Source organism: Microbacterium sp. NPDC007973, from assembly GCF_042958465.1.
Taxonomy (GTDB): Bacteria; Actinomycetota; Actinomycetes; order Actinomycetales; family Microbacteriaceae; genus Microbacterium; species Microbacterium galbum.
In genome coordinates this window covers 280,791-336,839 of the sequence record NZ_JBIBJJ010000002.1, presented here as the reverse complement: position 1 = coordinate 336,839, position 56,049 = coordinate 280,791, and the positions used below count along the sequence as shown (strand labels likewise).

At 69.7% G+C, this 56,049-nt stretch carries 54 protein-coding genes and 3 pseudogenes (2 of these 57 running past the window's edge); 35 read left to right on the top strand and 22 right to left on the bottom strand.

The genetic code is table 11. The features are described 5' to 3' along the window. On the top strand, positions 1–315 hold the 3' end of the coding sequence (locus ACFZA2_RS06700) for a dipeptide ABC transporter ATP-binding protein (protein ID WP_391402323.1). Its footprint begins 1,377 nt before the window's first position; the window shows 315 of its 1,692 coding nt (coding positions 1,378–1,692); its start codon lies beyond the left edge, outside the window; its stop codon occupies positions 313–315. A 190-nt stretch (positions 316–505) separates the two neighbouring features. On the opposite strand, the gene ACFZA2_RS06695 is transcribed toward ACFZA2_RS06700, so the two are convergent. The 6 genes from ACFZA2_RS06695 to ACFZA2_RS06670 form a co-directional block, all read right to left on the bottom strand. Beyond that, the gene (locus ACFZA2_RS06695) at positions 506–1,630 is read right to left on the bottom strand and encodes a hypothetical protein (protein ID WP_391402320.1); all 1,125 of its coding nucleotides are present in this window, start codon (positions 1,628–1,630) and stop codon (positions 506–508) included. 61 nt (positions 1,631–1,691) lie between these two features. Then, positions 1,692–2,492, bottom strand: coding sequence for a hypothetical protein (locus ACFZA2_RS06690; protein ID WP_391402317.1), 801 nt, complete (start codon positions 2,490–2,492; stop codon positions 1,692–1,694). Beyond that, positions 2,489–2,812, bottom strand: coding sequence for a hypothetical protein (locus tag ACFZA2_RS06685; RefSeq protein WP_315994164.1), 324 nt, complete (start codon positions 2,810–2,812; stop codon positions 2,489–2,491). The genes ACFZA2_RS06690 and ACFZA2_RS06685 overlap by 4 nt, the downstream gene beginning before the upstream one ends. Further along, positions 2,805–3,353, bottom strand: coding sequence for a hypothetical protein (locus tag ACFZA2_RS06680; RefSeq protein ID WP_391402313.1), 549 nt, complete (start codon positions 3,351–3,353; stop codon positions 2,805–2,807). Before ACFZA2_RS06680 ends, ACFZA2_RS06685 begins: the two co-directional genes overlap by 8 nt. Beyond that, positions 3,350–3,640, bottom strand: coding sequence for a WXG100 family type VII secretion target (locus ACFZA2_RS06675; protein WP_315994166.1), 291 nt, complete (start codon positions 3,638–3,640; stop codon positions 3,350–3,352). Before ACFZA2_RS06675 ends, ACFZA2_RS06680 begins: the two co-directional genes overlap by 4 nt. 92 nt (positions 3,641–3,732) lie before the next feature. Further along, complete coding sequence (locus ACFZA2_RS06670) at positions 3,733–4,887, bottom strand: hypothetical protein (protein WP_391402310.1); 1,155 nt, start codon at positions 4,885–4,887, stop codon at positions 3,733–3,735. 188 nt (positions 4,888–5,075) lie between these two features. Here ACFZA2_RS06670 and rpsF point away from each other — a divergent pair, with 188 nt between their 5' ends. From rpsF to ACFZA2_RS06620, 10 genes are all read left to right on the top strand, one after another. After that, positions 5,076–5,468, top strand: a complete 393-nt coding sequence (rpsF, locus tag ACFZA2_RS06665) for a 30S ribosomal protein S6 (RefSeq protein WP_058622540.1) — start codon at positions 5,076–5,078, stop codon at positions 5,466–5,468. 5 nt (positions 5,469–5,473) lie between these two features. Next, complete coding sequence (locus ACFZA2_RS06660) at positions 5,474–5,989, top strand: single-stranded DNA-binding protein (protein ID WP_295784192.1); 516 nt, start codon at positions 5,474–5,476, stop codon at positions 5,987–5,989. A 104-nt stretch (positions 5,990–6,093) separates the two neighbouring features. Then, a complete protein-coding gene (rpsR, locus tag ACFZA2_RS06655; RefSeq protein ID WP_013584646.1) occupies positions 6,094–6,348 on the top strand; it encodes a 30S ribosomal protein S18 in 255 nt (84 codons plus the stop codon). A gap of 10 nt (positions 6,349–6,358) precedes the next feature. Beyond that, positions 6,359–6,811, top strand: coding sequence for a 50S ribosomal protein L9 (rplI, locus tag ACFZA2_RS06650; protein WP_295839745.1), 453 nt, complete (start codon positions 6,359–6,361; stop codon positions 6,809–6,811). Between the two features lie 270 nt (positions 6,812–7,081). Further along, entirely contained in the window at positions 7,082–8,458 is a 1,377-nt protein-coding gene (locus ACFZA2_RS06645; protein WP_391402303.1) for an adenosylhomocysteinase, read from the top strand. After that, on the top strand, positions 8,455–9,744 hold the full coding sequence (locus ACFZA2_RS06640) for an amidohydrolase family protein (RefSeq protein ID WP_391402300.1): 1,290 nt from the start codon (positions 8,455–8,457) through the stop codon (positions 9,742–9,744). Before ACFZA2_RS06645 ends, ACFZA2_RS06640 begins: the two co-directional genes overlap by 4 nt. Beyond that, positions 9,741–10,184, top strand: a complete 444-nt coding sequence (locus ACFZA2_RS06635; protein ID WP_391402297.1) for a cupin domain-containing protein — start codon at positions 9,741–9,743, stop codon at positions 10,182–10,184. The genes ACFZA2_RS06640 and ACFZA2_RS06635 overlap by 4 nt, the downstream gene beginning before the upstream one ends. 241 nt (positions 10,185–10,425) lie before the next feature. After that, positions 10,426–11,292 (top strand): ABC transporter substrate-binding protein, encoded by an 867-nt coding sequence (locus tag ACFZA2_RS06630; RefSeq protein ID WP_363577300.1) that lies wholly within the window; start codon positions 10,426–10,428, stop codon positions 11,290–11,292. 6 nt (positions 11,293–11,298) lie between these two features. After that, entirely contained in the window at positions 11,299–12,165 is an 867-nt protein-coding gene (locus ACFZA2_RS06625; RefSeq protein ID WP_391402293.1) for an amino acid ABC transporter permease, read from the top strand. Further along, positions 12,162–12,905 carry an amino acid ABC transporter ATP-binding protein gene (locus tag ACFZA2_RS06620; protein WP_391402290.1) on the top strand — a complete coding sequence of 248 codons (744 nt, stop codon included), beginning with the start codon at positions 12,162–12,164 and terminating at the stop codon, positions 12,903–12,905. The genes ACFZA2_RS06625 and ACFZA2_RS06620 overlap by 4 nt, the downstream gene beginning before the upstream one ends. 242 nt (positions 12,906–13,147) lie before the next feature. On the opposite strand, the gene ACFZA2_RS06615 is transcribed toward ACFZA2_RS06620, so the two are convergent. Together ACFZA2_RS06615 and ACFZA2_RS06610 are read right to left on the bottom strand one after the other, a co-directional pair. After that, positions 13,148–14,749, bottom strand: coding sequence for a chaplin family protein (locus ACFZA2_RS06615; RefSeq protein WP_391402287.1), 1,602 nt, complete (start codon positions 14,747–14,749; stop codon positions 13,148–13,150). Between the two features lie 78 nt (positions 14,750–14,827). Continuing rightward, positions 14,828–15,928, bottom strand: coding sequence for a hypothetical protein (locus tag ACFZA2_RS06610; RefSeq protein WP_391402284.1), 1,101 nt, complete (start codon positions 15,926–15,928; stop codon positions 14,828–14,830). Positions 15,929–16,591: 663 nt separating this feature from the next. On the opposite strand from ACFZA2_RS06610, the gene dnaB reads away from it, so the two are divergent. After that, positions 16,592–17,887 carry a replicative DNA helicase gene (dnaB, locus tag ACFZA2_RS06605; protein WP_391403403.1) on the top strand — a complete coding sequence of 432 codons (1,296 nt, stop codon included), beginning with the start codon at positions 16,592–16,594 and terminating at the stop codon, positions 17,885–17,887. A gap of 146 nt (positions 17,888–18,033) precedes the next feature. Then, the gene (locus ACFZA2_RS06600; RefSeq protein WP_391402281.1) at positions 18,034–19,563 is read left to right on the top strand and encodes a CoA-acylating methylmalonate-semialdehyde dehydrogenase; all 1,530 of its coding nucleotides are present in this window, start codon (positions 18,034–18,036) and stop codon (positions 19,561–19,563) included. Between the two features lie 111 nt (positions 19,564–19,674). Here ACFZA2_RS06600 and ACFZA2_RS06595 read toward each other — a convergent pair whose 3' ends face one another. After that, a complete protein-coding gene (locus ACFZA2_RS06595; RefSeq protein WP_391402278.1) occupies positions 19,675–21,195 on the bottom strand; it encodes a PucR family transcriptional regulator in 1,521 nt (506 codons plus the stop codon). 137 nt (positions 21,196–21,332) lie between these two features. Between ACFZA2_RS06595 and ACFZA2_RS06590 the strand changes: the two genes are divergently transcribed. The 3 genes and pseudogenes from ACFZA2_RS06590 (at position 21,333) to ACFZA2_RS06580 (ending at position 24,045) form a co-directional block, all read left to right on the top strand. After that, positions 21,333–22,664, top strand: a complete 1,332-nt coding sequence (locus ACFZA2_RS06590) for an aspartate aminotransferase family protein (protein ID WP_391402275.1) — start codon at positions 21,333–21,335, stop codon at positions 22,662–22,664. 101 nt (positions 22,665–22,765) lie between these two features. Beyond that, positions 22,766–23,383 (top strand): annotated as a pseudogene (locus tag ACFZA2_RS06585) (amidase family protein); the annotation flags it as partial. Positions 23,384–23,451: 68 nt separating this feature from the next. Then, positions 23,452–24,045 carry an amidase family protein gene (locus ACFZA2_RS06580; protein ID WP_391402273.1) on the top strand — a complete coding sequence of 198 codons (594 nt, stop codon included), beginning with the start codon at positions 23,452–23,454 and terminating at the stop codon, positions 24,043–24,045. Positions 24,046–24,217: 172 nt separating this feature from the next. Here ACFZA2_RS06580 and ACFZA2_RS06575 read toward each other — a convergent pair whose 3' ends face one another. Continuing rightward, positions 24,218–24,796, bottom strand: coding sequence for a hypothetical protein (locus ACFZA2_RS06575; protein ID WP_391402270.1), 579 nt, complete (start codon positions 24,794–24,796; stop codon positions 24,218–24,220). On the opposite strand from ACFZA2_RS06575, the gene ACFZA2_RS06570 reads away from it, so the two are divergent. Both ACFZA2_RS06570 and ACFZA2_RS06565 read left to right on the top strand, forming a co-directional pair. Then, positions 24,795–25,043 (top strand): helix-turn-helix domain-containing protein, encoded by a 249-nt coding sequence (locus tag ACFZA2_RS06570; protein ID WP_391402267.1) that lies wholly within the window; start codon positions 24,795–24,797, stop codon positions 25,041–25,043. The genes ACFZA2_RS06575 and ACFZA2_RS06570 overlap by 2 nt on opposite strands. Positions 25,044–25,164: 121 nt before the next feature. Continuing rightward, positions 25,165–25,603 (top strand): annotated as a pseudogene (locus ACFZA2_RS06565) (transcriptional regulator); the annotation flags it as partial. 156 nt (positions 25,604–25,759) lie between these two features. Here ACFZA2_RS06565 and ACFZA2_RS06560 read toward each other — a convergent pair. From ACFZA2_RS06560 to ACFZA2_RS06550, 3 genes are read right to left on the bottom strand one after another with little or no spacing between them, the layout of a single operon-like run. After that, a complete protein-coding gene (locus tag ACFZA2_RS06560) occupies positions 25,760–26,491 on the bottom strand; it encodes a hypothetical protein (protein ID WP_391403424.1) in 732 nt (243 codons plus the stop codon). Next, the gene (locus ACFZA2_RS06555) at positions 26,482–28,344 is read right to left on the bottom strand and encodes a class I SAM-dependent DNA methyltransferase (protein ID WP_391402264.1); all 1,863 of its coding nucleotides are present in this window, start codon (positions 28,342–28,344) and stop codon (positions 26,482–26,484) included. Before ACFZA2_RS06555 ends, ACFZA2_RS06560 begins: the two co-directional genes overlap by 10 nt. Beyond that, entirely contained in the window at positions 28,341–28,886 is a 546-nt protein-coding gene (locus ACFZA2_RS06550; protein ID WP_391402261.1) for a hypothetical protein, read from the bottom strand. The genes ACFZA2_RS06555 and ACFZA2_RS06550 overlap by 4 nt, the downstream gene beginning before the upstream one ends. A gap of 144 nt (positions 28,887–29,030) precedes the next feature. Between ACFZA2_RS06550 and ACFZA2_RS06545 the strand changes: the two are divergent. From ACFZA2_RS06545 to ACFZA2_RS06525, 5 genes and pseudogenes are all read left to right on the top strand, one after another. After that, positions 29,031–29,661, top strand: a pseudogene (locus ACFZA2_RS06545) (hypothetical protein). 579 nt (positions 29,662–30,240) lie between these two features. After that, positions 30,241–32,400, top strand: coding sequence for an McrB family protein (locus tag ACFZA2_RS06540; protein ID WP_391402259.1), 2,160 nt, complete (start codon positions 30,241–30,243; stop codon positions 32,398–32,400). Then, positions 32,397–33,584, top strand: coding sequence for an McrC family protein (locus ACFZA2_RS06535; protein ID WP_391402257.1), 1,188 nt, complete (start codon positions 32,397–32,399; stop codon positions 33,582–33,584). Before ACFZA2_RS06540 ends, ACFZA2_RS06535 begins: the two co-directional genes overlap by 4 nt. A 99-nt stretch (positions 33,585–33,683) precedes the next feature. Beyond that, positions 33,684–34,241, top strand: coding sequence for a dihydrofolate reductase family protein (locus tag ACFZA2_RS06530; RefSeq protein WP_391402254.1), 558 nt, complete (start codon positions 33,684–33,686; stop codon positions 34,239–34,241). 1,048 nt (positions 34,242–35,289) lie between these two features. Next, entirely contained in the window at positions 35,290–35,664 is a 375-nt protein-coding gene (locus ACFZA2_RS06525; RefSeq protein WP_391402251.1) for a hypothetical protein, read from the top strand. A gap of 78 nt (positions 35,665–35,742) precedes the next feature. On the opposite strand, the gene ACFZA2_RS06520 is transcribed toward ACFZA2_RS06525, so the two are convergent. Continuing rightward, on the bottom strand, positions 35,743–36,819 hold the full coding sequence (locus ACFZA2_RS06520; RefSeq protein WP_391402248.1) for an alkene reductase: 1,077 nt from the start codon (positions 36,817–36,819) through the stop codon (positions 35,743–35,745). Between the two features lie 224 nt (positions 36,820–37,043). Between ACFZA2_RS06520 and ACFZA2_RS06515 the strand changes: the two genes are divergently transcribed. The 5 genes from ACFZA2_RS06515 (at position 37,044) to ACFZA2_RS06495 (ending at position 40,390) form a co-directional block, all read left to right on the top strand. Next, positions 37,044–37,196, top strand: coding sequence for a hypothetical protein (locus tag ACFZA2_RS06515; protein WP_391402244.1), 153 nt, complete (start codon positions 37,044–37,046; stop codon positions 37,194–37,196). A 143-nt stretch (positions 37,197–37,339) separates the two neighbouring features. Further along, positions 37,340–37,984, top strand: a complete 645-nt coding sequence (gene pdxH / locus ACFZA2_RS06510) for a pyridoxamine 5'-phosphate oxidase (protein ID WP_391402241.1) — start codon at positions 37,340–37,342, stop codon at positions 37,982–37,984. A 79-nt stretch (positions 37,985–38,063) separates the two neighbouring features. Further along, on the top strand, positions 38,064–38,381 hold the full coding sequence (locus tag ACFZA2_RS06505; protein WP_391402238.1) for a hypothetical protein: 318 nt from the start codon (positions 38,064–38,066) through the stop codon (positions 38,379–38,381). A gap of 60 nt (positions 38,382–38,441) precedes the next feature. Continuing rightward, entirely contained in the window at positions 38,442–39,599 is a 1,158-nt protein-coding gene (locus tag ACFZA2_RS06500) for a GTPase (RefSeq protein ID WP_391402235.1), read from the top strand. A 131-nt stretch (positions 39,600–39,730) separates the two neighbouring features. After that, on the top strand, positions 39,731–40,390 hold the full coding sequence (locus tag ACFZA2_RS06495; RefSeq protein WP_363577248.1) for a HEAT repeat domain-containing protein: 660 nt from the start codon (positions 39,731–39,733) through the stop codon (positions 40,388–40,390). 6 nt (positions 40,391–40,396) lie between these two features. Here ACFZA2_RS06495 and ACFZA2_RS06490 read toward each other — a convergent pair whose 3' ends face one another. Beyond that, positions 40,397–40,720, bottom strand: a complete 324-nt coding sequence (locus ACFZA2_RS06490; protein ID WP_391402231.1) for a hypothetical protein — start codon at positions 40,718–40,720, stop codon at positions 40,397–40,399. Positions 40,721–41,144: 424 nt separating this feature from the next. On the opposite strand from ACFZA2_RS06490, the gene ACFZA2_RS06485 reads away from it, so the two are divergent. The 3 genes from ACFZA2_RS06485 to ACFZA2_RS06475 all read left to right on the top strand — a co-directional run bounded on the left by ACFZA2_RS06485 (position 41,145) and on the right by ACFZA2_RS06475 (position 44,039). Then, entirely contained in the window at positions 41,145–42,296 is a 1,152-nt protein-coding gene (locus ACFZA2_RS06485; protein WP_391402228.1) for an acyltransferase family protein, read from the top strand. 9 nt (positions 42,297–42,305) lie between these two features. Next, positions 42,306–42,452, top strand: a complete 147-nt coding sequence (locus tag ACFZA2_RS06480) for a hypothetical protein (protein WP_391402225.1) — start codon at positions 42,306–42,308, stop codon at positions 42,450–42,452. A gap of 99 nt (positions 42,453–42,551) precedes the next feature. After that, the gene (locus ACFZA2_RS06475) at positions 42,552–44,039 is read left to right on the top strand and encodes an SDR family NAD(P)-dependent oxidoreductase (protein WP_391402222.1); all 1,488 of its coding nucleotides are present in this window, start codon (positions 42,552–42,554) and stop codon (positions 44,037–44,039) included. Positions 44,040–44,157: 118 nt separating this feature from the next. On the opposite strand, the gene ACFZA2_RS06470 is transcribed toward ACFZA2_RS06475, so the two are convergent. After that, a complete protein-coding gene (locus ACFZA2_RS06470) occupies positions 44,158–44,565 on the bottom strand; it encodes an NUDIX domain-containing protein (RefSeq protein ID WP_391402219.1) in 408 nt (135 codons plus the stop codon). Positions 44,566–44,825: 260 nt separating this feature from the next. Then, positions 44,826–45,347, bottom strand: a complete 522-nt coding sequence (locus tag ACFZA2_RS06465; protein ID WP_315994194.1) for a MarR family transcriptional regulator — start codon at positions 45,345–45,347, stop codon at positions 44,826–44,828. An 81-nt stretch (positions 45,348–45,428) separates the two neighbouring features. On the opposite strand from ACFZA2_RS06465, the gene ACFZA2_RS06460 reads away from it, so the two are divergent. Next, positions 45,429–47,573: an MMPL family transporter gene (locus ACFZA2_RS06460; RefSeq protein WP_391402214.1), complete on the top strand. Its 2,145-nt coding sequence runs from the start codon at positions 45,429–45,431 to the stop codon at positions 47,571–47,573. A 91-nt stretch (positions 47,574–47,664) separates the two neighbouring features. On the opposite strand, the gene ACFZA2_RS06455 is transcribed toward ACFZA2_RS06460, so the two are convergent. The 4 genes from ACFZA2_RS06455 to ACFZA2_RS06440 form a co-directional block, all read right to left on the bottom strand. Further along, positions 47,665–48,999, bottom strand: coding sequence for an FtsX-like permease family protein (locus tag ACFZA2_RS06455; RefSeq protein ID WP_391402211.1), 1,335 nt, complete (start codon positions 48,997–48,999; stop codon positions 47,665–47,667). Next, positions 48,996–49,715 carry an ABC transporter ATP-binding protein gene (locus ACFZA2_RS06450; RefSeq protein ID WP_391402208.1) on the bottom strand — a complete coding sequence of 240 codons (720 nt, stop codon included), beginning with the start codon at positions 49,713–49,715 and terminating at the stop codon, positions 48,996–48,998. Before ACFZA2_RS06450 ends, ACFZA2_RS06455 begins: the two co-directional genes overlap by 4 nt. A gap of 114 nt (positions 49,716–49,829) precedes the next feature. Beyond that, the gene (ppsA, locus tag ACFZA2_RS06445; RefSeq protein ID WP_391402205.1) at positions 49,830–52,247 is read right to left on the bottom strand and encodes a phosphoenolpyruvate synthase; all 2,418 of its coding nucleotides are present in this window, start codon (positions 52,245–52,247) and stop codon (positions 49,830–49,832) included. Beyond that, complete coding sequence (locus tag ACFZA2_RS06440) at positions 52,244–53,176, bottom strand: pyruvate, water dikinase regulatory protein (RefSeq protein ID WP_391402202.1); 933 nt, start codon at positions 53,174–53,176, stop codon at positions 52,244–52,246. Before ACFZA2_RS06440 ends, ppsA begins: the two co-directional genes overlap by 4 nt. Positions 53,177–53,384: 208 nt before the next feature. Between ACFZA2_RS06440 and ACFZA2_RS06435 the strand changes: the two genes are divergently transcribed. After that, on the top strand, positions 53,385–53,702 hold the full coding sequence (locus ACFZA2_RS06435; RefSeq protein WP_391402199.1) for an LPXTG cell wall anchor domain-containing protein: 318 nt from the start codon (positions 53,385–53,387) through the stop codon (positions 53,700–53,702). A 185-nt stretch (positions 53,703–53,887) separates the two neighbouring features. Here ACFZA2_RS06435 and ACFZA2_RS06430 read toward each other — a convergent pair whose 3' ends face one another. Then, positions 53,888–54,541, bottom strand: coding sequence for a hypothetical protein (locus ACFZA2_RS06430; protein ID WP_391402196.1), 654 nt, complete (start codon positions 54,539–54,541; stop codon positions 53,888–53,890). A gap of 124 nt (positions 54,542–54,665) precedes the next feature. Here ACFZA2_RS06430 and ACFZA2_RS06425 point away from each other — a divergent pair, with 124 nt between their 5' ends. Beyond that, positions 54,666–55,892, top strand: coding sequence for a HupE/UreJ family protein (locus ACFZA2_RS06425; protein ID WP_391402193.1), 1,227 nt, complete (start codon positions 54,666–54,668; stop codon positions 55,890–55,892). A 119-nt stretch (positions 55,893–56,011) separates the two neighbouring features. Beyond that, positions 56,012–56,049 carry the beginning of a fibronectin type III domain-containing protein gene (locus ACFZA2_RS06420; RefSeq protein ID WP_391402190.1) on the top strand. 1,954 nt of this gene lie beyond the right edge of the window, so 38 of the gene's 1,992 nt are visible here — the first part of the coding sequence; the start codon lies at positions 56,012–56,014; the stop codon falls past the right edge of the window.

The following is a 56,049-nucleotide window of genomic DNA, read 5'->3' as shown; positions in this document are numbered from 1 at the left end:
CTCATCGCCGACGAGCCGACCTCCGCGCTCGACGTGTCGGTGCAGGCGCGCGTGCTGGAGCTGTTCGCGCAGCTGCAGGCCGAGTTCGGCTTCGCATGCCTGTTCATCAGTCACGACCTCGCCGTCGTCGACGAGGTGGCCGATCGCGTGATCGTCCTGCGCCAGGGCGTCATCCGCGAGCAGGGCACGACAGTGCAGGTGCTCACCCAGCCGCGCGACGACTACACGAAGCGGCTGTTGGCGTCGCTGCCCGTGCCCGACCCGGTCGAGCAGGAGGCGCGCCGCGAGCTCTGGCGCACCACGCGGGGGGCCTGAGGCGCGTCCTTCCGCGTCCGCGCGTCGGGCGCGGGCTCCGGCGGGGCCGGGAGCTCCGCCGCGAGCCTCCGCGGCGCCGAACACCCGTGCATGGGCGCGACGAAGCGAGCCTCAGCGGGGCCGCACACCCGTACGGAGGCGCGACGACGCGAGCCTCACCGGCACCTGGTGGGGCGCGCAGCCGCCCGTCTCACCGGATGAAGACGTCGGCGAACACCGTCAGCAACCACCAGCCGACGCCGATCACGACGAACACCCCGGTGACCCAGGAGAACCCGCGGCGCAGGCGTCGGCCCTGCCGGGCGACTCCGGTAGGGGGCGGCGTGAGAAGGGGCAGCGCCTGCGCCGGGGCCCCGGATGCCGCGGCGCCGACCGCGTGCGACGTGGACGGCTTTTCGGCGACCAGGCGTTCGTCGCGCCAGCGCGCCCACTGCGCGAGCTTCTCGTCGATCGCCGCGACCGTGGTCAGCAGCCACCGCCAGGTCGCGGGGTCGAGAGTCGACAGGTCGCGGCGGGAGTAGAGGAACAGCCAGTCGTCGACGATCTCGACGTCGAGGGCGGCAGCGCTGTCGATGAACCGCGCCATGACGTCGGGCGTGAAGAGATACAGGGCGTCGCGCTCGTACCCCTCGGGGCAGTAGAGGGCGAAATGCCGGTCGAAGTCGCCCTCGAGACTCAACCTCTGGCCGCGGCCGAAGGTGACCGGCAGGTTCGACGCGCCGAACAGCCCGTTGTTGCCCACGGCATCCAGGACGATATGGGGAAGCGGGGTGTCGAGGCGCACCGCGACGTAACCCCACCGGTGCGTCTGCTTGCTCTTTCCCGACCCCGTCTCGTACCGGTAATTGCCCACCTCGACGAATCGAGGGTCGCCGGATCGGAGCAGATCCCGGGATTCGCGGTCGTGACCGAGGGCGAAGATCATGCCCGGCAGCTCGGGATCGTCGAATCCCGGATGCCACGTCATCCCGTTCGCGCGGGCGAAGCGATCGAGTCGGTAGCGCCGTTCGGCCGCACCCCCGAAACCGCGCACGATCGCGCCGACGATGAACGAGGCCGCGATGAGGAAGAAGACGACGACCAGCAGCGGCAGCGGACCGGAGCTACCCCGGTCGAAGAGGGATGACGCGACGGCGGCGAAGACCGGGATGGCGATGAAGAGGAATGCCGCACCGACGATCGCGAACACGATGATCGGCACCACGGTGCCACTCAGCCGGCCCTCGCGACGCAGCTGCGCCGTGAAGGCCTGCGCTGCCTTGCGATCGACCGGCGCGGTCAGCGGCGTCGGATCGAACGTCGTGGCGTCTGTCATGTCGCACCCCCGTGTCAGACCCTAACGGGCGGCATCCGACCCCCGCGGGAGCCCGGGGCGGCTACTGGACGATCGCGAAGCGGGGCGGGTCCCACGCGGGCATCGACGAAAGGAGGTCGTCGAGCTTGTTCGACGTCCCCTGCATCGCCGACAGGAAGAGCTGGAGAGCCGAGATGCCGGCCATGCCGACACCGGCCACCGCCAGGACCGCGGACAGCGCGGCGCCGATGAGCCCGACGACGGCGCCGACCCCGGTGGGGGAGGAGAGCACCCCGCCGATCAGCGACAGGATGGCGGTGACCACACCGCCGATCGCCAGGACGGTGCCCCCGACGAGTCCGGCGAGGTTGAGGTAGAAGCTCTCGATGTCGTCGGCCTGGGTGCGCAGCACGCCGGCGACACCGCCGAGCTTGCCCGGGAGCACCCCCAGCGCCCGCACCTGGTCGTCGATGCCGTACTCGTAGACCTTGCTGGCCTTGCCGTCGTCCCAGCTCATGAGGCCGTCGAGCTGGTCCTTCTTGATCTGCAGGTTCTCGGCGGAGCCCGAGATGTCGCCGATCGTCGACGCCATGTTGCGCAGCCGGTCGGGGCTGCCGAGGTACGCGTTGCACACGCGGAGCACGGCGATCGTGTCGAGGCACTGCTCGAGGGCGTCGAGGGCGACGGAGATGATGATGTCGGCGACCTGGTCGACGAGGCCGTCGGGAACGAGGACGCCGAGGCCGTGCGCCTGCTCGTCCACCCATTTCTGCACCGCACGACGGATGCTCGCCGGAGCGGAGCTGATGGCGCCGCGGACTTTCGCCTCGGCATCGTCGAGTTGTCCGGCGATGACCTGACGGGTGAGGTCGACGTAGCTCACAGCCCCTCCAATTCCTTCTGGACGGCGTCGATCTCCGACTGCGCGTCACCCTCGGCCTTCATGTACTCGATCGAGGTGGTGAGCAGCGCGCGGGCGAAGCCCTCGAAGATCTCCTCCCCGGTGTGCAGATAGTCCGAGAGCAGCTGCACCGAGGTGCGGAACTTCGACAGCACTTCGGTCGAGCCCGGGGCCAGCGAGAAGTCGCTGGGAGAGTACGTCATGCCGTCGAGGTCGGTCCGCCACGCGGCCAGCTCGAGGCTCCACTTCTGCCAGTGGTCGTTGGCGTCGGACTGCAGGGCATCGGGATCGACATCAACCACGGGATTCTCCTTCGCTTTCCGAGAAGCGGTCGAACGAGTCCGAGGCGAGAGCGGCCTTGCGGCCGATCCGCAGGACCTCGTCGGCGATCACATCGACAGGGGTCTGCGTGAGCCAGGCCGGCGTTCCGTCGACGCCGAGGATCGCGCCGTACTGGGCCATGACCCGGAACTGGTGCAGGTCGTCGGCGACCGTGACGACTGGTCCGGTCTCGCCGCGGGCGGCCAGGGTGAGCAGGGCGTCGGCGGCCTCGAGGGGGAGAGGGGGGCCGCCCAGTCGAGCAGCGACGGCGGCATCGGAGAAGGCCGCCGTCACGGACTCGGCTGTGGCCCCCTCGGCGCGCTCGAGGGTGACGGCCGAGACGAGACCACGCTCATCGATCCGGATCGTCGCGTGTGCGTCTGCGGGCGGGGCGAGAGGGCTGAGAAGCTCGCGCACGCGTTCTTCGGCGGCTTCGAACTTCGGCGTCAGCTCCGCGATGCGCTCCTGCTGAGCGCGGAACAGCGAGAGGGCGTCCGGGGATGCCGCAGCGTCGGTGCTCACGACCAGATCCCTTCGACCGTCGACTGCGCAGCGGCGTACCGATCGGACGACGCCTGACCCGCGCGGGAGGCGTCGGCGACGATCCCGTTCAGGGCCCGCAGGCCTGCCGTCCACTTCTGCTGCGCCGTGCGGTAGGCCTCCATGGCTTCACCGCTCCACGCGGACTGCAGACGTGACGCTTCACTCTCGAGCTGCGCGAGGTGGGCCTGGATGCCATCCGCGGCGGAGCGGAGGTTCGAGGCGGTCTCGGAGATGAGCGCCGGATCGAACGACATTCGTGGACTCATTCCGCCGACGCTACCCAGCGCCGTCGGGCGGAAGGAAGGGGTTTGCGTTTTTCTCATCGCCGTCTCATGTGAGGCGGTGATCAGTCGCACGGTCAGCGAGCGAGGAAGAACACCAGCGGGACGAGCAGAAGGAGGAGTCCCAGGGCGAAGGTGCCGCCGACGATCGACAGCACGATGACCCAGGGGCTGCGACGCCGCAGCCTTCGGCCCACGGGTGCGACCCCGACGGGCGGGGCGGGGAGGGCCGGTGGCGCGGGGGCGGGGTCGGGAGCACCCCACACCGTGGAAGCGGGAGGCGTCCGCGCGGCGAGCGGTGGGCCCGCGGCCCCGGCCGCCATGCGGTCGTCGCGCCACCGGCCCCACTGCTCCAACTTGTCGAGCAGGGCCGCCACCACCGAGAACACCCACGCCCATCGCGCCGGATCGAGCGTGGAGAGCTCGGTGGGGGAGTACAGGAACAGCCAGTCGTCCACGATCTCGACCTCGAGCACGGCGGCGTTGTCGATGAAGCGCGCCATGACGTCGGGAGTGAAGAGATAGAGCGCGTCGCGCTCGTAGCCGGTCGGGCAGTACAAGCGGAAGTACCGGTCGAAATCTCCCTCGAGGCTGAGGTGCTGACCGCGCTCCCACAGCCCGAGCCGGACGCCGTTGCCCATCGCGTCGAGGACGATGTGCGGCAGGGGGACGTCGAGACGGATCGCGATGTATCCCCACCGCGAGGTCGTGGTGTTCTTGCCGTTGCTCACGGTGTACGAGTGATTGCCCACCTCGACGAAGCGCGGGTGAGACGAACGGACGAGGTCGGAGGCGGTGCGGTCGCCGCCGATCTGGAAGATCGCTCCGGGGAGGGCGGGCTCCGGCAGCGCCGCCACGTACTCCATGCCGACGTCGCGGGCGAAGCCGGCGATGCGCCACCGTCGATCCTCTTGCGCGCGCTGACCATGGCGGACGGCGAACAGCGCGGCCACGAGCGCCCCCAGGCCGAGGAGGAGGGGGATGGCGAAGACCAGGCCGAGGACGACGACGCCGTCGCCGATCGCGGCGCGGAAGATCGCCAGCAGCACGACGAGGAAGAGGCCTGCGCCACCGACGAGGGCGAACGCGAACACGTACGCGACGATCGCCACGGCGGTGTTGGCCGCGGGCAGACGCCCTTGCGTGCGCAGCCGGGCCGTGAAGGCGCGTGCCGCAGCCGTGTCGCCCGGCATCGTCAGCGCGCGGGCGTCGAACGGTCGGATCCCGGTCATGCGGCCCCCTGCCCTCGTCAGATGGTCCAGGCTATCCGTCTCCGATTCCCCGGGTGAGTCGGCATCCGATAGACTACGAAGGTTGCCCGGCGACGCCCATGCGCGTGTGAGCCCGCGGTGACGTGCAACACACCCTCCTGCTGCCGGGAAATGCCCGTCAGCCGTTCTAGTCCGAAGGAGGTGGGTTAGTGACGCACCAGTACGAACTCATGGTCATCTTCGATCCCGAGGTCGACGAGCGCCAGGTCGCTCCGAAGCTCGACGGATTCCTCAAGGTCATCACGGCCGATGGGGGAACCATCGACAAGATCGACATCTGGGGCCGCCGTCGTCTCGCCTACGAGATCCGCAAGAAGAACGAGGGCATCTACGCCGTCGTCAACTTCGTCGCGACCAGCGAGGCCACGAACGAGCTCGACCGTCAGCTGAAGCTGAACGAGCAGATCATGCGCACCAAGGTCCTGCGCGCCGAAGAAGCGATCGCCCAGGTCGCCGCCGAGGCCAAGCGCTCCGAGGAGAAGGCCGCCCGCAAGGCCGCCGCTCCCCGCAAGGTCGAGTCCGCCGAGAAGGCTGCGAAGTAACGACGATGGCCGGCGAAACCGTCATCACCGTCGTGGGCAACCTCACGGCCGACCCCGAGCTGCGCTACACGCAGAACGGGCTTCCCGTGGCGAACTTCACGATCGCGTCGACCCCCCGCACGTTCGACCGTCAGGCGAACGAGTGGAAGGACGGCGAGGCGCTCTTCCTGCGCGCCTCGGTGTGGCGCGAATTCGCCGAGCACGTCGCCGGGTCGCTGACGAAGGGCAGCCGTGTCATCGCGACCGGGCGCCTGAAGCAGCGTTCCTACCAGGACCGCGAGGGCAACAACCGCACCTCCATCGAACTCGAAGTCGATGAGATCGGCCCCTCGCTCCGCTACGCGACCGCCCAGGTCACCCGTGCCGCCGGTGGCGGCGGGGGTGGCGGGGGCCAGCGCGCGCAGGTGCAGCAGTCGAACGACGAGCCGTGGTCGACCCCCGGCTCGAACAACGGCGGCGGCAACAGCGGCGCTGACGCGTGGAGCACTCCCGGTTCCTACGGAGACGACACCCCGTTCTGATCTTCGCCGCGCTCTTTCGAGCACGACGACCCCCTGAAATTCCGGATGCCGCATCCCGGTCCGCGTGACCGCCTCGGCATCCGAACCACACGAAAGAAGGAAGCATGGCTGGCAAGGCCACTGGCGACCGCCGCAAGCCGCGGAAGGGCGCGAAGAACGCAGCCCCCGCGAAGGCGATCCGCGTCGGCGTCATCGATTACAAGGACGTCGCAACCCTCCGCAAGTTCATCTCGGAGCGCGGCAAGATCCGCGCCCGTCGTATCACCGGTGTCTCCGTGCAGGAGCAGCGCCTGATCGCCCGCGCCATCAAGAACGCGCGCGAGATGGCTCTCCTGCCCTACGCCGGCGCCGGCCGCTAAGGAGCACCCGATGGCAAAGCTGATTCTCACGAATGAGGTCACCGGGCTCGGTAGCGCCGGTGATGTTGTCGAGGTCAAGAACGGGTACGCCCGCAACTACCTCATCCCGCAGGGCTTCGCCGTGGCCTGGAGCCGCGGTGGCGAGAAGCAGGTCGCGTCGATCCGCGCCGCTCGCGAGTCCCGCGCGATCCACGCGCACGAAGACGCCGTGGCCCTGAAGAACTCGCTCGAGTCGAACACCGTCAAGCTGTCGGTCAAGGCCGGCAACGAGGGACGCCTGTTCGGTTCGGTCAAGCCCGCCGACGTCGCCGATGCCGTCAAGGCTGCCGGTCTCGGTGAGCTCGACAAGCGCAAGATCCAGATCACCTCCTCGATCAAGTCGGTCGGCGAGCACGAGGCGACCGTTCGCCTGCGTGACGACGTCACCGCCGTGATCACCCTCCAGGTGGTCGCCGCGAAGTAATTCGCTGCACTCTCGAGAACGGCCCCGCTCCTGCTTCGGCAGGGCGGGGCCGTTCCGCGTTGTCCGGGGGCCGGCTGTGGAGGACGGGGTTTGGGGCACGATCTTCCGGTTGGGGCGCGAAAGTTCACGCCCCAACTGGAAGAATGCGCCCCAAACCGCTCCCGGCAGCGCCCGCCGCGGCGGGTGACGAAGCGCCGGGTGTCATCCGAACAGCTGAGGTCGCTTGCCCGCCGCGCGGGCGCCCGCACCCGTCACCCTAGGCTGAACCCCGTGACCGACCCTCGCGCACCCGAGCGCATCGCCCGGCGCTTCGCGCGTGCGTCCAACCTCATGCTCGCCGGACGCCCGTTCGTGGTGCACGGCGCCGGTTCCGCGGACCTGCACGAACTGCTCGTGCGGCTCGGTGGCATCCCGAGTCCTCATCCCGCCCCGGGGCGGGTCGAGTTCGACCGGGATGCCGATACCGTCCGCCTCGACGGGGCGCCGCTGCCCGAGCGGGGAGATGCCGCCGGCCGGATCTCCTTCGCGCGGGCGCACATGCCGGTGTCAGCTGCGATGGCGGAGCGCCTCGACCTGACCGGCCTGCGCGTGGGGGTGGCGATGGTGCTCGAGCCGAAGACCGCCGTGCTGTCGCTGCTGCTCCGCGAGCGCGGAGCCGAGGTGTCGGTGTACGCGCATCCCGACGAGACCGACCCCGCGGTCGCCGACGCGCTGCGCGCCGAGGGGCTCGCGGTCACGGCCGACCCGACGCTCAGCGGACCCGCCGAGCTGGCCGCCGCCCGCACCTTCCTCCGCGCGGGACTCGACGTGCTGCTCGACGACGGCGCGCACCTCATCCGCCTCGCTCACGAGGGCGATCCCGCGCTCGTCGCGGGGTGGATCGGCGCGTGCGAAGAGACGACGAGCGGGCTCACACCCCTGCGGCGGATGCAGGATGCCGGCATCCTGCGCACCGCGGTCATGGCGGTGAACGACGCCCGCACGAAGACGATGTTCGACAACCGCTACGGCACCGGGCAGTCGTGCGTGTTCGCCATCGCCGATCTGCTGGAGGAGCACGGGATCGGCCTCGCCGACCAACCGGCGCTCGTGCTGGGGTACGGCCCCGTCGGCCAGGGCGTCGCCGCGCACCTGCGCGCGCTCGGCGCCGAGGTGCGCGTGGCCGAGACCGACCCGGTGAGGGCGCTCGAGGCGCGGCACGATGGGTTCTTCACCGGCCCGGCGCGCGAATCGGCGGCCGGCGCTCTAGTCGTCTCGGCGACCGGGGTGCCCGGCACGGTGACCGCCGACCTCGCCGCGAAAGCACGGGTGATCGCCGTGGCCGGGGGAGTGCCGGGCGAGATCGCGCCGGGGGCCGAGAACGATGCGCTCGTCCTCGGCGGGGGAGGAGCCGTCAACATCACCGCCGCCGAGGGCAACCCCATCGAGATCATGGACCTCTCGTTCGCCGTGCAGCTCGCGGCCCTCGGCGAGCTGCTGCGGCGTCGTCCGTCGTCGGGGGTGCACGCCCTCGGGCCCGACGTCGACGACCTCGTCGCGCGCGAGGCGCTCCGCGTGTGCGGCGCCGAGATCGACCCGCCGCGGCCCCTCGACCCCGAGGGCCTCGACGAGTGGCGGTCGCCGCGCTACGCCGGGGGTGGGCGATGAGGGTGTATTCGGCAGCCCTCGTCCTGCCGATCACCGCACCGCCGATCCCGGGCGGGGCGATCGCGGTGGCGGGTGGGCGCATCCGGCACGTGGGCGACCGCGAGTGGGTGGTCCACGAACTGCGCACGCGCGGCGTCTCGTTCGACGAGGTGCACTGGCCGGGGGTGCTCACCCCTGGCCTGGTCAACGCCCACTCCCACCTGCAGTACACCGGCATGGCCGCGGTGGGCCGGGGGTCGTACGCGGGCTTCGACGACTGGGACGACGCGTTCACGCCGGTGTATCGCGCGGGTCACGACTGGGCTCGGGATGCCGCGTCCGGCGCGCTCCAGATGATCGCCGCCGGCACGACCGCCGTCGCCGACATCGTCACCGACGTCGAGGCCGCCTCGGCGCTGCACGACGCGCGGCTGCACGGCATCACGTACTGGGAGGTGATGAGCTGGACCAACGCCGCCTGGGCCGAGCGCGGCCGCGCCGAGGTGGAGGCCCGGCTCGACGCGCTGCCCTCCCCGCCCGGCACCGGATTGTCTCCGCACGCGCCGTACTCGCTCGACGTCGAGCCGCTGCTCGAGATCCCCGACATCGTGCGCGAGCGGGGCAGCCGCCTGCACCTGCACCTGGGCGAGGCCGCGTTCGAGCGCGAGCACGGCGAAGCGGTGCCGTGGCAGAAGCAGCGTCCCGCGAGCTTCCGTGCCCTGCGCGACGAGGGGTTCGGCACCGGGGCGACGGAGTTCGTCGACGAGCTCGGCGTCTTGGGACCCGACTGCCACATCGCGCACGGGGTGTACATGACGGCGCGCGACCGGGCCATCCTGCGCGCCCGGGGGACGACGGTGGCCCTGTGCCCGCGCTCGAACGCGGTCATCGGCCTCGACGAGCCGCCGGTCGCGGCCTACCTCACCGAAGGCAACGCGCTCGCCGTGGGCACCGACTCGCTGGCATCCAGTCCCTCGCTCGATCTGCTCGCCGACGTCGCCGAACTGCACCGGCTCGCGCGAACGCAGGGGTACGTCAACCGCGACCTGCCCGAGCTGCTGCTGCGCGCGGCGACCCTCGGCGGCGCGCACGCGATGGGCCTCGACACCGGCCCCGCCCGCACCGGGTACCTCGCGGTCGGCGCCGTGGCGGATCTGGCGTTCTTCGACGTCCCGGTGTCGGAGGTGGATGCCACGATCGAACACCTCGTGGTGGCCGGGGCGGGAACGGCGGCGGCGACGTTCATCGACGGCGAGGCGCGCTTCGTCATCGACACCTTCACCCGAGAGACAGGAGTGCGCGCATGACCGATGGAGCCGACACCGACCGTCCGCAGACCGCACGGCTGCTCGCCCTCGAGCCGCACCCCGAGGGCGGGTGGTTCCGCCGCATGTGGACGGGGTCGTACGCCGTCGACACGCCCGCGGGCTCGCGGCCCGCGGCGACCTGCATCCATTACCTGCTCCGGCCCGACGAGCGCAGCGCCTGGCACGTCGTGACGAGCGACGAGGTCTGGCTGTGGCACGGTCCCGGGGCGCTCGAGCTCTCGCTGGGCGGAGCGGGGGTCGAGCCGGGCGCGGCGGAGACGGTCACCCTCGGCCCCGACCTCGCTGCGGGACAGGTGCTGCAGCACACCGTGCCCGCGGGCGTGTGGCAGGCGGCCCGGCCCGCCGGCGACGCCGAGGTCGTCGTGAGCTGCCTCGTGTCGCCGGGGTTCAGCTTCGAGGACTGGCGCCTGGCGGAGTAAGGGGCGCGTCGGCAGGATGCCGTGACCCGGGGCCGGGCCCGGACCCGCCCGCACCGCCCGCACCGCCGCACCCCCGTCGCCCTGCACGGCAGCCCGCACTCGACCCGCAACAGCCCCGCCGGTCCCGCGACGCCCCGTGTCGCCAGGTTTCACGGGTGACCGTCCCCGAAACATGCCCCGGATACGCTGTGACCATCACAGCACTCCGGGGATGACCCCGATACGTCCACGAGGAGACATCGTGACCGCTCTCGCACGCCTGCGCCGCGCCGCCGCCCTGACCGCCGTGGCCGCGGCCACCGTCGTGTCGCTGACCGCCTGCGCCTTCGCCCCCACCGGCTCCGACGCCGGCGCCGCACCCGCCACCGAGGGAGCGCTGCAGACCGTCACGGCCGGCAAGCTCACCATCGCCACGGGCGAGCCCGCGTTCTCGCCATGGGTCGAGAACGACGATCCCGCCTCGGGCGAGGGCTTCGAGGCCGCGGTCGCCGACGCCGTCGCGACGCAGCTCGGCTTCTCGAAGGACGACGTGGTGTGGGTGCGCAGCACCTTCGACAGCGCGATCGCCCCCGGCGCCAAGGACTGGGACCTCAACCTGCAGCAGTTCTCGATCACCGAGGAGCGCAAGCAGGCCGTCGACTTCTCGTCGCCGTACTACACGACCACCCAGGCCGTCGTCACGACCGGCACCTCGCCCGCCGCGTCCGCCACCACCGTGGCCGAGCTGAAGAACCTGCCCGTGGGCGTCATGAGCGCGACCACGAGCTACCAGGTCGCCGCCGACCAGCTCGGCACCGCCAACCTCAGCGTCTACAACTCCAACGACGACGCCGTCGCCGCCCTGCAGTCCGGCCAGGTCGACGCGATCGTGGTCGACCTGCCCACCGCGTTCTACCTCGCCGGGGCCGTGCTCGACGACGGCAAGGTCGTCGGTCAGCTGCCCGACTCCTCGGCCGGTGGCGATGAGCTCGCGTTCGTGCTGCCCAAGGGCTCGCCTCTGACGGCGCCCGTCACCGACGCGGTCGACGCCCTGCGCGCCGACGGCACGCTCGACGAGCTGCAGCAGACCTGGCTCGGGGGCACCGACGCCGCTCCCGTCCTGAAGTAACACCCCGTGGCATCCACCCCGTCCGAGGCCGCGTGGCGGCCGAGCGAGCTCGAGCTCGGTCGGCGCGCCACACGGCGTCGGCAATCGACGAAGTCGGTGCTGATCGCGCTGGTCAGCTCGGTCGTGTTCGTCGTCGTGGTCGGCTGGGCGATCCTGTCGAGCCCCGGGTGGGAAGACGTGCGGCACGCGTTCTTCGACCCCGAGATCGCGCTGGCGAGCTTCCCGTCGATCCTCGCGGGGCTGTGGGTCAACATCCAGGTGCTCTTCGTCGCGGCGATCGCCGTCGCGATCCTCGGCACGACGCTCGCCGTGCTGCGCTCGCTGCGCGGGCCGGTGTTCTTCCCCCTGCGCGCCCTCGCGACGATCTACACCGACCTGTTCCGCGGCATCCCGCTGCTGATCGTGCTGTACCTGGTGGGCTTCGGCCTTCCCGCGCTCGGCGTCTTCGGCCGCGTGCCCGTGGTGCTGTGGGGCACGATCGCGATCGTGCTGACCTACTCGGCCTACATCGCCGAGGTGCTGCGCGCGGGCATGGAGGCCGTGCACCCCTCTCAGCGCGTCGCCGCCCGCTCGCTGGGCCTCAGCCACGCGCAGACGCTGCGGATCGTCGTGATCCCCCAGGGCGTGCGCAAGGTCGTGCCGGCGCTCATGAACGACTTCGTGTCGCTCCAGAAGGACGTCGGGCTCATCTCCGTCCTCGGAGCGGTGGATGCCGTCCGTGCGGCCCAGATCGCCTCGGCTCAGGCATACAACTTCACGCCGTACATCGTGGCGGCGCTGCTCTTCGTGGCGATGGCGCTGCCGATGATCCGCCTCACCGATTACGTCTCGGCGCGGTTGGCGAAGCGCGAGCAGATGGGCGGGACCGTATGACCGTGCTCGACGTCCGCAGCGTCCGCAAGGCCTTCGGCGACCACGTGGTGCTCGACGGCATCGACCTCTCGATCGACCAGCACGAGGTGGTCGTGCTCATCGGCGCATCCGGGTCGGGCAAGTCGACGCTGCTGCGCACGATCAACCTGATCGAGCGCGTCGACGACGGGCAGATCCTGCTCAACGGCAACGACCTCACCGATCCGACGATCGACCCCGACGCCGCGCGAGCCCGTATCGGCGTCGTCTTCCAGCACTTCAACCTCTTCCCTCACCTGCGCGTGATCGACAACGTCACGCTCGCCGCGCGCAAAGTGCACGGGATGCCGAAGGCCGAGGCCTACGCCCGCGGCACCGAGCTGCTGGAGCAGCTGGGGCTCGGGGCGAAGGCGCGGGAGTTCCCCGACCGCCTCTCGGGCGGTCAGCAGCAGCGCGTCGCGATCGTGCGCGCCGTGATGACGAACCCCGAGCTGCTGCTGCTGGACGAGATCACCTCCGCGCTCGACCCGCAGCTCGTCGGCGAGGTGCTCGACCTCGTGCGTGTGCTGCGCGACCGCGGCTCGACGATGCTCATGGCGACGCACGAGATGTCGTTCGCGCGCGAGGTGGCCGACCGCATCGTGTTCATGAAGGGCGGCCGCATCGTCGAGCAGGGCACGCCCGCGCAGATCTTCGACGCCCCGCAGCGCCCCGAGACGATCGCGTTCCTCGAGCGCGAGCGCCGCGGCGGCGCCCTGTAGCGCGGCACCCTGCGGTGGAGGTCCCTGAGCCTGTCGACGAGTCCGGGCCCCTCAACGGAGGTCCCTGAGCCTGTCGAAGGGTCCGGTCCCCTGGCGTGGCGTTCCCCCCGGGGGAGGGCCCTGAGCCCGTCGAAGGGTCCGGGCCCGGTCGAGCCCCGTTCCGAGCGCGCGACGACACCGGATGCCACGACAGCACGTCGGCATCCGGTGTCGTTCCGCCGAGAGTCAGAGCCCTCCGCGGGTCACGCGCGGGAGCGGCGGCGCAGCAGCACCCCTCCCATCAGCAGCGCGAGCAGGCCGGCGAAGCCGAGGCCGAGGGCCGCGGAGCCATCGGTTCCGGTGACGGCGAGCGTCTTCGCGGCGCTCGTCGACAGCGGCGTCACCGCGCTCGCCGAGGCGACCGAGCCGACGACGGGGGTTCCGCCGGTGCTCACGTGACCGCCGTGGGTGCCGGGGGTACCGGGGGTACCGGGGGTGCCGGGCGTTCCGGGGGTGCCGGGGGTACCGGGGGTGCCGGGGGTGCCGGGGGTGCCGGGGGTGCCGGGCGTTCCGGGCGTGCCCGGAGTACCAGGGGTCCCCGGGGTTCCGGGCGTGCCACCGGTGTGCGAGCCCTCGGTGGTGCTGTCACCGATGACCGAGACGGCGTTTCCGCCGATCGTGACGGGCAGCTGGATCGGGATGATCAGCTGGTTACCACCGCCGAGGCTGTCGGTGCCGTCGGTGATGATGCCCCCAACGACACCCCCGCCATTCGCGCCGCCGGTGGTCGTCGCACCCGTCGAGGTGCTGTCACCGATGACCGAGACGGCGTTTCCGCCGATCGTGACGGGCAGGGCGATCGGGATGATCGCCTGGTTGCCGCCGAGGACGCTGTCGGTGCCGTCGGTTTCGACGTCGCCGACCGAGCCGCCGGTGGTGCCGCCGGTGGTGGTTGCGTCTTCGGTGTGGCTGTCGCCGATCACGGAGACGGCGTTGCCGCCGATGGTGAGGGGTGCCTCGATCGGGATGATTGCCTGGTTGCCGCCGAGGAGGCTGTCGGCGCCGTCGGTTTCGACGTCGCCGACCGAGCCGCCGGTGGTGCCGCCGGTGGTGGTGGCGTCCTCGGTGTGGCTGTCGCCGATCACGGAGACGGCGTTTCCGCCGATGGTGAGGGGCGCTTCGATCGGGATGATCGCCTGGTTGCCGCCGAGCAGGCTGTCGCTGCCGTCGGTGGTGACGTCGCCGACCGAGCCGCCGGTGGTGCCGCCGGTGGTGGTGGCGTCTTCGGTGTGGCTGTCGCCGATCACGGAGACGGCGTTGCCGCCAATGGTGACCGGAACCTCGACCGGCGCGACGACCTGGTTGCCGCCCGCGACGCTGTCGGTGCCGTCCGTGGTCGCCCCCGGCGTCTCCTCGACGTACACCGGCATGGTGTGCAGCTCGGGAGCGGCCTCCGGAGCGGGCTCCGGCGCCGCCTCGGGCGCGGGCGTCGAGGTGTCGGCATCCTCGCTGTGGCTGTCTCCGATCACCGAGACGGCGTTGCCTCCGACGGTGACGGGCACATCGATCGAGATGATGCCCTGGTTTCCCGAGGCCACTCCGTCGCTGCCGTCGGTGGTGGCCACCGGGGCGGCATCCGGCGCGGGGGCCGAGGTGTCGGCATCCTCGCTGTGGCTGTCTCCGATGAGCGAGACGGCGTTGCCGCCGACGGTGACGGGCAGGTCGACCGAGATCGCCGCCTGGTCGCCCGAGAGCAGACCGTCTGCCCCCGAGGTCTCCGCGGCATTGGCGATGCCGCATCCGAGGACGGCCAAGCCGCCCCCGACGAGCGCGCCCAGCAGGGCACGCGAGTAGAACTTGCGCATGAGAGTTTCTCCTGTGTGTGAATGAGGGTGCGCGAACGCGCGGGGTCGTCTGCCGTGCGGGGCACGGCGCGACCGTCCTCAGTCAGGAGAGACGTCGGTGGCGAAGACGGGGCTCCCCGGCAGGTCGTCGTCGACGCCGCGGTGGAGAGCGAGCAGCAGCAGCCCGGCGCCGAGTGCGGCGTCGGCGGGCATGGCGAAGGGTGTGGCGGCCGTCGGAGTGCTCCCGGATGCCGATGACGAGGCCGGAACACCCGAGACGACGTCTGCGCCGAGAGGCGCGGGTGCGTCGGCGGGAGTCACGGGGGATGCCGGGGCCGCGGCGGCCTGCGCCGACGGTGCGGAGTACGCGGCCGCGGTGAAGAACGCGGCGGTCTCGCGCGCCTGCGCGGTGAGCGCACCGGTGGGGGCGGCCGGGGAAGCCGTTGCCGATGCGCTCACCGGCATCGGGGGCGCGGTGTCGGCGGCGGGGGTCTCGGCCGGGGGAGTGACGTCTCCGCCGAGATCGACCGGCTCGGCCGGGAACGACGGCGCGGGAACGACCGGGACGACGGGGTCGACCGAGGGCAGCTCGCCCACGATGACGGGGACCGTGCCGTCGACGGCGTCTCCGACGTCGGTGATGACCTCGCCGAGGCCCGTGTCGCCCACGACGGGTCCGACCACCGGGAGCGATTCGACGGTGTCGACGACCGGCTCGACGATCGTGCCGACGACGCCGGAGTCGACGACGTCGGACACGCCCTGCGACGTGTCGGCGACGACGGTGTCGACCGTGTCGAGGGCCCCGCGGGTCACGTCGTCCACGGTGTCGGCGACGGAGCCGGCCGTGTCGGTGACGGTGTCGGTCACCGTGTCGGTGATCACGGCGACCGGGGCCGCCACGGGCTCGGGCAGAGCCTCCGAGGCGGTGTCGGTGACGGATGCCGCAGTGTCGGCGACGTGATCGGTGACCGGTTCGACGACGTCGGTGATCGGCTGGGCGACCTTCTCGACCGTGTCGGTCGCGTCATCGACCGTCGAGGCGATGCCTCCGAGGAGTCCTGATCCGCTGCCGTCATCGGCGGAAGCCGACGACACCGACAGGACGAGCGAGAGGAACGCGAGGGCGAATGCCGCGCAGGCGCCGAGGAGGAGCAGTCGCAGCGTGTGCGACACCCCTCGCTTCGCCATGGCATCCATCGATGCACCCCCAGAGAATCGTCGGCGATTCTGCGCGGGCCACGGTACGCCTGCGGTCGCGGCTCCGAAAGAGGCCGGGTGAAATCCCAGTAGTCGGAGGGTTGCCGCGCGGTGACGGGCGACACGCCGGATGGAAAAAAAGATTTGACAGCGGGGGGCTCGGATCGGTAGTGCTCCGGCGAGTTATCCCCCGAGTTGTACACATGTGGAGTCCCTAGCGCAGAACCTTCAAGGCGAAGTTCACGCAGGTTTTACGCAGGAAACCTGTGGACAGAGATTATCCAGATCAACGTTAGTTTTCGGCTCCAAATTGGCATCCATCCACCGAGTTCTCCACAGTAGTTGTGCACAGACGTGGCGGCGTTTCCCGCAAACTCTCCACAGAGTTATCCACAGGCCTGTTTGCATGTGGGGACCGTGGTATCTAGCGTGGGTCCAGCCCGTCGGGCATCCCGCTCACCAGCCGCGCGCGTCGATGTCGGAACTCCCTGATTCCATGCTGACGAGGTCGTCCCACCCGCAGTGTTTCCGATCCTCCTCACGCGCGCGCGTGGGGCGGTGACGGGGCGTCCGAGCACAGAAGGAGAGCACGTGGCCATCGCCGACATCGCCGAAGACCGTCTCGGAAAAGCACCGCGTCCCGAGCGCACGCCGCCGCACGACATGCTGGCCGAGCAGAGCGCACTGGGCGGCATGCTCCTGTCGAAAGACGCCGTCGCCGATGTGATCGAGACCCTCCGCGGCCCCGACTTCTACGTGCCGAGGCACGAGCTGATCTTCGAGGCCATCCTCACGCTCTACTCGCACGGTGAGCCCACCGACGTCGTCGCCGTGACCGACGAGCTCATCAAGACCGGCGAGCTGCAGCGCGCCGGGGGTGCGGACTACCTCCACACGCTCACCTCGATCGTTCCCACGGCGGCCAACGCCGGCTACTACGCCTCGATCGTGTCGGAGCGCGCCATGCTGCGCCGCCTCGTCGAGGCCGGCACGCGCATCGTGCAGATGGGTTACGCCGGCGAGGGCGACCCGGTCGAGCTCGTGAACAGCGCGCAGGCCGAAATCTACAACGTCTCGGGCGACGACAGCGCCGAGGACTATATCCCCCTGACGGTGGCGGTGGATGCCGCGGTCGACGAGATCGAGGCCGCTCGCGGTCGCGACGGGTCGATGACCGGCATCCCCACCGGCTTCGCCGGACTCGACCAACTCACCAACGGCCTGCACCCCGGTCAGATGATCGTGCTCGCCGCGCGTCCCGCGATGGGTAAGTCGACGCTCGCGCTCGACTTCGCCCGCGCCGCCGCGATCAAGTCGAACGCCCCGTGCATCTTCTTCTCGCTCGAGATGGGGCGCAGCGAGATCGCCATGCGTCTGCTGAGCGCCGAGGGGGCCATCCCGCTGCAGAGCATGCGCAAGGGAACCCTCGACTCCCGCGACTGGACGACCGTCGCCGCCACCCGTGGTCGCATCAACGACGCTCCCCTCTACATCGACGACAGCCCGAACATGACGCTGGTCGAGATCCGCGCGAAGTGCCGTCGCCTGAAGCAGCGCGAGGGTCTGAAGATGGTCGTCATCGACTACCTGCAGCTGCTCACCAGCGGAAAGCGCGTCGAGTCGCGCCAGCAGGAGGTCAGTGAGTTCTCGCGCGCGCTCAAGCTGATGGCGAAGGAGCTGCAGGTTCCCGTCATCGCGCTGTCGCAGCTGAACCGTGGCGCCGAGCAGCGCGCCGACAAGAAGCCGGCCCTGTCCGACCTCCGCGAGTCGGGCTCGATCGAGCAGGATGCCGACATGGTGGTGCTGCTGCACCGCGAGGCGGCCTACGAGAAGGACTCCCCGCGCGCCGGCGAGGCCGACCTCATCGTCGCGAAGCATCGTAACGGTCCGACCGACACGATCACGGTGGCGTTCCAGGGTCACTACTCACGCTTCGCCGACATGGCGCCGGGGATGTGAGACCCCGCCACGGGTGACTGTAGCCACGACTCCTGCCGATCTGTCGATCCGCACCACGACGAATCGACCTCTCGGCAGACCACCCGCATACGACGCCGACGTACTGTCTCCCTTGCGCCCGCCGGCGCCGAACGGAGGAGAACAGCATGGTCAGTGAGTCGCTCGTCGACGTCGCGGTGGTTTCGCACTGGATCGATGGCGCGGAACGCCCCTCGACCTCGGGACGCACCGCGCCCGTGTACAACCCCGCCACCGGCGCCGTTCAGGCGGAGGTTGCTCTGGCCGACCAGGCCGAGATCGACGAGGCCATCGCCTCGGCGGAGCGCGGCTTCCGCGAGTGGTCGCAGTACTCGATCGCGAAGCGGCAGTCGGTGCTGTTCGCGTTCCGCGAGCTGCTGAACGCCCGCAAGCCCGAGCTCGCCCGCCTCATCACCAGCGAACACGGCAAGGTCGTCTCCGACGCGATGGGCGAGATCCTGCGCGGCCAGGAGGTCGTCGAGCTCGCGACCGGCTTCCCGCACCTCATCAAGGGCGCGTACAGCGAGAACGCCTCCACCGGCGTCGACGTCTACTCCCTCAAGCAGCCGCTCGGCGTGGTCGGGGTCATCTCGCCGTTCAACTTCCCGGTCATGGTGCCGCTGTGGTTCGTCCCGATCGCGCTGGCCGCCGGCAACGCGGTCGTGCTCAAGCCGAGCGAGAAGGACCCGTCCGCAGCTCTCTGGATCGCGAAGCTCTGGAAGGAAGCCGGTCTCCCCGACGGCGCCTTCACCGTGCTGCAGGGCGACAAGCTCGCCGTCGACGGTCTGCTCAGCAGCCCCGTCGTGCAGTCCATCTCGTGCGTGGGCTCGACGCCCATCGCGCAGTACATCTACGAGACCGCCTCGAAGCACGGCAAGCGCGTGCAGGCGCTGGGTGGCGCGAAGAACCACATGCTCGTCCTCCCGGATGCCGACCTCGACCTCGTGGCCGACTCGGCCGTCAACGCCGGGTACGGCGCGGCGGGCGAGCGCTGCATGGCCATCAGCGTCGTGCTCGCGGTCGAGCCCGTCGCCGACGACCTCGTCGCGAAGATCAGCGAGCGCATCGCGAAGCTCCGCATCGGCAACGGTGCCGGGACCGATGGCGCGGAGCCCGACATGGGTCCGCTCATCACCGACGTGCACCGCAATAAGGTGTCGTCGTACGTCGACATCGCCGAGGCCGACGGGGCGAAGATCGTCGTCGACGGCCGCGGCTTCACCGTCGACGGGCACGAGGACGGCTTCTTCTTCGGACCGACCCTCATCGACGGCATGCCCACGACCTCGCGGGCCTACACGGAGGAGATCTTCGGACCCGTCCTCTCGATCGTGCGCGTCTCGTCGTACGAAGAGGGTCTCGAGCTCATCAACAGTGGAGAGTTCGGCAACGGCACCGCGATCTTCACCAACGACGGGGGAGCCGCGCGGCGGTTCCAGAACGAAGTGCAGGTCGGCATGATCGGCATCAACGTGCCCATCCCCGTCCCCGTGGCCTACCACTCGTTCGGCGGGTGGAAGAAGTCGCTCTTCGGCGACGCGAAGGCCTACGGCGTGCACGGCTTCGACTTCTTCACGCGTGAGAAGGCCGTCACGAGCCGCTGGCTCGACCCCGCCACCCACGGCGGCATCAACCTGGGCTTCCCGCAGAACAGCTGAGCTCCCTCTCTTCCCGCGTGAGGGGTCATCGTTTGTCGCCTGGGACGCGCCAGAGCGACAGATCTTGACCCCTCACGCGCGAGGGTGTCGAGTGAACGGCCGCGGCATCCGTCACTCCGCCGTGAGGCGCAGGGCGTTCCAGAGCTCGGAGCGTCCCCCGAAGGTGTCGAGGTCGAGGCCGAGGCGGTGCGCCGCCCCGTCGACGCGGTGCCGCAGGGTGTGGCGATGGATGCCGAGGGCCCCCGCTGCCGTTCCCCACGAGCCGTTGTGCTCGAGCCAGACCTCCAGCATGCGCCGCAGGTCGGGGTCGTCGTCGAGGGGGAGCAGCATGCGGCGCGCGACGTCGTGGGCGCGCGTCTGCTCGAGGTGGCCGAGGATGCCCGATCCGGCGAGCTCGTCGAAGAAGACGATGGGCTGTCGGGCCGAGGCCCGCTCCTGCGCCCGCCGTGCTTCGCCGAGCGCCGCGGCGATCTGGTCCCAGCCCACGCGCGACGACACGCCTCCCGTCGGGCGATGAGGGGCCGCGGCGGCGAACAGTCCCGCGTCGTCGCCGTCGGTGTACACCGCGACGACGTGGTCGCCCTGCTGCGCGAAGAAGAGCGCTCCGGGCCGCTTCTCGGCGAGCACCTCGAGGGCGGGGATCAGCGGGTGGGAGTCGAGGGTCCGCTCTGAATCGCGCACGTCGAGCCGGGCGACGCGGAGCGGGGCCGGAGGCAGCCGACCCCAGAGGTGCTTGACCGTGTCGCCGGCGACGTCGGTGACGCCCGCGGCGAGGAGCTCCAGGATGCCGCTGCGCAGACGTCGACGCGCGCTGTCGAGGGTGCTGCTCTGCTCGAGTGAGATGCTCGCGAGCGCGATGACGCTGTCGACGAGGTCTTGGCGGGCGCGGTCGAAGGGGCCGTTCGAGATGCCGACGGCCAGCACGCCGCGGAGGGTGCCGTGCTGCCCGAGGGTCTGCAGGGTGACCTCGCCCACCCCGCCGAGGCTGACGCGGGCGGCCGCGGCGCGTCGTCCGGCGAGGGCGGCGGCGACCGCTTCGCGCACCGGCTCGTCGAGCGCGGCGGGGATCCCCGTGGTCTCGGGGACGAGCACGAGGGCACCGGAGGCGTCGAAGAGGGCGACCCACGTCTCCAGGGCGCGTTCGAGTTCGCGCAGGATGGCGCTGAGCCCGTCGGGTCGGAGCGCGGCGCGCGCGACCCGGCGTTGCGCGAGCAGCGAGCGTTCCAGGCGTGCCCGCTCGTCGGCCGCGGTCGCGTCGGAGACGGCCTTGATCAGGCCCATGAAGGGCGTCTGGCGCGAGACCTCGATCAGCGGCATCCCGAGCCGATCGCACGCGGTGACCAGCTCGGGCGGCACCCGCTCGAGAAGGATGCCGACCGAGACGCCCAGGGCGCGCACGTCGAGGGCGACGAGGCGCTCGACGTAGTCGTCGACCGGGGCACTGTGCGGCGGGAGGAACGGGGCGCCGTCGGTGAGCAGCAGGCCGCCGGGTTCGAGCCAGGGGGTGGGGTCGGGCAGGTCGGAGTTGTGCGCCCACCGCAGGGGCGCGTCGAGGGCGGCGTCGTCGACGGCGGCCAGGGGCGTCAGCCGGAACGACGGCTCGGCCATGAGGGAACGCAGGTCGGCGGGCACGCGGGGCCTTCCTCTCGGGATGCGGTTCGGGGTGCCGGATGGTCGAAGAAGCGGTCCTGCGAACGACATACCGGCATCCCATGTTCGCACTCCCGTCGTGATGATGGAGGCAACCGCATCCGATCACCGGAGGACCCATGACGTTCGTCGCCGACCCCCTCACCTCTCGTAGCAACGCCGACATCTCGCAGGCCGACCGCAGCCGGGTCTTCCACTCGTGGTCGGCGCAGGGAGCGCTCGCGCCGATGCCGATCGTCTCGGGGTCCGGGTCGGTCGTGTGGGACGCCGAGGGCAACGAGTACCTCGACTTCTCGAGCCAGCTCGTGAACGTCAACATCGGTCATCAGCATCCGAAGGTCGTCGCGGCGATCCGCGAGCAGGCCGAGCTGCTCACCACCGTGGCCCCCGCGCACGCCAACGCGACGCGCGCCCGCGCGGCCGAGATGATCTGCGAGCTCGCGCCCGAGGGCTTCGAGAAGGTCTTCTTCACGAACGGCGGGGCGGATGCCAACGAGAACGCGATCCGCATGGCGCGCCTGGTCACCGGTCGCGACAAGGTCATCTCGCGCTACCGCTCGTACCACGGCAACACGGGGGCGGCGATCGTCGCGACGGGCGACTGGCGTCGCATCCCCAACGAGTACGCGCGCGGTCACGTGCACGTGTTCGGCCCCTACCTCTACCGCTCGGAGTTCTGGGCGACCACCGAAGAGGAGGAGTGCGCCCGCGCGCTGCACCACCTCGAGCGCGTCATCCAGGCCGAGGGTGCCTCGACGATCGCGGCGATCCTGCTCGAGACCGTGCCCGGCACGGCGGGCATCATGACGCCGCCGAAGGGCTACCTCGCCGGCGTGCGTGAGATCTGCGACCGGTACGGCATCGTCATGATCCTCGACGAGGTCATGGCCGGCTTCGGCCGCACGGGGGAGTGGTTCGCGTTCCACGCGCACGACGTCACGCCCGACCTCATCACCTTCGCCAAGGGCGTCAACTCCGGGTACGTGCCGGTGGGTGGGGTCATCATCTCGGATGCCATCGCCCACCACTTCGACGACACGGTGTTCCCCGGGGGTCTGACGTACTCGGGTCACCCGCTCGCCGCGGCGAGCATCGTCGCCGCCCTCGGCGCGATGCGCGAGGAGGGCATCGTCGACAACGCCAAGCGCATCGGCGCCGAGGTCATCGGCCCGCGCCTCGCCGAGCTCGCCGAGCGCCACGAGATCGTCGGAGAGGTGCGCGGCAGCGGCGTGTTCTGGGCGATCGAACTCGTCTCCGACCGCGAGACCCGCACGCCCGTCACGCCCGCGACAATGGGCGCCATCAAGGCCGCCCTGCTGAGCCGCGGCCTGCTGCCCTTCATCGCCGACAACCGCATCCACGTGGTGCCGCCGTGCGTGGTGACCGACGACGAGGCGCGGCGGGGGCTCGATGTTATTGATGCGGTGCTTGCGGAGGTTGGGCGTGGGTGAGGCGGGTGTGACGCCGGCCTGAGCTCACGGGCGTTGAACCGCTGGTCACGCTGAACAGACGGCCGGGCGTGGGCCGCGCTCCCGTCTGAGCGGCTGAGTCGGTGCTCGCCGACATCGCCGCCCGCAACCCCAAGATCAACGCCTTCACCGACCTCGACCCCGCCCAGGTGCTCCAGGATGCCGAAGCCTCCGCCGCCCGGTGGGAGCGCGGCGAGCAGCGGGGACCGCTCGACGGCGTGCCGGTCACGGTGAAGGAGAACTTCGTACGCGCCGGCATCGCGGCGCACGCGGGTGTCGCCGGTACCGCCGGCGTGATCCCCGAGCGCGACTCGCCCGCCGTGGAGCGCCTGCTCGAGCAGGGCGCGGTCATCGTCGGTTCCACGACCATGCCCGACTGGGGCATGCTCTCGTCGGGGGTGTCGAGTTTGTCGGGCATCACCCGCAGCCCGTGGAACCCGGAGTGGACCGTCGGCGGTTCGAGCTCGGGTGCGGGAGCGGCTGCCGCGGCGGGATTCGGCGCCGTGCACCTGGGAACCGACATCGGCGGCTCGGTGCGCCTGCCCACCGCACGGACGGGGGTGGCGATCCTCAAGCCCAGTAACGGCCGCATTCCGCTCGACAACCCGTACTTCGGTCGCTCGGCGGGCCCGCTGGCCCGCACGGTCGCCGACGTGGCACTCGGCATACACGCCGTCGCGCGCCCCGACGAGCGCGACTACACCTCGCTTCCGGATGCCGACATCGACGGGTTCGACCTCGACACCGACGTGCGGGCCGCCGTATCGCCGTGCACATCGACCCGGGCGCGGGCATGCCCGTCGACCCCGAGGTTCGGGCGGCGGTGCTGCGGGCGGCGGACCTCTTCTCGGATGCCGGGGCCGAGGTCGTGGAACTGCCGGCGTTCATCGACGACGGCATCTTGCGCGACATCGACGACCTCTGGCGCATCCGCTTCTGGCGCACCTACCTGGGCCTGTCGCACGAGGCGAAGATCGCCGTGCTGCCGTACATCGCCGACTGGGTGCACCCCGGTTCCGACATGACCGGCCGCCGCGCCCTCGAGGCCTACGAGACGTTCGGCGACCTGCAGAAGCGCACCGTCGCGGCGACGTCGGCGTTCGACGGCGTGCTCGCCCCGGTCGCGCCGGTGGCCGCGTTCCCCGCCGAGTGGCCTATGCCGTGGGGCTTCGACGCGAGCGAGGCGATGTCGCACATCGCGTCCACGCTGCCGTACAACATGTCGGGTCAGCCGGCGTCGTCGGTGAACTGCGGGTTCACTTCGGATGGGCGGCCGATCGGGTTGCAGATCTCGGGGCGGCGGTTCGCGGATCTGGAGATGCTGCAGTTGACGGCGTGGTACGAGGCGGCGCGGCCGGCGTAGGCGACGCCGGTGTTTCCGGGCTGAGCATTGGGGGGGCGGATGCCGTGGGCTCGCGTGACGGGGCGGGCCGCTGTGTCCGTTCCACTGGCGGCTGCCGGTGGGGGAGTCAGCCGCCCGGTGATGCCGCGGTCTCCCGCTTCGGCGAGGGGCCGCGGTGTTTGTGAAGCCGGGGTCAGGGCTGCCAGAACCCCACCACGCACAGTAGCCGCGTCTCGTCGTCGGCATCCGCGGGCGGTTCGATCGCGGGCGGGAACACGCCCCACTGCCGCCACTCATCGGCGTGCGGAACGACGTGCTCGTTGAGCCCGTCAATGAGTTCGGGGGAGAGGTGGAACGGGATGCCGAAGTGCTTCGCGATCGAGTACGCCTGGAACGCGCGGTACGTCGCCATGTGCGCGAAACCCTCGGCCGCGGGGTAGTCGCCGTACGTGAACCGGAATGTCTCGGCGACCTCGCCCGTGCGCACGGCAGCGGTGGCTCTGTCGTGGAGCGCGTCGTAGGAGGCGATCGGGTCGTCGCCGAGCAAATCGGCGTCGGCGTACGGGTCGCCGTCGACGGCGGCGCGCCCGGCGATCACGTCGGGGATCCATGCTTCGTCGTAGGCATGTCGACCCAGGATGCCGAGCAGCGTCGGCGACTCGAGCTGGCTCCACTCCTTCGGAATAGGGGCCGAGAAGTTGGCGGGGTCCATCTGGTCGACGACCTCGCGCAGTGCGGTGTCGGAGAGGAGGAAGAGTTCATCCGGTTTCATGGCGCCGACCGTACTCCCGGGCACCGACACGGAACAGTCCGGCGTTCGCGCGACGGGACGGGTGTCGAGCGAGTTTGGCGACTTTCTGCGGAGTCGTCGGGATGCCGAGACTCCCGAGGTGGCGGGGGTGTCGTCGTGGGGGCAGCGGCGAGTTCCGGGGTTGCGGCGCGAGGAGTTGGCGCAGATTGCGGGGATCTCGGTGAACTACTACACGCGGCTCGAGCAGGGGCAGTCGTCGAACGAGTGACGCGATCATCGAGGCGCTCGCGCGGGCGCTCGACCTCGACGACGACGAGCGGGTGCATCTGTATGAGCTGGCGCGTCCGGTTCCGGCGCGGCGGAAGCGCGTGACGCGCGCGGAGGTGGCGATGCCCGGGGCGTTGGCGCTGCTCGCGTCGATGCCGTCGGTGCCGGCGCTGCTGCTGGGGCGGCGAAATGACGTGCTCGCATGGAACACGCTCGGGCATGCGCTGGTGGCGGGGCATCTGGCGTTCACGGATCCGGATGATCCGGCGACGCGTCCGAACCAGATGCGCCTGCTGTTCCTCGACCGGCACACGCGCGAGCTGCATCGTGACTGGGCGGATGATCCGGCGTCGGCCGTGGCGTCGCTGCGGTATGTGGCGGGGCAGTGCGCTCGCCGAGCTCGTGGGGGAGTTGTCGATGAACAGTCGGGAGTTCGCGCGCCTGTGGGCCAAGCACGACGTGCGATTGTGTTCGAGCGGAACGAAGCGGCTACATCACCCGCAGGTGGGCGACCTCGACCTGCACTACGAGGTGCTGCACCTGCCCGACGGCAACGGCCAGCGGCTGCTGACGCACACGGCGGCGGTGGGGAGTTCGGCGGCGGATACGCTGGCGCTGTTGATTGAGAGGGCGACATCGGTGGGGCATCGCCGCGCACAGTGCACCCCTCTGACGTGCAAAGAGCGAGCGCTAACCCGCGGTGTGAGCGCCCGCCTGTCAGTCCGCCGCGGGAAATTCGGACAGGAACTCAGTCCACCCCTGCGCCTCGCGATCCTCGGCCTGTTTGCGGAGCGCTTGAGCCTCCGCTCGCGCGGCCCTGACATCTGTAAGTGCGCGTGTCGCGGCTTCATCGCTCAGGACGGGGAACCTGAAACGACGGATATCGTCCTCTGTAACAGCGGTCTGTCCGCTCGCGCCCGATTCGGACCTCTGAAACTGAAGTTGACCAAGGGGTGATGCGAGTAGGTGTACAAGCAGACCCGGTTCGATGCCGACTGGGCGCAATATAGCGACGTGAGAATCGACGGCGTACAAACCGTCGAGGTCGAATAGCGCAGCCTTCCCAATGCTCGTCCCGCCATCGACGGTGAGCAACACGTCATCCGCACGCGGGCGTCGAACGCTATCCGTGCCGTAGTCCACGGACAGAGCTATCCGACACGCGCGCTCGTCGATTGCGAGCGACTGAATGGCCATCGTCGTGATGACCCTAACGCCCTCGTCGAGGCCGTCGACGTAGTTCGGCTGCGCCCCTTTCACCACCGGCGCAGGCAGCATGTCCCCTAGCAGGAAGTGATCGATGCCCTCGATCCACTTGTCGAATAGGGCGAAACGTTCTTCGGCCTGCTTTGCGTCGAGGCGAAAGGTGTGGCTGGCCGCGACGTCCGCGAGGGTTCGGCGTCCAATGCGGGGAGCTGGCGCCCGCGTGAACTTGTCGGCTAGCGCCACGTCACGTCCCTTCGGATGTAGTCGATCACAGTGCTCGGGTTGTCAGCGTCGATGACAGTCGTCGCCGCACCATCCGCTCGGTGGAGGTTCGCGACATGAGTCCCGCTGCCGTCAACAAAGGAGATCAACTGATTCGGTCTAGTGCGCTCGCCTCGCTTCGACAGTTTGTAGCCGACCTCTTCGACCCCGTACACCGGCCAGGAGTAGTCGAGGTCGGCCGCCATCCGCGCCAGAACTGCCTGCGTAATCAGCGGCCCGATGCCGGAACTGGTCAGGAACTCCGTGTAGTGCTTCACAGCTGGCGCAGCGTCGGACATCCCCGGCGGGAGGTCATATGTCAGTACTGTGGGATTCTTCCCGCGCTTCCGAATGAACGCGCCCCCCGGAATCGCGCCGTCGAGAGCCCTGTCCAGCGCATCCTTGACCGACGCTGCCGTCGCGTTGGCACGCTTCCCAGCCTCGCGCGCTGCACGCTTAGCATCTGCGATCGCATCCTCCACCGTTTTCCGCGCCGTCTCGGCGCGGGCGTCCCAGTCTGCTATCTCGGCACCGGTCTTTTTCTGCGCGAAGAGCAAACTGGTAAGAGTCGGCGTTTCAACAAACAAATTGCGAGGAAGTGATACGACCGCCCGGACGTGGAAGAATCGCAATAGCAGCATGCGTGTCTCACGGTGCTCCGCGGCGTTCAGCAGACTCTCCGGTACCACAACGCCGAGCCGCCCGTTTGGTCGGAGCAGCTGAGCGTAGCGCTCAAGAAAAAGAGCCTCAGACGACGCGTGCCCTAAAGAGAAGGTCTTGCTGACGGTGCGATGCGTTTCCGGCGCGAGGGTGATACCGAACGGTGGATTCGTTACCACCACGTCAAACTGCTCAGACACATCCTCTCTATAGGCGGACGGGGGGACAGAGCGGCGGGCTTCCGCCGCAGGCGCGAACCGCGTGTCCGGCGCGACCCCCAGGGACTGCAGCGAGTCCCACTTGAAGATGTGAGCCGACCCGTCGCCGTGCAGCACCATGTTCACCTTCGTGGTGATGGCCATGACGAATTTGGGGTCAGACCCATACACGAAATCCTTCGCCCACTCATTCGGATTCGAGTCCGATAGATGATGATCGAAGTAGCGCTGATCGTCCTGAGTCTCGACGAGAGCGGTCCGATTGTCGCGGATAGCCGACGACATCATTTGCATCGCTCGAAGAAGGAACGCACCAGACCCGCATGAAGGGTCGATCAGGTACGGCATTCGGTTGTTCGGATGGTTCGCCCCACGCCAGGTCTCTTGCGTCAGCCCCGTCAGGTCGATCGCTTCAAGCATGAAAGCGACCAAATTGGAGTGCGTGAAGTACATCCCCTTGTCCTGCTTGAAGCCCGCGCGAACGATCTCCTCGAAAAAGGCTCCGATGATGTCACCGTGAAGGGCGGCGCCCCGGGTGATCGCGACACCCTGCAGCCCTTTCACGACGGACTTAACGCGCTCCGGTGCAAAGAGCTTGCTGTCGAGGCGATCACCGCCTGCGCTATCGATGTACGCCTTGTAGGCGGCTTCGTAGAGCGTTGCGACGCGCGCGAAGAGTGATTGCGCAGTCTCTTCACGCCCGGCCCGTTGGAGCACTTGGAAGACATAGGGCTCACCTTTGCGCCGCTGTCGCTCGTCATAGATCTTGGCCAGCAGCAGCTTTACAACGTGCGCGAAAACTTCGGTGTCGGCATGCTCGGCGAAGAACTCGCTGTGGAAAGCGTTCGCGATGGCTCGAAAGTCCGCCGTGGTGGCGGAGTCATCGAGCTCGCGGTTCGTCGATCCCTTCGCGAAAGGAGAAAAGGAAGGGAGTTGGTAGTTGGCGGGGAACGTCACGTCGAAGGCCTCCCCACTGCGTTCCAGCGTTCGAACGACTTGTGCGCTCCGTAGTCGATGGTGATGCACTCGATGTCCGCAACCTGCGGCTTCACCGTCGCGTAGACCAATAGGGATGGTGCAAGAAGTGGAGCGGTGTCGAAGAGTTGCTTCTCGATCAGGGGATCGGTATCGGGCTTGTACTCATCCGGCGACTTGAACTCCCACATCGCGAACACAGTCTCAGACCCATCTTCTTCGAGGTAGTAGAGGACCAAGTCCACCTGAGCACGCGAAGCGGAGGGCCGACCGATACTGTGACCCTGTTCGATGTACATACGTTCCGGGCTATAGCCATAGCGTCCCGAACACAGCAGCGCGATCGCGAGCGCGCGAGCGAGCTCCTCAGGGTCCGCGTTGCGGTGTCTCGTCTCGCCGGAACGGATCTGCTCTGAGTAGTGAATCTGGCGCACCCCCTGCACCTCGGAGACGCTCACTACGCGCTGATCCGGGTCGACGGACCGGATAGCTTCCACAAACCACGCCCGGTCAGCCTCGCTCATCGCCATCGGTAACCGTCCCCCTTTCGACCGCGCACGGACTCTTGAATCTATCAGCGGCGGCCCATTCCTCCTTTGCGACTGCTCCGTATTGGGCATTGGGAGCGCGGTGGACTGGTGACACTCGCCTCGCCGAAGGAGTTCTCCATGCGCGCGACGTGCGGACGCGGCACGGCACCTCATACGAGAGCTATCGACGAGTGGTTGGGGATTCTTGTGATGTGTGCGAGGCGAGGCGAGGAGCGGCGGCATCTGTTCGAGCTGGCGCGTCCGGTTCCGGGGCGGCGGAAGCGCGTGACGCGCGCGGAGGTGGCGATGCCCGGGGCGTTGGCGCTGCTCGCGTCGATGCCGTCGGTGCCGGCGCTGCTGCTGGGGCGGCGAAATGACGTGCTCGCATGGAACACGCTCGGGCATGCGCTGGTGGCGGGGCATCTGGCGTTCACGGATCCGGATGATCCGGCGACGCGTCCGAACCAGATGCGCCTGCTGTTCCTCGACCGGCACACGCGCGAGCTGCATCGTGACTGGGCGGATGATCCGGCGTCGGCGGTCGCGTCGCTGCGGTATGTGGCGGGGCAGTGCGCTCGCCGAGCTCGTGGGGGAGTTGTCGATGAACAGTCGGGAGTTCGCGCGCCTGTGGGCCAAGCACGACGTGCGGTTGTGTTCGAGCGGAACGAAGCGGCTACATCACCCGCAGGTGGGCGACCTCGACCTGCACGCACCGCTGAGTACGAATCTCACTCGGAGTCGACTGGAACGCCGAACTCGTGTGGGGTGACGTCGTCGAGGTGGTCCAGCGGCTCAAGGAGCAGCCGAGAAGAGGGATCTCGCTCGGTGGCGTGAAGCTTCCGGCGACGCTCGCGGCGCACGGGCTCATCGATGAGTACACGTTCGTCGTGCATACCGTGATCGCGGGGCGGGGCCGCGGCTGCTCGACGGCGTGGATTTGGAGATGGAGTTGGTCGAGCGGCGGGAGTTCCGCTCAGGTGCCGTCGTGCAGCGCTACCGCCTCGTCGCATACCGAGGGTTTCGAGCGCATTGCCTAAGACTCTGGCATCCGACGATCTGTCCTGGAGGAACGGGTAGTCGGTGTACCCGGTCTCGCCGTACTGAGGCCTGGTCGACCTCGTTCTCGTCGGCGCTTGAATGTTGTGGGCGGGGGAGTTGCGGATGTCGACGCGGTCGGCGCCGACCTCGGTGACGACGGCCTGCGCGACCTCGATGGCGAAGCGTGCGCGGGGCCCGCGCAAACCCGCCATCACTCTGTGCTCGCGTCACCCGGCGGGCTCGTGAAAGGCTGAGGCGGGGAACCGCCCGCGATGAACGGAAGTGTTTGTCGTCCAGGCAAAGGAGCAGTGTGGCCGCAGATCAGAACGTCCGACGAGCGGCTCGCGCCCGAGCATCGCTGGAATATCTCGACGAGAACACCATCGGCGAACAATTCCTGCCTCTCGCCGAGGTGTGGGCTGCAACGCAGCAGCGCGTTCCGTTCTCAGATCACGAGGCCGAGCTCGTGCGGAAGGGCCGCCCCCGCGGGGAGAGCGATTGGCGCTGGTCCAGCGCGGATCTCGCTGCCGCCGGGTGGCTGCGCAAGCACCCCGATGGGTCGGGGCAATGGGCGGTCACTGACGCCGGTAGACAGGCGCTGCGTGAGTTTGCGGGCGACGAGTTACACGCGGAGGCGACGCGACGATACGCAGCAGGGCGCATTGAGTTGCAGTCGGCGGTCTCCGCGGCCCTTCCGACGACGTGGGTGTCGACCGACAATGCTCAGCGCAAGCTGCTCGAGGCTGCGCGCGTGTGGGTGGAGCAGTCGCTGCAGGCCGGCGAATCCGTCTTCAGCCCGGGGCGCGAGGTGTGGTCGCTGGAGACGGTTCAGCGTCTGCATACGGTATGGACGACGAGCGAGAAGGCCGAGGGGAAGAATTTCACCGAGAACGTCGCGCTACAGCTCGCTGACGAGAGCGACGACGTCAGATTGCTCATGGCTGAGGTGGTGGCGCTGCAAATCCTCCCCATTTCAACGGCCATTGGTCACGCCAAGAAAACGGCCAAGGTAGGGGCAGTTCTCGCGCTCATGCAGCACAAGGTGTCGATCCCAACGCTTTTCGATGAGGCGTTCGGCGGTGGGTCATTCCACCCCGGGTCCGGCATGCTCACCAATGTCAATCACGCGGTCACGATCATCATCAACCTGGCGAAAGCGTGGGTCGAGCTCGACGCTGATGAACAAGAGTCGACGCTGGCAGATCCGCTCCGCTGGCGGGATTTCGTCTTGGCGCTGGACGGCGACGGTTTCCCAACCCAGCGATGGTCGTTGCTGTATCTCGTCCATCCCGGCTTCTTCGGCCCCATCGTTTCGGCTGATCACCGCCGGCGCGTTCGCGAAGCGTTCATCGGCGAAATCGGGGGGAGCTTCTCCTCCGACGCCGATGCGGACCTCCAGCGCATCGCCATCGCCCTTCAGGTGAAGAAGCAGAAGCCGATCGATTTCTATCGGACGCCGCTGCGGGAGCAGTGGCTGGATGTGCCAGACCCGGTGATCGATCCGGCCCACGTAGAACCAGTCGTAGAGGTTGACCCACGCGGCTTCCGCCCAGCCGACATCGACACCGCAGTCTTGAGCGAACGCCTCAAGCTCGACGATGGTTGGATCGCTCGCGTTATCGATGCCTTGTATCGGCGGGGCCAGATCATCCTCTATGGCCCGCCGGGGACCGGTAAGACCTTTGTCGCGAAGGCGATCACGGAGGCACTCACCACCAAACCCGATGCGGCTCGACGAATTCAGTTCCATCCCTCATACACATACGAGGACTTCTTCGCCGGGTACCGGCCGCGCGAGAAAGACGGTCAGCTCGTTTTCGAACTGACCCAGGGGCCTCTGCGCCGCATCTCGGACGCAGCTCGGCGTGACCCCGATGTGACGCACGTCCTGATGATCGATGAGATCAATCGCGCAAATCTTTCAAAGGTCTTCGGCGAGCTCTACTACCTCCTCGAGTACCGGGACGAACCGATCGACTTGCTTTACGCCGGCTCGGGGACGGACGGCGGAGACACGTTCTCGCTGCCGCCGAACGTCGTCATCATCGGCACGATGAATACAGCCGATCGTTCGATTGCGCTCCTAGACTCGGCGATGCGTCGGCGTTTCTCGTTCTTCGAGCTCCACCCCGACGTTCCGCCGGTGGCCGGCATTCTCGATCGGTGGATGGCCGCGCACCCGCAGTCCTTTGATATCTCAGCCCTTTTCGCCGAGCTTAATTCGCGCATTCGCGACCGGGAGGGCCGCATCGGCCCCAGTCACCTGCTGCGCACCGAAGATCTGAGCAGGCAGGCCCTCGATGCGATTTGGACGGAGAACCTGATGCCGTTGCTCGAGGAGCGTCATCTCGGGAGTGCTGTCGATGTACACGCGACGTTTTCGTTGGAGATTCTGCTTGAAAAGGTCGCTCCCCCGGCGGCGCAGTCACCCGAGCAGGAAAGCGGCATCCAGGAGTCCTCGAAGAGGTGAGCAAATCACGTCCACGCGCTTTCATCACCGAAAAGGGTGAGAGCCTCGTCGAGCTCACGCTCGGCGAGGCGATGGAACTGCAGGAGATGCGTTTTTGTCGTGTGAGCCCGACAACGCAGGCCGGGCTTTGGCGCGTCTCGGACGTGACGCGGGTGGGCACCGCGGTGGTGGGTGAAACGGTGCTGCACGTCGTGCCCAAAACGCCTCTCGAGAATCTCGTCTACATGGCGTCCTCAGGACGTAGGCACATCAGCGTCGGACAACACCTCGTGGATCACGACGGGGAGCGAGCCTTTCCTGCGGCTCTTGCTCGCGCATTCCTCTTGGAGGTGCAACGCGCTACACGTCGAGGTCTAGTGAAGGGTTACGAAGAGACGCACGAGGCCGCCTCGGTCATGCGGGGTCGGTGGGATGTGTCGCGACAACTAGCCGTCCGTCCGGGGCTGCCGCTACCTCTTGAGATCGACTACGACCATTTCAGTGAGGATGTGCCAACCAATCGCATCCTGCATACCGCCATTCGTGCGCTTCGAGCAGTGGATCTCTCGCGCGGCGTCGAGTCGATTCGCACGCAGCTCGAGATGGATTTCCTCGAGGCGGGTCTGGTGCCGCGCGGAATGCCGCTTCCGACCGTTGTGATAACGAGGCTGAACGAGCATCTCAGTACCGCTCTCATGCTCGCCCAATTGATCCTCGAGGCCGTGTCGTGGACGCACCGTGAAGGCGTCCGACGAGGCGGGACGTTCCTGCTCGATATGGCGAACATGTTCGAGTCGTTCGTCGCTGAACGTCTGCGCGCGCTTCTCGAGCCAAAAGGTCTGCGAGTAACCCCACAGGACAGAAGATGGTGGCTGGACACGGAGCGCGTGGTGGCTCTTCGTCCGGACATGGTCGTCGAGACCGACGTGCCGACGAGCGTGGCCGACACCAAATACAAGGTGCTCACTGATGGGCGCGGTGGTCCGCCCAGCGGTGACGTCTACCAGATGGTCGCTTACGCGCTTGCGCTGAATGTGCGAACCGCGCACCTCATTTACGTTTCGGGCGACGTGGTCTCTCAGGTCATTTGCATTCCCTCGGCGCGGGTCGACGTTCGCGTGCATGCGGTGAGCCTGGCCGGAGGCATCGACGATCTCGAGGCCGAGATGGCTCGGCTCGCGAGAGTCATTGCTTCGCGCGAGTAGGTGCTGGATCTCAGCAGGGGAACGGTGGACGGATGCCGTCGGTGCCGAGACGATGAGGACAAACGTGCGAGGGAGCGCGTCTCGTCGAGAGGATCAGACATGGCACAGCCGTTGCGATACGCGATCAACGTCACCCTGGACGGCTGCTGCTCACACGAGGCGGGCCTGCCGCCGGACACCGAGTCCATGGCGTTCTGGACCGACGAGCTCCGCCGTTCCGACACCCTCCTCTACGGCCGCGTCACCTATGAGCTGATGGAGGGTGCGTGGCGTCGACCGGGGTCGGGGGAGTGGCCGGACTGGATGGATGCCAGTGAGATCGAGTTCGCGGAGGTGATGGATCCGATGCGGAAGGTCGTGGCATCCGCGACTCTGGACGCCGTCGACTGGAACGCTGAGCTGATCAGCGGCGACGTGGTCGAAGCGGTCCGGCGGGTCAAGGCGCAGCCGGGGAGGGGTATCTCGCTTGGTGGCGTGAAGCTTCCGGCGGCACTCGCGGCGCAGGGCCTCATCGATGAGTACACGTTCGTCGTGCACCCCGTGATCGCGGGGCGGGGGCCACGGCTCCTTGAGGGGGTCGACCTGAAGCTCGAGCCGGTCGAGCGGAGTGAGTTCCGATCGGGCGCGACGATGCAGCGCTACCGGTCCGTCGCATAGGGAGCGCCGCGCGAACTGGTCACCCGCGGCGCTCCTGTCACTGGCATATGCGTGCAGTCATAGGTGGTTCGAGTGCCCGTGCGCGTCGATTCTGTGGGCCGATGACTAGTCGACATCTTCAACCTCGGCACGCTGCTCATCTCACTCCCAGCGGGGTAGGGGGTAGTCGGCAATGCCACCGGCGAGCGAACTGGACCGCGCAGACGCCTCGATATCAATCACAGAATGAGGGGGTTTGCGGTCCGCCTGACGAGGAGGTCGCGCAGCATCTGCAAGTCGAGGAGAGCGGGGGCGCGGAGCGCGTCGCCCAGGCGAATAGATCCGAGTCGATCGTGTACGGACAGTCGAGCGAGCGACACCGCTCCTGTTGCTGCGAGGGAATCTCGCATCGAGTCGTACAAGGCTCGTTGCTTCCAGCGCGGTGATCCTTCTCCATCGAGAACACCGCGGGGCCCAGCTGGACCGAATTGCGCGGCTGATCCCGTGTTCGTCCAGAAGCCGCCCCCTGAGTGACGCTTCGAGGCAACGTGCTCATAGTCGGCGCACTGGCGCAGGTAATCCGCTCGCCATGGCAAATGGGCACTCCACTCCGCTCGAAGTGTCTCTGCTCGATACCGGTTGAAGTGTTGTTCTTCGTCGAGCTCAATGATGAGTCCACTCGTCGTCTGAATATCCCAGCCCAAGGGTCGAAGGGTGGGTGCCTCGAGCACTCCACCAAGCTGTTTGTAGTTCGCAATGGCCCACGACGCGGCGGGCTCGGGAAGCCCTGGGAAGCGGGGGGCTGGTGATGTCCCACCGAGTGTGAGGCCGAGTAATTCAAGCGCGGAGGCGAGAGCATTTTGTCGTTCAAGTCGTGCCATGCTGCCGACTCTCACACGTGCCCGGCGGTGGCGGAAGTTGGACTTACATGTACCTCGTCTGGCCTTTGCTATGCGAGCTCTTGGCCCGATTCAAGAAGGCTCGATTGAGAGTTCCTTGCAGAGGAAGCCACTGGCTAGATTGTTGTACGCAAATCACGAATGTCGGTGGCTCGGGGCATACTCGGGGCATGGTTTCCTACTCCGACCTGACCGACACAGCCGCCGTGAACTGGGCGGTATCCGAATTCGATCGGCTCGGTCGTGATGCGTTCCTCAAGCGTTTCGGCTTTGGCGTAGCGCGTGAGTACTTCCTCGTCGTCAACGGCTCCCTCTACGACTCGAAGGCGATCTTCGCCGCGGCATACGAGCGTCAGCACGGCGTTTCCGTGTCCAGCAAAGAGATCAGCGGAGGCAAAGGCGGCGCGGCAGGTCGACTGGTCGAGCTTGGGTTCGAGGTACAGGGCAACCCCGTGCAGCAAATCAGACCGGCGTCTCGCCCAGCGACTATCTGCAACGAACATTTTGTGGAGATTCCGGCGGCGGGATCCTGTCCCTACTGCTGAACACATACCTTCTGCGCACGAGATGAATCAAAAGGGCCCCGCGCGATCAGATCGCGCGAGGCCCTGGCATCCGGAATGTCAGTCCTGAAGGAACGGGTAATCCGTGTACCCGCGCTCATCCGGGCCGTAGACCGACGCCTGATCAACCTCGTTTTCCTCGGCGCCCTGCTGCCAGCGCGTCACCAGGTCGGGGTTGGCGATGGCGGGGCGGCCGACGGCGACCAGGTCGGCGATGCCCTCGTCGACGGCGGTGATGGCCTCGTCGCGCGTGGTCATCTTGGAGAAGCCGGAGTTGACGATGAAGGTGCCGCCGAAGGCGCGGCGCAGGTCCTGGATGAGGTCGCTCGCGGGGTGGGCGTGCAGCACGCTCAGGTAGGCGAGGCCCAGCGGGGCGAGGCCGGCGATGAGGGCCTCGTAGGTGGCGCGGGTTTCGGCGTCGTCCTTCTCCCAGACGTCCTGGATGTTGTGGGCGGGGGAGATGCGGATGCCGACGCGGTCGGCACCGATCTCGGCGACGACGGCCTGGGCGACCTCGACGACGAAGCGGGCGCGGGCCTCGGGCGATCCGCCGTAGCCGTCGGTGCGCTGGTTGGAGGCGGGGGAGAGGAACTCGTGCAGCAGGTAGCCGTTCGCCGAGTGCAGCTCGACGCCGTCGATGCCGGCATCCACGGCCCGACGAGCGGCCTTCACGAACTCGTCACGGACGGTGGCGAGCTCCTCGGTCTCGAGGGCGTGGGGCACGGGGTAGGCGACCTTCGAGCCGTCGGCGAGGCGGGTGTCGCCCTCAATCGCGATGGCCGAGGGGGCGACGATGCGGTCGGTGCCGGTGATGTCGGTGTGGGTGACACGTCCGCCGTTCATGAGCTGCATGAACACCACTCCGCCTTCGGCGTGCACGGCATCCGCGACCTTCGCCCATCCGGTGGCCTGCTCGTCGGTGACGATTCCGGGCTGGCCGGGGTACGCCTTCGACTCCGCGCTCGGGAACACGCCCTCGGTGACGAGGAGTCCGATGCCGGCGCGCTGCTCGTAGTACTTCGCGACGATCGGGCCGGGAACGCCGTCGGCGCTCGCGCGCAGGCGGGTCATGGGGGCGAGCGACACGCGGTTGCGCACGCCGATGCTGCCGACGGTGGTGGGGCTGAACAGGCTCACGGGAGTCCTTTCGTGGGGTCACAGGGCCACGCGAAGGTAACGGGGCGCGGCGACGACCTATTCCACGCGGTGCACATCTGTGCAGCGGCGGATTGACGTCGGCTGCCGCCAGGTGCTGGCATCCACACGTGGGGCTGGCTAGCGTGGCCTTTCGTCCATGGAGCAGCGCGGGGGGAACGGATGCTGATGTCGACCGGGATCGCACGAGTCGGAGCAGAGCAGTGATGGCGCGCGCGCCCTGGAACCGTCCGGGCGAATCCGCCCAGACCCGCCGCCTGCGCATCGCGATGTTCTGGACCGCGGTGGTGCTCGTGGGGGCCGTGGTGGCGACGCTCGTGTACTTCGTCGTGCGGTCGGCGGGGATCGCCGGGCTCTGATTTCGACGACCTCGCACAGCCGTCTCTTGCGGAACTACTCGCGCACGCGTCCGAGCGCGAATCGTCCCGTGCGGCGATCGGGCCGCGGCCGGACTCCGCGCGCATACGATGGTGCCCCCAGCGACGCTTCGGAGGACCGCGCGATGACCGAGAACCCCCTCGCCCACCGCCTCGACTACACGCTCGACGAGCTCGACGACGCCGCGCTGACGGCATCCCCCCTCGCGCTCTTCCAGCGGTGGCTGCATGATGCCGCGGACCTCCCCGAACCGAACGCGATGGTCGTATCGACGGTGGATGCCGAGGCCCGGCCCACCTCGCGGACGGTGCTGTTGCGCGGGGTCGACGACGACGGTGCGCTGTGGTTCTTCACGAACCGGGACTCGCGGAAGGGGCAGGCGCTGGCGGGGAATCCGGCGGTGTCGATCCTGTTCCCCTGGTACGCGCTGCAGCGGCAGGTGATCGTGCTCGGCACGGCGACGCCCCTGCCTGCTGAGCGGGATGACGCGTACTTCGCGTCGCGGCCGCGCGGATCGCAGCTGTCGGCCTGGGCGAGCCACCAGTCGGAGCCCGTGGCATCCCGTGCCGCGCTCGAGGAGCAGATGGCCGAGGTGTCGGCCCGCTTCGGCGACGACCAGCCCGTGCCGAGGCCGCCGCACTGGGGCGGGTATCGGGTGGAGCCGCGCGAGATCGAGTTCTGGCAGGGGCGTCCGTCGCGGCTGCACGATCGGATCGTGGCCGTGCGGGATGCCGCGGGGGAGTGGAGCGCGGCGCGACGGCAGCCGTGAGCGCCTCGAGCTGCAGGTCGTTCGCCGTGTCAAGCTCTGGCATCCAGGCGGGAGTTGAGATGGTCTGATGCTCATGGGGATGTCGAGCTTCGAGCTGAAGCGGATTGTTCTGCTCGCGTTTCCGCTGCCGATTGTTCTGGTGTTCCCGGCCGCGTTCGCCTTTCGCGGCCTGTGGGTACCGGCTCTTGCGTGCTCGCTGGGAGCGGCGGTGTACATCGTGCTCATCTGGCGATGGCAACGCGTCCGAGAAGCCGACGAAGCCCTCGCGCGTGCCGCGCTGCACGATGCGGCCGGGGCCGAGGAGAAGGAGGTGCACGTGCAGACCCCTCCTTCCACGGCCTCCGGGCCCGCACAAGGGCCACCCGCTAAAAGCTCCCCCCGCCGCCCCGCCCCGTAGATTCGATCCCATCCGCATCCGCGGGTCGCGAACTGAGTCACCACCCGGGGAGGCGAGACCATGGCGAAGAAGAACACCGACGTGCGTCAGCTCGACGAGAAGGCCTTCGTCGAGGCGACGTCGGAGGCGAAGTCGCGGTACGGGCGGTTCAATCTCGCGATCGTCGGCGCGTCGGGCGTCGGCAAGTCGTCGCTGGTCAACGCGGTGTTCGGGCGCGACTGGGCGAAGGTCGGGCGGGGGCTCCCCGTCACGCGGGGCGTGCACTTCTACAGCGACGACTCGCTCGGCATCTGGGACGTCGAGGGGTTCGAGATCGGCTCGCCCGTTCCGCCGGATCAGCAGCTGCGCAACCACCTGGATGCCATCGCCGCCCACCCCGGCAACCATCAGATCTCCGTCGTCTGGTACTGCGTGCGGGCCGCCGACGACCGTCTCACTCCGGCCGACATCGCGATGATCCGCGAGCTCGACGCGCGAGGGCTGCCGGTGATCCTCGTGCTGACGAAGGTCGACTGGATCAAGAACCCGATCACCGGGCACCAGGGCGTCGCGAAGGACCTGCAGGCGTTCGTCGACTGGCTCAACAACCCCGTCGACCCGTCGACGGGCGAGCGCATCCGCATCTCGTACCGACAGGTCATCCTCACCTCCACCCGCGACCGCCACGGGAAGGGGAAGGGGCACGGCCTCGGTGACCTTGTCACGGAGACCCTCGAACTCGCCCCCGACCGCGACAAGGACGCCTTTCGCATCGCACAGCGACTCAACCTCCCGTGGAAGAGGGAGATGGCGCGGCCGATCATCGCCGCGGCGTCCGCGGCGGCCGCGGGGGCGGCATCCGTTCCGCTTCCTGTGTCGGATGCTGTCACGCTGGCGCCGATCCAGCTGACGATGATGGGGCGCATCGCCGCCATCTACGACCTCGAGGTCAAGACGATGCTCTCGGCAGGGGCCCTCGCGCAGTTCGGTGTGCAGGTGGCCGGGCGAGCGCTCGCGACGAGCTTCCTCAAGCTCATCCCGGGCGCGGGGATCGTCGTGAACGCGGCCGTGGCCGCGGCGCTGACGGCCGCGACGGGCGAGAGCTGGCTGAAGATCTGCGAGCTGCTGCACACCGGCAAGATCGACGTGCGCAAGCTCGACCAGGAGTGGGCGAAGTACGCGCCGAGCTTCATGGACGTCGCGCGCAAGCTCGTCGAGCGGCGGGTGGGACGGAAGTAGATCACCGGGGGCGGCCCGCGGAGCACGCAGCGAGTGGATGCCGGTAGGCCGCCGTCGCGCGCATCCCGGTCGGTCACGGCATCCGTCATGACGACCCTCGCCGCCACGGGGCGTGAAACCCTGGAACCACGATGACCGACACCACCCCGGCCGACCGCCTGCGCGCGGCGCTCGCGCACTCCGACGCCTCCGCGCGCCTGCAAGCGGCGCTCGCCGCGGGGACGCGGCCCGACGACAGCTACATCGCCGAGCTCGTTGCCCGCTGCGCGGTGGAGCCCGACTTCTTCGTGCGCGACATGCTCACGTGGGCGCTCACGCGTCACGACGCGACCCGGACCGTCGCGGAGCTGCTTCCCGAGGTGGCATCCGAGGTCCCGCAGGCGCGGAGCCAGGCCCTGCACACGCTCTCGAAGATCGGCGACCCCGCTGCGTTCGCCGTGATCACGCCGGTGGTGCTGCGCGATCGGCATCCCGAGGTGGCGCGGGCGGCGTGGCGCACGGCATCCGGGCTCGTTCCCGACGACGCCCACGAGTCGCTCGCCGACGAGCTCGCGACCCAGTTCGGGCGGGGCGACCACGACACCCAGCGGAGCCTGAGCCGCGCGTTCGCGGCCATCGGGTACCGCGCCGAAGCCGCCGTCGAGCGCGCGGCGGCCTCGCCCTACGACGTCGTGAGCGCGCACGCGCGGGCGACGGCGATCGTCATGGACGACCCCGACACCGAGTTCGCCGAAGCGGTGGTCGAGGCGCGGCGCGTGGTGGCGCAGCGGGCGCTGCCCGACGAGGACTGACCCGGGTCAGCCCCGGTGCACCTCGACCGCTCTCGAGAACAGGTGCACGAGGAACGCCCCGATCAGCAGGACCGGCGTGACACCGATCATCGACACCAGCGGTGACCCGGTGTCGGTCGACGACGTCGCGAACGCCACGACGAAGCCCACGACCACGCCGAGCGCCGCCACGGCGAGAGCGATCGCGCGCGTCGAGGGGGAGGCGCGATGGACGGCGACGATCATCAGGATCGCCAGGGCGAACATCGTCGCCGCGGCGACGAGGAAGAGCGGGGATCCTCCGCTGATCGCGAGGAAGCCGGCGCCGCCGACCACGAACAGAGCGCTCACTACGTACGCGAAGATCCGTGCGCGCCGCACGCGCGTCTCGGGTGGGAGGTTCCGCAGGGAGCCTGTCGTCATCCGTGTCTCCCGATCGTCAGGGAAGCGCCAGGCTACCGGGACGGGTGCGGGGCGCGGAAGGGCGGTGCCGGCCCGCACCGGATGCCGGGGGAGGGGGCGCGCGCCGGTCCTCGCGGGCGAACGATCGGCCCCCGCCCGCCGGGGAGGGTGGCCATTTCGTCTCGTGATTCCGCGGAAACCCGCCGCGAGACCTTCCGTCAAGCCCCCACGCCTCTCAGGGATCTCCACAACCCGGTCCAGTACCGTCTCATCCGGTCTGCGCGACTCCACGTGCTCAGGTCGACCCAACGACGTCGTCGACGAGCGCCCGTATCGCGCGCCGGACGAACGACGACGAGACGGGAGGCACGGCATGACCACCATGGCGACCCCTCGCGTTCAGGCCGTGCCGTCGGCATCCGCTGCTCCGACGGCGGCGCGCCACCTTCCCTCGCTCACGGGCCTTCGCTGGGCGACCGCGATGCTCATCTTCGGTCACCACCTCATGGCGGTCGAGTACTTCGGCGGAACTGCCGGCGACGTGTGGGCCTTCGTCTTCGAGGCCGGGAAGACCGGCGTCACGCTCTTCTTCATCCTTTCGGGGTTCGTGCTGGCCTGGGGCTTCAAGCCGCAGCAGAGCGCGGGCTCGTTCTGGTGGCACCGCTTCGCGCGCATCTACCCGCTGCACCTCGTGGGCGTCGGTCTCGCGCTCGTCGCCGCCGCGACCCTCGTGCCCGAGATCCGCACCGACGGCGCCGCCCCGCTCGCGGCGAACGTGCTGCTGATCAACGGGTGGGTGCCCGACTGGTGGCAGGCCGGCAACCCCGCCAGCTGGTCGCTCGTGTGCGAGGCGTTCTTCTACCTCAGCTTCCCGTTCCTCATCCGCCCGCTCGTGCGGCTCTCGGCCCGCGCGCAGACGATCGCCGTCGGCATCGCACTCGCGCTCGTCGCGCTGGCCCCGCAGATCGCCGCGCTCTCGCCGCTGCCGATGTCGGCGGCATCCACCCCCCTCCTGCGGCTGCCGGAGTTCGTCGTCGGCGTCACCCTCGCGCTGCTCATGAAGCGCGGGGCGTGGATGCCACCTCGGGTGCGCTTCGTGCTGCCGCTCGCGGTCGTCGGCTACGCCCTGTCGGAGGCGCCGACGCTGCCCGGCACCGACGTGCACCCCGGTCTCGCGGTGACCGTCGGGGCCTTCGCGCTGCTCGTGGCCTCGCTCGCTTCGGCCGATGCGCACCGCTCGTCGACGTTCCTCGCGCGTCCGCTCTGGCAGGAACTCGGGCGCGTGTCGTTCGCCTTCTACCTCGTGCACCTGCTGGTGATCGCGTCGGTGTCATCGGCGTGGCCCGACGGGCACCCGCAGCTGCCGTGGCGCCGTGCCGTTCTGCTCGCGCTCGCCGCATTCGGGATCGCGCTCGCCCTGGCGTTCGTGATGCACAAGCTGGTCGAGGTGCCCGCGCAGCGGTGGCTGCTGACCTACGACCGATCGAAGAGGAATCGCGTAGCCGCGGCCGCGGCCGTTCGCTAGGCTTGCCGGATGTTCGGAGCCCACGCCCTCATCCTTCTGCTCGTATGGGGCGTCGGCCTCGCCGTCATCGCGGCGGCCCTGTATTTCGTCGTGCGCCTCGCCGTGCTGCACGCGCTGAAGGCGCACACGCGGTGGGTCGACGGGGGGAAGCTGTAGGGGCGCACCGGCGAAGCGCCCGCGCAGCGGCCGGGGCGTGGCGGAGGGCGACACGCCCGGGCCCACCGGTCGTTCAGCAAGGCCTCGATACACTGCCCCGTGCCCGAAACACTGCTGAACCCCGACCGCGATGCCGCGCGGTCGACCACCATCGACCCGTACGAGCTCGAGATCGCGCTGCGCGTCATCGACGCCGCCTCCTCGCTCGACCACGACGACCCCGCCTACATCGCCCTGCGCCGTCAGACCGGCAAGCTCTACAAGGACGTCAAGCGGCAGTCGCGCAAAGAGAAGCGCCAGCGCATCGCCGACGCCGACCGCGCGGTCGTGGCCGCCACCGCCACCGGCGCTCCCGATCGCATCGACGACGAGACCCGTGGCATCCCGCTGCAGGCCCGCACCGCGATGCCGTTCGCGGGCGAGCTGATCAAGGCGCGCGCCTGCTACATCTGCAAAGAGGACTACACCCTCGTCGACGCGTTCTATCACCAGCTCTGCCCCGACTGCGCGTCGATGAGCCACGAGAAGCGCGACGCCCGCACCGACCTCACCGGGCGCCGGGCCCTGCTGACCGGCGGCCGCGCCAAGATCGGCATGTACATCGCCCTGCGTCTGCTGCGCGACGGCGCGCACACGACCATCACCACGCGCTTCCCGCGGGATGCGGTGCGCCGGTTCTCGTCGCTGCCCGACAGCGCGGACTGGCTGCACCGCCTCAAGGTGGTCGGCATCGACCTGCGCGACCCGGCGCAGGTGATCGGGCTCGCCGAGTCGGTGGCATCCGATGGTCCGCTCGACATCCTCATCAACAACGCGGCTCAAACCGTGCGGCGCTCGCCGGGAGCCTACAAACCCCTGGTGGATGCCGAACTGGCACCGCTCCCCGACGGACCGCTGCCCGAGCTCGTCACCTTCGGCCACACGAACGACGCCCACCCGCTCGCGCTCGCGCAGTCGGTGTCGGCGCACCCGATCCTCGCCTCTGCCGCCCGCACGGCCGACGAGCTGACCGCCGAGGCGATGGCGGCGGGCTCGTCGTCGCTCGAGCGGCTGATGACCGGGACGGCGATCGACGCGGGCGGGCTCATCCCCGACGAGGACCGCATCAACAGCTGGACGCAGCACGTCGACCAGGTCGAGCCCCTCGAGATGCTCGAGGTGCAGCTGGCGAACATGACCGCGCCGTTCCTGCTGGTCAGTCGCCTTCGCCCCGCGATGGCGGCATCCACGTTCGACCGGAAGTACATCGTCAACGTCTCGGCGATGGAGGGCGTCTTCGGTCGCGGCTACAAGGGCCCCGGCCACCCGCACACGAACATGGCGAAGGCCGCGCTGAACATGCTCACGCGCACGAGCGCTCGCGAGATGTTCGAGAACGACCGCATCCTGATGACCGCGGTCGACACCGGCTGGATCACCGACGAGCGCCCGCACTTCACCAAGGTGCGCCTGGCCGAGGAGGGCTTCCACGCCCCGCTCGACCTCGTCGACGGCGCGGCGCGCGTGTACGACCCGATCGTGCGCGGCGAGGCCGGCGAAGACCTGTTCGGCATCTTCTTGAAGGACTACCGCAAGAGCAGTTGGTGAGTCGCCGGGCGACCGCTGCGGCGTGAGGGCCCTGAGCTTTTCGAAGGGTCTGGGGGTTCCCGCCGAGCTGCGGCGTCAGGTCCCTGAGCCTGTCGAAGGGTCCGGTACGCCCGCGGCGTCAGGCCGGCAGGAAGTACTCCCGCGCGAGCGGGGCGATCTCGATCCCGGATGCCGTCGCGGCGGTGACCCAGCGGAGCTCGGCGATCTCGGCATCCGGGGTCGGCTGCTGGGAGCCGATGTCGACGCGGAACACGTCGGCGACCACCTCGAAGCCGGGCTCGTTGGCCGCGGAGGCGCTGAACTCTCCGAGCGGCTCGAGGGCGTCGGGGGCGACGCGCACGCCGATCTCCTCGGCGAGTTCGCGCGCGAGCGTCTCGGCCGGGTTCTCGCCCGGCTCGGGCTTGCCGCCGGGCTGCATGAACGCGGTCGTGCCGGCCTTGCGCACGACGAGCAGGCGACCGTCGGCGTCGGTGATCACCGCGGCCGAGACGCGGATACGGCGTGGGGCGGGGGCATCCGGAAGCACTCCCGCACGGTAGCAGTCGCGCCGGGGGTTCCTCGGTGGGGCCGGGCGTCGAACCGGCGCGGCCGCGGCCGCGCGGGCGCAGCGAGTGTCCACCAAACCCGGGCGCCGGAGAATCCCGCCCCGGGTGTCGTGGACACTCGGCGGGATGCCGGGGCTTGTTGCCGGCGCGGCAGGACTGCCCGCGGCGGGCGGCGACGCACGCGCGGCGGGCGGCGACCCGAACGCGCGGGCGCGCGGTGGCGGGAGGCGCGCGGCTCCGGTCAGTGCGTCGAGCGCGGGACCGCCATCGACGGGATCGCTCCGTCGTCGGGGATGCCGTACGAGGCGATCACGCGCTCCAGGTAGCGGGTGATGACGTCCTGCTCCTCGTCGCTGAACTCGTCGAGCACGGCGTCGACGCTCGCGATCATCGGCATCAGGTGCCCCATCGCGCGGGCCATCGAGGTGTCGGTGGGCACCACGAGGACGCTCCGGCGGTCGGTGGGGTGCGGGGTGCGCGTGACGTGTCCGAGGTCGACGAGGCGGTCGATCGCGGCGGTGGTGGCGGCCGTCGTGAGGTCGAGGCGTCGCGAGAGCTCCCCCGGAGAGAGGGGGCCCGACATGACGAGGTGGCCCATGGCATCCAGGCCCGTCGGATTGACGGCGAGTTCACGCTGCAGCGCTTTCTCGAAGAGCGATCCGGCGGTGAAGAGGTCGCGCACGAGCGCGGTCGGGCGCCGCGTGGGCGGCACGGCGACGCCGCCGACGACGGGGGGTGGGGAGGAAGGGTTCGGCTCTTCCATGACTGGCACTCTACGCGTGATTGGGCTACCTTTCTCGTATCTCGATAATCGAGATACTCCAAAATCTAGCGAAGGCCCCCCATGACCGGCTTCCTCCGTTTCCTCACCTCGGCCCGCACGTCGTGGATCGTGCTCGTCGTGGCGTTCGCGGGCGTCGCGGCGCTGTTCGCCCTCGGCTCGGGCGCGACGAGCGACACGGCACCGGCCACGGGTCTGCCCGACACGGCCGAGTCCGTGCGGGTGCAGAAGGTGCTCGACACCTTCCCCGACGCCGACACCACCTCGGCGCTGGTCGTGTTCGCCTCCGACGACGGCGAGGTTCTCCCCGCCGAGACGGTTGCCGCCATCCAGCAGAAGGCGTTCGGAGACCTCGTCGACCTGACGCCCGAGGGTTTCATCCCGCCGCCGCAGGTGTCGGAAGACGGCACCGTCGCCCTGCTGGTCGTGCCCCTCGCTCCCGAGGCCGACGTCGAGGCCCAGGCCGAGCGCGCCGCTGAGATCCGCACGCTCGCCGCCGACGGCCTCGACGGGGTGCGCACGTACCTCACCGGTCCCGAGGGCTTCGAGGTCGACATCGCCGCGGTGTTCGACGGCGCCGACTTCACCCTCCTGCTGACCACCGTCATCGTCGTCGCCGTGCTGCTGCTCATCACCTACCGCAGCCCCTGGCTCTGGCTCGTTCCGCTCATCGTCATCGGCACCGCCGACGCGTCGGCCGGTATCGTCGCGCGCCGCGTCGCGGCCGCGGTGGGGGTGCAGCTCGACGCGTCGATCACCGGCATCCTGTCGGTGCTCGTGTTCGGCGCGGGCACCAACTACGCCCTTCTGCTCATCGCGCGCTACCGCGACGAACTGCGATTGGCCGAAGACCGGCGCGAGGCCATGCGTCGTGCCGTCCGCGGCGCCGGCCCGGCGATCATCGCCAGCGGTTCCACGGTGGCGCTGGCCCTCGCAACGCTGCTGCTCGGCGAGCTGTCGGGCAACCGCGCGCTCGGACTGGCGTGCGCGGTCGGCATCATCGTGGCGATGGCGTTCGCCCTGCTCGTGCTGCCGGCCGCCCTCGTGCTGTTCGGTCGCTGGTTGTTCTGGCCCTACGTCCCGCGCTTCGGATCGCCGGATGCCATCTCGCGCAGCCCGTGGGGGAAGCTCGGTCGCGGGGTCTCGCGTCGCCCGGTCGTGGTCGCGCTGAGCGGAGCGATCGTGCTCGGAGCGCTCGCGAGCGGACTGTTCTTCGTGCAGACGGGTCTGTCGCAGAACGACCGCTTCCTGCAGAAGCCCGACGCCGTGACGGGCCAGGAGGTACTCGCGGAGGCGTTCTCGGCCGGCGCCACCTCCCCGGCGACCGTGGTCGCGCCCGTGGCCGACGCCGACGCGGTCGTGGCGGCGGCGAGCGGGATCGAGGGCGTCGACTCCGCCCGCCTCGCCGAGGAGAACGGCGACTGGGCTCGCGTCGACGTCACGCTCTCGTCGTCGGCCGAGACCCCCGAGGCCTTCGCGACCATCGAACGACTGCGCGCCGACCTCGACACGGTCGGCTCCGGCGAGGCGCTCGTCGGCGGGCTCGACGCCCAGGCCCTCGATGTCGCCGGAGCCCAGCAGCGCGATCAAGACCTGATCATCCCGCTCATCCTCGTGCTGGTCTTCATCGTGCTGGTGATCCTGCTGCGCGCCCTCCTGGCACCGATCCTGCTGCTCTTGGCCGTCGTCGCGAGCTTCTTCTCGGCAGTGGGGGCGGCGTGGTGGCTGTTCCAGACGCCGCTGTTCGGCTTCCCCGCGATCGACACGAACGTGCTGCTGTTCAGCTTCCTGTTCCTGGTCGCCCTCGGCGTCGACTACAGCATCTTCCTCGTCACCCGCGCGCAGGAGGAGAGCCGCACCCTCGGCACCACGCAGGGCATGATCCGCGCGCTCGCCGCGACCGGCGCGGTGATCACGAGCGCCGGCATCCTGCTCGCCGCGGTATTCGCGGTGCTGGGCGTGCTGCCGCTCATCACGCTCACGCAGATCGGCATCATCGTCTGCATCGGCGTGCTGATCGACACCCTGCTCGTGCGCACGGTCATCGTGCCGGCCATGGCCTTCATCGCCGGCGACCGGTTCTGGTGGCCCCGCAAGCCGAAGGTGACGGATGCCGAAGCCGCGGCCTCGCAGACCACAGACGCGCCCGAGAAGGTCGCCGCACCCGTGACCCGCGCCGAACGCCGGAAGGGCGTCGGCGTTCGATGAGACCCGCGGGCCGGGAGGAGCCCCAACATACCCTCCCGGTCCGCGGCCTCGCCCGCCCGCTCGCGTGTGCGGCGGGCGGGGGTCTTCGGGCTCAGACCGTCTCGCGGCGGATGCCGTCGACGATCGGCCGGGTCGAGGCCAGCGCCGCGCGCACCAGCGCGAAGCCGCCGGCGAAGGTCGCGACGATGGTCAGCACCGACAGGGGCGCGACGAGCAGGCTGATCCCCACGATCGGGAACGCCATCATCAGCCCGAGCGCGGCACCACCTCCCGCCGCCCACCTCAGCGGCACCATGACCGTGAGTCGACGTGCGCGCCGCAGCTCGGCATCCGGGATGCCGAGAAGATCGAGCCCGACGATCAGCTCGCGCTCCTCGAGCACCGACGCCGCCTGCGTGACCCCCACGGCGCAGGCGAGCAGGAGGAACGCGATGCCGAGCGTCACCAGCACTCCCGTGCGGATGTCGCTCATCAGGGTCGTCGGGCCCGCGTCGCCTGCGACGTCGACGATCGACAGTCCGCACCCGGCCACGACCGCGATGAAGGCGACGATGGCCATCCCCGACACGCGCCGCCAGGCCGGGCCCGCGTGCGCGGCGAGCTCCCGCCCCGCGATGAGCTCGGACGCGGTGCGCGCGCGACGCGCCAGCGATCGTCCCCGCGCGGCGACGATCGGCGCGCCGATGAGATTCAGCAGGGCGAGCGCGCCCGCGAAGACGCCCAGCAGCAGCGCGATCCCCACGGCCGGGCCGAGCAGCTGCGCGACGACCGAGAAGTTCGACACCAGCAGCACGACGGCGACGATCAGCACCCCACCGACCACCAGGGCGGCCGTGCGCGACGGGGGAGCGGCGCTGCGGGTCCGCACCCCGAGCGGGGTGACGGCGACACGGCGCAGGCTCGCGGCAGCGCTCGCCGCGCCGACCACGATGACACCGCCGAGCACACCGAGGCCAAGCAGAGGGTCGATGACCACGGCGGCGACGCCGACGGGAGCGCCGAAGAACGGCAGGAGCCCCACGAGCGGAAGGAGCGCCGCATGGATTGCGACCCCGCCGACGGCGCCGACGGCGGCCACGGCTGTCGCCTCGAGCACGGTGAGCGCCCACAGCTCGCGCGTGCTCGCGCCCAGCAGCCGCAGGGTCGCGAGGCGGTCGTTGCGGCGCCGGCTCGTGAGGCGGGCGGCCGCGGCACCGAGCGTGACGAGCGGGACGGCGAGCAGCAGCAGGGCGAGCACCGCGAGGATGCCGTAGAGGCCGTTCCCGTCCGCGGTGCGCGGGTCGACGAGGAACATCCGCGCTCCTCCGGCGACCACGAGCAGCAGCGCGGTCGTGACGGCGAACGCGACGATCGGCAGCGCGACGGCGGCTCGACCCTGCCGCGCGGGACGCGTGAGCTGCCGCGCCAGGGGCAGGACGACGCTCATCGCGCGCCCCCGGCCGAGGCGACCGCGCCGGTGTCGCTGACGACGCGCCCGTCGCTCACCCGCACCGTGCGCGAGCACCGGCGGGCGACGTCGGCGTCGTGCGTGACGACGACGAGCGTGCGCCCCTGACCCGTCGTGGCGTGCAGCAGGGCGTCGAGAACCTCGGCCGAGGTCGCCGAGTCGAGAGCCCCGGTCGGTTCGTCGGCGAAGACGACCGGCGCTCTCGTCACCTGGGCGCGGGCGATCGCGACGCGCTGCGCCTGACCACCCGACAACTGGCCGATACGGCGCTCCTCGAGCCCGGCCAGTCCGAGCGCGGCCAGCCACACGGCGGCGTGTCGTTCGGCATCCTGTCGTTTCGAGCCCGTCAGCAGCAGCGGCAGGGCCGCATTCTCGACCGCGGTCAGTTCGGGCAGCAGCAGGTGCTGCTGGAACACGAAGCCCAGGGCCTCGCGGCGCACGCGGGCGCGCTCGCCCTCCGACAGCCCGACCAGCTCGCGCGGAGCCGCGCCGGGGGCGGACAGCACGATCGAGCCGGAGTCGGGGGCGATGACCGCCGCGAGGCAGTGCAGCAGCGTCGTCTTGCCCGAGCCCGACGGGCCCATCACGGCGACGGACTCGCCGGCGCGGATGGTCAGCGAGACGTCGTCGAGGGCGCGCAGGTCTCCGTAGCTCTTGACGAGCCCGCGGGCGGTGAGCACAGCAGAAGAAGTCATGCCTCCATCACAGCGAGCGGCGCCCCACGCGTCGTCGGCCGGGGGAGGTATCCCCGTCGTCCGAGCGGACGATTCTCCGGGCCGGGACGCCCCACGCGCCCCGGCCCGCCTCCCTCACAACCGCGACAGGTGCGCCTGCGCCAGGATCTCGGCCTTGGGCCGCTCGTTCGCCGCGAGGGCGAGCCAGGTCTCGACGACCGTGTCGGGGTTCAGCGACAGCGACTGGATGCCGCGCGCCACGAGCCACTGCGCGAAGTCGGGGTGGTCGCTCGGTCCCTGCCCGCAGATGCCGACGTACTTGCCCTGCCGCCGACACGCGTCGATCGCCAGGCCCAGCAGGTGCAGCACCGCCGGGTCGCGCTCGTCGAAGGCGGATGCCATGAGCGCCGAGTCGCGGTCGAGGCCCAGGGTCAGCTGGGTCATGTCGTTCGAGCCGATCGAGAAGCCGTCGAAGTGCTCGAGGAAGCGCTCCGCGAGGATCGCGTTGGCCGGCAGCTCGCACATCATGACGACCTTCAGGCCGTTCTCGCCGCGGCGGAGACCGTTCTGTGCGAGCAGGTCGACGACGGCCTTCGCTTCGCCGACCGTGCGGACGAAGGGCACCATGATCTGCACGTTCGTCAGGCCCATCTCGTCGCGCACGCGTCGCAGCGCCTCGCACTCCATGTCGAAGCACGCGCGGAACTCCGGCGAGACGTACCGCGCCGCCCCGCGGTAGCCGAGCATGGGGTTCTCCTCGTCGGGTTCGTACAGCGTGCCGCCGAGCAGGTTGGCGTACTCGTTCGACTTGAAGTCCGACAGGCGCACGATCACGGGCTCGGGAGCGAAGGCCGCGGCGATCATCGAGACGCCCTCGGCGACCCGCCGGATGAAGTACTCCTCGGGCGAGGGGTAGGCCGCGATGCGCGCGCGGATCTCGTCGGCGAGGACCCCGTCGAGGCGGTCGAGCTCGAGCAGCGCCCGCGGGTGGATCCCGATCTGACGGTTGATGATGAACTCGAGCCGCGCGAGCCCGACGCCCGCGTGCGGCAGCCGCGAGAACGCGAAGGCCTGGTCGGGGGTGCCGACGTTCATCATCATCTTCACGGGGGCGGCCGGCATCCGGTCGAGCTCGGTCTGCTCCTCGGCGAAGTCCAGGATGCCGTCGTACACGAGGCCGTCGTCGCCCTCGGCGCACGAGACGGTGACCTCCTGGCCGTCCGTCAGCGCGTGCGTGGCGACGCCCGTGCCGACGACGGCAGGAATGCCAAGCTCGCGCGCGATGATCGCCGCGTGGCAGGTGCGTCCGCCGCGGTCGGTGACGATCGCCGAGGCGCGCTTCATGATCGGCTCCCAGTCCGGATCGGTCATGTCGGCCACGAGCACGTCGCCGTGGGCGAAGTCGGCCATCTGGTCGATCGAGCGGAGCACGCGCACGCGGCCCGCGCCGATGCGCTGGCCGATCGCGCGGCCCTCAACGAGCACCGCGCTGCGCTCGGCGAGGACGAAGCGGCTGAGCACGTTCGCCGACCGCCGCGACACCACGGTCTCCGGTCGGGCCTGCAGCACGTACACCTGTCCGTCGACGCCGTCCTTGCCCCACTCGATGTCCATCGGGCGGCCGTAGTGCTCCTCGATGACGAGGGCGATGCGGCCGAGCTCCTCGACCTCCGCGTCGGTGATCGAGAAGCGCGTGCGGTCGTCGGCATCCACCTCGACGAAGGCCGTGCTGCCGTCGACGTGCTGTCCGTCGGAGTACCGCATCGCGATCGCCTTCTCCCCCACGCTGCGCTTGAGGATCGCGGGGCGGCCGGCGGCGAGGCTCGGCTTGTAGACGTAGAACTCGTCGGGGTTCACCGCGCCCTGCACGACCGCTTCGCCGAGACCGTAGGAGCTGGTCACGAAGACCGCGTCGTCGAAGCCCGACTCGGTGTCGAGGGTGAACATCACGCCCGAGGCGCCGACGTCGGAGCGCACCATGCGCTGCACCCCGGCCGAGAGGGCGACCTCGTGGTGGTCGAAGCCGTGGTGCGCGCGGTACGCGATCGCGCGGTCGTTGTAGAGCGAGGCGAAGACCCGGCGGATCGCCTGGAGGATGTTCTCGATCCCGCCGATGTTGAGGAAGGTCTCCTGCTGCCCCGCGAACGACGCGTCGGGCAGATCCTCCGCGGTGGCGCTGGAGCGGACCGCCCAGGTCACGGCATCCGGGTCGGTCTCGTTCGCGACGAGAGCGGCGTAGGCGGCGCGGATGTCGGCGTCGAGGTCGTCGGGGAAGGGCTGCTCCTCGATCCACGCGCGCACGCGGGCGCCGAGTTGCGCGAGGGCTGCCACGTCGTCGACGTCGATGCCCTCGACGGCGGCGCGGATGCGGGCGTCGAGCCCGCCCTCCGCGAGGAACCGTGCGAAGGCGTCGGAGGTCGTCGCGAACCCCGGGGGAACACGGATGCCGGCGGATGCCAGGTGCGACACCATCTCGCCGAGCGAGGCGTTCTTGCCGCCGACCCGGGCGAGGTCGCTCATGCCGATCTCGTCGAAGCGCAGGATGTTGGTCATGGGGTGGGCCTTTCTCGGGGTCGGTCCCGCAGGTTCATGGACTGCAGGATCACGGCGGACATCTCCTCGACGCTCCGGGTCGCGGAGCTGAGGAACGGGATGTGGGTGCGGCGGTAGAGGTCTTCGGCCCGGCGGATCTCGAGGGTGCACTGGGCGAGGCTGGCGTAGGTCGAGTGCGGGCGGCGTTCGTGCCGCACCTGGCTGAGGCGCAGGGCGGTCGTGGTCAGCCCGAAGCAGCGCTCGGCGTGGGGCGCGACGATGCGGGGCAGCCCGTCGGTCGGGAAGTCGTCGTCGGTCAGCGGGTAGTTCGCCACGAGCAGCCCGTAGTGCAGGGCGAGGTACATCGTGGTGGGGGTCTTCCCGCACCGCGAGGGGGCGACGATGATCACGTCGGCGCTCGCGAGGTCGCGCCCGCTCTGTCCGTCGTCGTGCTCGATCGCGAACTCCACGGCCCGCATGCGGCGGAAGTACTGCTCGAGATCTCCCAGGCCGTGATACTGCCCCGCGCGGGTCTCGGCGGTCGCACCGAGCTCCGCCTCGAGCTCGGTGAGGTGCCCGGCCAGCAGGTCGATGACCACGGCGCCCGCGTCGGCGAGACGGCCCCGGATGCCGGCATCCTTCACCGTCGCGAAGACGATCGGCGCATCGCCCGTCCCCTGGGCCGCGGAACGGGCGAGCCGCGCGACGACCGCGTCGACGGCGGTGACGCTCCCGAGGAAGGGGATGGTGTGCCTCTCGAAGCGCGCCCCCGGGAAGTTCGCGAGCAGGGCGCTGCCGAGCGTCTCGGCGGTGATACCCGTGCTGTCCGACACGAAGAACACCGCGCGCGTGCCGGCGAGGAGGCCGGGCTCGGCGCGCTCGCCGGGTGAAGTCGCGGGCGGCGTCATCGCGGCGGAGGGCGCGGCCGTCGCGTCGAAAGGGGGGACCATGCGATGACGCTAGGGGCGTCCGCGGGCAATTTTGTGACCGTTATGAACGAAAGAAGACGCTTTCTTGCTGCTGCGCTAAGGGACCGGTTGTGGTCGGACCACCTTTCGGCCTGGAACCCTTTTCGCCCGGCGTTCTCCGGCCGGTCGGTCGGGAAGGGACCGGCGTCCACGTCGACCCGCCACCGTGACGGACGGAAAGGACACCACCATGGTCGTCACTCTCGCGATCGCGCTGACCCTCGTCGGCGCCGGCGCGCCCACCCCGGCCCCCGAGGGCGGTGCGCCGGGGGACTCCCAGATCATCGTCGTCGAGGTCCCCGACGCCGCCCGCGCGACGCCGACGGGCGGGCCGACCGATGCGCCGACCTCGCCCCCTCCTGGGCGCCCGTCGCCTTCCGCGACGCCCGACGGATCCCTTCCCGCGACCGGATGGGATGCCGCGGGTCTCGCCGCCGCGGCCGTCATCGGCTCCGGGGCGCTGGCCGCCGGCATCCTGGTCTCCCGTTCGCGTCGTCGCGCGCGCTGAGGTGTTGAGCGGGAGCTGCGCGCCGCCCGAGCCTCGCGCCGGGGCCTCGCCCCCGAGCCTCGCGCCGGGGCCTCGCCCCCGAGCGTCGCGCCGCGGCCTCGCGCCCGAGCCGCGCGCCGCGGCCTTGCGGCCTCGCGCCGCGCTCGCGCCCCACCCGCGTCTCGTGCGGGGGAGCGCCCGGGCCGTCAGTTCATCCAGAGCACGATGCCGCGCTGCCCCGTGAGCACCGACGCCACCCCGGCGCGCACCGCCGCGGCCGCGCGCTCCGGGGTGAACGACGCGGGATCGTAGGCGGCCGCCGTGCCCAGGCCTTCGCCGCGATAGGCGGCTCCGGTCCAGTCGGCCGCGGTGACGTTCTCGGTGGGTTCGGCGAGCTCCGCGCCGACGATGAGGAACTGCCGGTCGAGATGGTTCGCCGTCACCGTGGCCAGCGGATCGACCAGGGCGTCGCCCGCGCTGATGATGAGATCCGGGTTCATCCGCATGGCCGCCACCGCCCCGTCGATCATGTCGTCGTCGGCGTGCACGATCTCCAGGTCGGCGCGGGTCTCGTCGGCCCACTCCCTCACCGCGTCGACCAGGACGGCGGTGGGGGCGTCGTCGCCGACGGTCAGCAGAACGACGCGGTACCCCGCGGGCGCGCGCACGTCGTCCCACGACCCGGGCTCGGGGTTCAGCGTCGATTCGGGCGCCGGAGGGGTGAGGGGGAAGAAGCCCTCCGCGGGGGTGCCGATCGGCCCGGGTGCCGCTCGCATCTCGCTCCACCCGGGCTCCGAGCTGCAGCCGGTCAGTATCGCCAGCAGCACGAGCGCCGCCGCGGCCGTCATCCTTCGCTTCACGGTGTCACCCTGCGCGACGCGGGTGACCCGCGGGCGAACACCGGGCGCACGTTCCGTTTCCGTTCGCCCCGCCGCGTCCATCCGTTCACGGCTGCGGAGCAGCCTTTCCGGCGGAAAGGACTCCATGTCAGAAGTGATCAGGCGCGTACTCCGCCCCCTGCTCGTCGCGGCGGTCACCGTGGCGGTCGCCGTCGCCGCGCTCTTCGCCGTCGCGGCTCCGGCGTCGGCGCACGGCATCCTGTCGGTCGTCTACGCCGACCTGTCGAGCGGGGGACCGGGCGTCGTGCATGCCCAGCTTCAAGTCGAGTACGACCTCTTCATCGTCTCCGCCGCCGATGCGGCGAAGGACGACCCCCTGTTCCGTGCGGGGATGGGTGCCTTCGACGCCGGCGACCCCGGCGCGCAGATCGCCGCTCTCCAGGATCACCGCGATGACGTGTCCGCCTATGTGAGTGACCGCTTCCGCATCTCCGGGACATCGGAGTGCACCCCCACGCTCGCCGACGACATCACGATGACGCAGCAGGAGGGCGTGCCCTACGCCGTGCTCGACCTCGACTACGCCTGCCCGCCGTCCGAGAACGGGCACGAGGTCGTCTCGTCGCTCTTCCCCGACGACGAGGGCTTCGTCACCGACACGAAGACGATCCTCACCTACGCGCTCGACCTGCACGAGGGCAGCACGGTCCTGGATGCCGAGCACCCGTCGTTCTCGACGGCGCAGTCGCCGCTCGAGCGCTTCTGGGAGTTCTTCCGCCTCGGCGCCGAGCATCTGCTGACGGGGATCGACCACATCCTGTTCCTGCTCGCGCTCATCGTCGGGTCACGACGTCTGCGCGAGGTGGTCGTCGCCGCCACCACTTTCACCGTGGCGCACTCGGTCACGTTCATCCTCGCGGCGACGGGCGTGGTCGCCGCTCCTCCCGAGATCGTGGAGCCCACGATCGCCCTGTCGATCGCGGTGGTCGGCGCCTGGTACCTCTGGCGCCTCTGGCGCCGGGGTGAGGTCGATCAGGATCTGTCGCGCGCCCACGGCTTCCTGCGTCTCGATCGCGCGGGGTGGCTGCGCGTCGGCGTGGTCTTCCTCTTCGGACTCGTGCACGGACTCGGCTTCGCGTCGGCGCTCGGGATCGACGAACCGTGGTCGTGGACGCTGCTGTGGTCGCTGCTGGTGTTCAACGTCGGCATCGAAGCGGTGCAGATCGGCCTCATCGTCGTCGTCTTCCCGCTGCTCGTGCTGCTGCGCCGGCGGCTTCCCCGCGTCGGGATGTGGGCGAGCGGCCTTCTCGCGGTGGTCGTCACCGTCGCCGGTCTCGTGTGGTTCGTCCAACGCATCCTCGGCGTCGAGTGATGGGCGTTGCTCGACTCGATGGCTGTCCTGCGTCCGTCATTCACGCGTTCGTCACCGAGCAGGCGGAGCGTGAGAGCACCCGCCCGATCGCGGGTTCCCACAGAGAGAAACGGATCATCATGCTCCTTTCCGCATCGACGTCGCACGGGACGCGCAC

What these genes read in the sequence shown, in the direction of transcription:
- ACFZA2_RS06480 (WP_391402225.1), top strand. Translation starts at nt 42,306, where the DNA reads ATGTTCGGAGCCCACGCCCTCATCCTTCTGCTCGTATGGGGCGTCGGC.
- ACFZA2_RS06425 (WP_391402193.1), top strand. Translation starts at nt 54,666, where the DNA reads ATGTCAGAAGTGATCAGGCGCGTACTCCGCCCCCTGCTCGTCGCGGCG.
- ACFZA2_RS06485 (WP_391402228.1), top strand. Translation starts at nt 41,145, where the DNA reads ATGACCACCATGGCGACCCCTCGCGTTCAGGCCGTGCCGTCGGCATCC.
- ACFZA2_RS06610 (WP_391402284.1), bottom strand. Translation starts at nt 15,928, where the DNA reads ATGGATGCCATGGCGAAGCGAGGGGTGTCGCACACGCTGCGACTGCTC.
- ACFZA2_RS06640 (WP_391402300.1), top strand. Translation starts at nt 8,455, where the DNA reads ATGAGGGTGTATTCGGCAGCCCTCGTCCTGCCGATCACCGCACCGCCG.
- ACFZA2_RS06670 (WP_391402310.1), bottom strand. Translation starts at nt 4,887, where the DNA reads ATGACCGGGATCCGACCGTTCGACGCCCGCGCGCTGACGATGCCGGGC.
- ACFZA2_RS06575 (WP_391402270.1), bottom strand. Translation starts at nt 24,796, where the DNA reads ATGAAACCGGATGAACTCTTCCTCCTCTCCGACACCGCACTGCGCGAG.
- rplI (WP_295839745.1), top strand. Translation starts at nt 6,359, where the DNA reads ATGGCAAAGCTGATTCTCACGAATGAGGTCACCGGGCTCGGTAGCGCC.
- ACFZA2_RS06695 (WP_391402320.1), bottom strand. Translation starts at nt 1,630, where the DNA reads ATGACAGACGCCACGACGTTCGATCCGACGCCGCTGACCGCGCCGGTC.
- ACFZA2_RS06450 (WP_391402208.1), bottom strand. Translation starts at nt 49,715, where the DNA reads ATGACTTCTTCTGCTGTGCTCACCGCCCGCGGGCTCGTCAAGAGCTAC.
- rpsR (WP_013584646.1), top strand. Translation starts at nt 6,094, where the DNA reads ATGGCTGGCAAGGCCACTGGCGACCGCCGCAAGCCGCGGAAGGGCGCG.
- ACFZA2_RS06505 (WP_391402238.1), top strand. Translation starts at nt 38,064, where the DNA reads ATGTCGAGCTTCGAGCTGAAGCGGATTGTTCTGCTCGCGTTTCCGCTG.
- ACFZA2_RS06660 (WP_295784192.1), top strand. Translation starts at nt 5,474, where the DNA reads ATGGCCGGCGAAACCGTCATCACCGTCGTGGGCAACCTCACGGCCGAC.
- ACFZA2_RS06460 (WP_391402214.1), top strand. Translation starts at nt 45,429, where the DNA reads ATGACCGGCTTCCTCCGTTTCCTCACCTCGGCCCGCACGTCGTGGATC.
- ACFZA2_RS06620 (WP_391402290.1), top strand. Translation starts at nt 12,162, where the DNA reads ATGACCGTGCTCGACGTCCGCAGCGTCCGCAAGGCCTTCGGCGACCAC.
- ACFZA2_RS06675 (WP_315994166.1), bottom strand. Translation starts at nt 3,640, where the DNA reads ATGAGTCCACGAATGTCGTTCGATCCGGCGCTCATCTCCGAGACCGCC.
- ACFZA2_RS06465 (WP_315994194.1), bottom strand. Translation starts at nt 45,347, where the DNA reads ATGGAAGAGCCGAACCCTTCCTCCCCACCCCCCGTCGTCGGCGGCGTC.
- ACFZA2_RS06590 (WP_391402275.1), top strand. Translation starts at nt 21,333, where the DNA reads ATGACGTTCGTCGCCGACCCCCTCACCTCTCGTAGCAACGCCGACATC.
- ACFZA2_RS06600 (WP_391402281.1), top strand. Translation starts at nt 18,034, where the DNA reads ATGGTCAGTGAGTCGCTCGTCGACGTCGCGGTGGTTTCGCACTGGATC.
- pdxH (WP_391402241.1), top strand. Translation starts at nt 37,340, where the DNA reads ATGACCGAGAACCCCCTCGCCCACCGCCTCGACTACACGCTCGACGAG.
- ACFZA2_RS06435 (WP_391402199.1), top strand. Translation starts at nt 53,385, where the DNA reads ATGGTCGTCACTCTCGCGATCGCGCTGACCCTCGTCGGCGCCGGCGCG.
- ACFZA2_RS06525 (WP_391402251.1), top strand. Translation starts at nt 35,290, where the DNA reads ATGGTTTCCTACTCCGACCTGACCGACACAGCCGCCGTGAACTGGGCG.
- ACFZA2_RS06455 (WP_391402211.1), bottom strand. Translation starts at nt 48,999, where the DNA reads ATGAGCGTCGTCCTGCCCCTGGCGCGGCAGCTCACGCGTCCCGCGCGG.
- ACFZA2_RS06515 (WP_391402244.1), top strand. Translation starts at nt 37,044, where the DNA reads ATGGCGCGCGCGCCCTGGAACCGTCCGGGCGAATCCGCCCAGACCCGC.
- ACFZA2_RS06635 (WP_391402297.1), top strand. Translation starts at nt 9,741, where the DNA reads ATGACCGATGGAGCCGACACCGACCGTCCGCAGACCGCACGGCTGCTC.
- ACFZA2_RS06440 (WP_391402202.1), bottom strand. Translation starts at nt 53,176, where the DNA reads ATGGTCCCCCCTTTCGACGCGACGGCCGCGCCCTCCGCCGCGATGACG.
- ACFZA2_RS06615 (WP_391402287.1), bottom strand. Translation starts at nt 14,749, where the DNA reads ATGCGCAAGTTCTACTCGCGTGCCCTGCTGGGCGCGCTCGTCGGGGGC.
- ACFZA2_RS06500 (WP_391402235.1), top strand. Translation starts at nt 38,442, where the DNA reads ATGGCGAAGAAGAACACCGACGTGCGTCAGCTCGACGAGAAGGCCTTC.
- ppsA (WP_391402205.1), bottom strand. Translation starts at nt 52,247, where the DNA reads ATGACCAACATCCTGCGCTTCGACGAGATCGGCATGAGCGACCTCGCC.
- ACFZA2_RS06570 (WP_391402267.1), top strand. Translation starts at nt 24,795, where the DNA reads ATGGCGCCGACCGTACTCCCGGGCACCGACACGGAACAGTCCGGCGTT.
- dnaB (WP_391403403.1), top strand. Translation starts at nt 16,592, where the DNA reads ATGCTGGCCGAGCAGAGCGCACTGGGCGGCATGCTCCTGTCGAAAGAC.
- ACFZA2_RS06550 (WP_391402261.1), bottom strand. Translation starts at nt 28,886, where the DNA reads ATGAGCGAGGCTGACCGGGCGTGGTTTGTGGAAGCTATCCGGTCCGTC.
- ACFZA2_RS06530 (WP_391402254.1), top strand. Translation starts at nt 33,684, where the DNA reads ATGGCACAGCCGTTGCGATACGCGATCAACGTCACCCTGGACGGCTGC.
- ACFZA2_RS06495 (WP_363577248.1), top strand. Translation starts at nt 39,731, where the DNA reads ATGACCGACACCACCCCGGCCGACCGCCTGCGCGCGGCGCTCGCGCAC.